This is a genomic window from Lacticaseibacillus brantae DSM 23927, assembly GCF_001436115.1.
Lineage (GTDB): Bacteria > Bacillota > Bacilli > Lactobacillales > Lactobacillaceae > Lacticaseibacillus > Lacticaseibacillus brantae.
Genome location: NZ_AYZQ01000002.1, coordinates 1 through 57,671, shown reverse-complemented (window position 1 = coordinate 57,671; position 57,671 = coordinate 1). Strand labels below are relative to the sequence as shown.

At 48.3% G+C, this 57,671-nt stretch carries 54 protein-coding genes, 1 tRNA gene and 1 pseudogene (1 of these 56 running past the window's edge); 26 read left to right on the top strand and 30 right to left on the bottom strand.

Annotated elements, in window-relative coordinates:
• Positions 1-431, top strand: partial view of a sensor histidine kinase gene (locus FC34_RS04440; protein WP_057894523.1) — the end only. It extends 790 nt beyond the left edge of the window; the window shows 431 of its 1,221 coding nt (coding positions 791-1,221); its start codon lies beyond the left edge, outside the window; its stop codon occupies positions 429-431.
• A gap of 58 nt (positions 432-489) precedes the next feature.
• On the opposite strand, the gene FC34_RS04435 is transcribed toward FC34_RS04440, so the two are convergent.
• Entirely contained in the window at positions 490-912 is a 423-nt protein-coding gene (locus FC34_RS04435; protein WP_057894198.1) for a GNAT family N-acetyltransferase, read from the bottom strand.
• 77 nt (positions 913-989) lie between these two features.
• Positions 990-1,370: an iron-sulfur cluster biosynthesis family protein gene (locus tag FC34_RS04430; RefSeq protein WP_057894197.1), complete on the bottom strand. Its 381-nt coding sequence runs from the start codon at positions 1,368-1,370 to the stop codon at positions 990-992.
• Between the two features lie 596 nt (positions 1,371-1,966).
• On the opposite strand from FC34_RS04430, the gene FC34_RS04425 reads away from it, so the two are divergent.
• The 4 genes from FC34_RS04425 to FC34_RS04410 all read left to right on the top strand — a co-directional run bounded on the left by FC34_RS04425 (position 1,967) and on the right by FC34_RS04410 (position 3,321).
• Positions 1,967-2,039 (top strand) — tRNA-Ala (locus FC34_RS04425).
• A 116-nt stretch (positions 2,040-2,155) separates the two neighbouring features.
• Positions 2,156-2,350, top strand: a complete 195-nt coding sequence (locus tag FC34_RS04420) for a hypothetical protein (RefSeq protein WP_057894196.1) — start codon at positions 2,156-2,158, stop codon at positions 2,348-2,350.
• 66 nt (positions 2,351-2,416) lie between these two features.
• Positions 2,417-2,797: a DUF805 domain-containing protein gene (locus FC34_RS04415; RefSeq protein WP_057894195.1), complete on the top strand. Its 381-nt coding sequence runs from the start codon at positions 2,417-2,419 to the stop codon at positions 2,795-2,797.
• A gap of 143 nt (positions 2,798-2,940) precedes the next feature.
• The gene (locus tag FC34_RS04410; protein ID WP_057894194.1) at positions 2,941-3,321 is read left to right on the top strand and encodes a DUF805 domain-containing protein; all 381 of its coding nucleotides are present in this window, start codon (positions 2,941-2,943) and stop codon (positions 3,319-3,321) included.
• A 55-nt stretch (positions 3,322-3,376) separates the two neighbouring features.
• Here FC34_RS04410 and FC34_RS09860 read toward each other — a convergent pair whose 3' ends face one another.
• The 3 genes from FC34_RS09860 to FC34_RS04400 all read right to left on the bottom strand — a co-directional run bounded on the left by FC34_RS09860 (position 3,377) and on the right by FC34_RS04400 (position 6,811).
• Positions 3,377-3,508, bottom strand: coding sequence for a hypothetical protein (locus FC34_RS09860; RefSeq protein WP_268872375.1), 132 nt, complete (start codon positions 3,506-3,508; stop codon positions 3,377-3,379).
• Positions 3,509-3,588: 80 nt separating this feature from the next.
• Positions 3,589-5,631, bottom strand: a complete 2,043-nt coding sequence (locus FC34_RS04405) for a KUP/HAK/KT family potassium transporter (RefSeq protein WP_057894193.1) — start codon at positions 5,629-5,631, stop codon at positions 3,589-3,591.
• Positions 5,632-5,650: 19 nt separating this feature from the next.
• Positions 5,651-6,811, bottom strand: a complete 1,161-nt coding sequence (locus tag FC34_RS04400) for an MDR family MFS transporter (RefSeq protein ID WP_057894192.1) — start codon at positions 6,809-6,811, stop codon at positions 5,651-5,653.
• A gap of 297 nt (positions 6,812-7,108) precedes the next feature.
• Between FC34_RS04400 and FC34_RS04395 the strand changes: the two genes are divergently transcribed.
• The 4 genes from FC34_RS04395 (at position 7,109) to FC34_RS04380 (ending at position 10,408) form a co-directional block, all read left to right on the top strand.
• Positions 7,109-7,936, top strand: coding sequence for a hypothetical protein (locus tag FC34_RS04395; protein WP_057894191.1), 828 nt, complete (start codon positions 7,109-7,111; stop codon positions 7,934-7,936).
• Positions 7,929-8,990, top strand: coding sequence for a hypothetical protein (locus FC34_RS04390; RefSeq protein WP_057894190.1), 1,062 nt, complete (start codon positions 7,929-7,931; stop codon positions 8,988-8,990). Before FC34_RS04395 ends, FC34_RS04390 begins: the two co-directional genes overlap by 8 nt.
• A gap of 63 nt (positions 8,991-9,053) precedes the next feature.
• Complete coding sequence (thiD, locus tag FC34_RS04385) at positions 9,054-9,875, top strand: bifunctional hydroxymethylpyrimidine kinase/phosphomethylpyrimidine kinase (RefSeq protein ID WP_057894189.1); 822 nt, start codon at positions 9,054-9,056, stop codon at positions 9,873-9,875.
• Between the two features lie 68 nt (positions 9,876-9,943).
• Positions 9,944-10,408 (top strand): DNA-3-methyladenine glycosylase I, encoded by a 465-nt coding sequence (locus FC34_RS04380; RefSeq protein WP_057894188.1) that lies wholly within the window; start codon positions 9,944-9,946, stop codon positions 10,406-10,408.
• A gap of 57 nt (positions 10,409-10,465) precedes the next feature.
• Here the strand turns inward: FC34_RS04380 and FC34_RS04375 are convergent, their stop codons facing one another.
• From FC34_RS04375 to FC34_RS04340, 9 genes are all read right to left on the bottom strand, one after another.
• A complete protein-coding gene (locus tag FC34_RS04375; RefSeq protein WP_057894187.1) occupies positions 10,466-10,993 on the bottom strand; it encodes a DUF308 domain-containing protein in 528 nt (175 codons plus the stop codon).
• Positions 10,994-11,106: 113 nt separating this feature from the next.
• Positions 11,107-11,286 (bottom strand): hypothetical protein, encoded by a 180-nt coding sequence (locus tag FC34_RS04370; protein WP_057894186.1) that lies wholly within the window; start codon positions 11,284-11,286, stop codon positions 11,107-11,109.
• On the bottom strand, positions 11,283-11,960 hold the full coding sequence (locus FC34_RS04365; protein WP_057894185.1) for an NAD(P)H-dependent oxidoreductase: 678 nt from the start codon (positions 11,958-11,960) through the stop codon (positions 11,283-11,285). Before FC34_RS04365 ends, FC34_RS04370 begins: the two co-directional genes overlap by 4 nt.
• Before the next feature lie 77 nt (positions 11,961-12,037).
• A complete protein-coding gene (locus FC34_RS04360; RefSeq protein WP_057894184.1) occupies positions 12,038-13,591 on the bottom strand; it encodes an ABC transporter ATP-binding protein in 1,554 nt (517 codons plus the stop codon).
• A 153-nt stretch (positions 13,592-13,744) separates the two neighbouring features.
• Positions 13,745-14,530, bottom strand: coding sequence for an alpha/beta hydrolase fold domain-containing protein (locus tag FC34_RS04355; protein WP_057894183.1), 786 nt, complete (start codon positions 14,528-14,530; stop codon positions 13,745-13,747).
• Between the two features lie 54 nt (positions 14,531-14,584).
• Entirely contained in the window at positions 14,585-15,679 is a 1,095-nt protein-coding gene (gene mutY / locus FC34_RS04350; protein ID WP_057894522.1) for an A/G-specific adenine glycosylase, read from the bottom strand.
• A gap of 108 nt (positions 15,680-15,787) precedes the next feature.
• Positions 15,788-15,928 carry a hypothetical protein gene (locus tag FC34_RS09760; protein ID WP_169790022.1) on the bottom strand — a complete coding sequence of 47 codons (141 nt, stop codon included), beginning with the start codon at positions 15,926-15,928 and terminating at the stop codon, positions 15,788-15,790.
• A 95-nt stretch (positions 15,929-16,023) separates the two neighbouring features.
• The gene (locus tag FC34_RS04345) at positions 16,024-19,107 is read right to left on the bottom strand and encodes an AAA family ATPase (protein WP_057894182.1); all 3,084 of its coding nucleotides are present in this window, start codon (positions 19,105-19,107) and stop codon (positions 16,024-16,026) included.
• The gene (locus FC34_RS04340) at positions 19,107-20,222 is read right to left on the bottom strand and encodes an exonuclease SbcCD subunit D (RefSeq protein WP_057894181.1); all 1,116 of its coding nucleotides are present in this window, start codon (positions 20,220-20,222) and stop codon (positions 19,107-19,109) included. Before FC34_RS04340 ends, FC34_RS04345 begins: the two co-directional genes overlap by 1 nt.
• A 72-nt stretch (positions 20,223-20,294) precedes the next feature.
• Between FC34_RS04340 and FC34_RS04335 the strand changes: the two genes are divergently transcribed.
• Positions 20,295-20,912 (top strand): HAD family hydrolase, encoded by a 618-nt coding sequence (locus FC34_RS04335; RefSeq protein ID WP_057894180.1) that lies wholly within the window; start codon positions 20,295-20,297, stop codon positions 20,910-20,912.
• Between the two features lie 74 nt (positions 20,913-20,986).
• On the opposite strand, the gene FC34_RS04330 is transcribed toward FC34_RS04335, so the two are convergent.
• The 3 genes from FC34_RS04330 to FC34_RS04320 all read right to left on the bottom strand — a co-directional run bounded on the left by FC34_RS04330 (position 20,987) and on the right by FC34_RS04320 (position 25,065).
• A complete protein-coding gene (locus FC34_RS04330) occupies positions 20,987-21,925 on the bottom strand; it encodes a DMT family transporter (protein WP_057894179.1) in 939 nt (312 codons plus the stop codon).
• 151 nt (positions 21,926-22,076) lie between these two features.
• On the bottom strand, positions 22,077-23,060 hold the full coding sequence (locus FC34_RS04325; protein ID WP_057894178.1) for a DUF805 domain-containing protein: 984 nt from the start codon (positions 23,058-23,060) through the stop codon (positions 22,077-22,079).
• Between the two features lie 382 nt (positions 23,061-23,442).
• Positions 23,443-25,065, bottom strand: coding sequence for an ABC-F family ATP-binding cassette domain-containing protein (locus FC34_RS04320; RefSeq protein WP_057894177.1), 1,623 nt, complete (start codon positions 25,063-25,065; stop codon positions 23,443-23,445).
• A gap of 156 nt (positions 25,066-25,221) precedes the next feature.
• Here FC34_RS04320 and FC34_RS04315 point away from each other — a divergent pair, with 156 nt between their 5' ends.
• From FC34_RS04315 to FC34_RS04305, 3 genes are all read left to right on the top strand, one after another.
• Positions 25,222-26,259 (top strand): SDR family NAD(P)-dependent oxidoreductase, encoded by a 1,038-nt coding sequence (locus FC34_RS04315; RefSeq protein ID WP_057894176.1) that lies wholly within the window; start codon positions 25,222-25,224, stop codon positions 26,257-26,259.
• 21 nt (positions 26,260-26,280) lie between these two features.
• A complete protein-coding gene (locus FC34_RS04310; protein ID WP_157052237.1) occupies positions 26,281-26,928 on the top strand; it encodes a CPBP family intramembrane glutamic endopeptidase in 648 nt (215 codons plus the stop codon).
• A gap of 87 nt (positions 26,929-27,015) precedes the next feature.
• On the top strand, positions 27,016-27,210 hold the full coding sequence (locus FC34_RS04305) for a hypothetical protein (protein WP_057894174.1): 195 nt from the start codon (positions 27,016-27,018) through the stop codon (positions 27,208-27,210).
• 70 nt (positions 27,211-27,280) lie between these two features.
• Here FC34_RS04305 and FC34_RS04300 read toward each other — a convergent pair whose 3' ends face one another.
• Positions 27,281-28,153 (bottom strand): metal ABC transporter solute-binding protein, Zn/Mn family, encoded by an 873-nt coding sequence (locus FC34_RS04300; protein ID WP_057894521.1) that lies wholly within the window; start codon positions 28,151-28,153, stop codon positions 27,281-27,283.
• A 238-nt stretch (positions 28,154-28,391) separates the two neighbouring features.
• Here FC34_RS04300 and FC34_RS04295 point away from each other — a divergent pair, with 238 nt between their 5' ends.
• The 8 genes from FC34_RS04295 (at position 28,392) to abc-f (ending at position 40,246) form a co-directional block, all read left to right on the top strand.
• The gene (locus FC34_RS04295) at positions 28,392-29,333 is read left to right on the top strand and encodes a Dyp-type peroxidase (RefSeq protein ID WP_057894173.1); all 942 of its coding nucleotides are present in this window, start codon (positions 28,392-28,394) and stop codon (positions 29,331-29,333) included.
• Between the two features lie 402 nt (positions 29,334-29,735).
• A complete protein-coding gene (locus tag FC34_RS04290; RefSeq protein WP_057894172.1) occupies positions 29,736-31,103 on the top strand; it encodes an Nramp family divalent metal transporter in 1,368 nt (455 codons plus the stop codon).
• An 18-nt stretch (positions 31,104-31,121) separates the two neighbouring features.
• Positions 31,122-31,730 carry a helix-turn-helix domain-containing protein gene (locus tag FC34_RS04285; protein WP_057894171.1) on the top strand — a complete coding sequence of 203 codons (609 nt, stop codon included), beginning with the start codon at positions 31,122-31,124 and terminating at the stop codon, positions 31,728-31,730.
• A 124-nt stretch (positions 31,731-31,854) separates the two neighbouring features.
• Entirely contained in the window at positions 31,855-32,763 is a 909-nt protein-coding gene (locus FC34_RS04280) for an NADP-dependent oxidoreductase (protein ID WP_057894170.1), read from the top strand.
• 40 nt (positions 32,764-32,803) lie between these two features.
• Positions 32,804-34,774: a cation:proton antiporter gene (locus FC34_RS04275; protein ID WP_057894169.1), complete on the top strand. Its 1,971-nt coding sequence runs from the start codon at positions 32,804-32,806 to the stop codon at positions 34,772-34,774.
• A 187-nt stretch (positions 34,775-34,961) separates the two neighbouring features.
• Positions 34,962-36,314 (top strand): amino acid permease, encoded by a 1,353-nt coding sequence (locus FC34_RS04270; RefSeq protein ID WP_057894168.1) that lies wholly within the window; start codon positions 34,962-34,964, stop codon positions 36,312-36,314.
• Between the two features lie 382 nt (positions 36,315-36,696).
• A complete protein-coding gene (locus FC34_RS04265) occupies positions 36,697-38,517 on the top strand; it encodes an LPXTG cell wall anchor domain-containing protein (protein ID WP_057894167.1) in 1,821 nt (606 codons plus the stop codon).
• A gap of 235 nt (positions 38,518-38,752) precedes the next feature.
• Positions 38,753-40,246 (top strand): ribosomal protection-like ABC-F family protein, encoded by a 1,494-nt coding sequence (gene abc-f, locus FC34_RS04260; protein WP_057894166.1) that lies wholly within the window; start codon positions 38,753-38,755, stop codon positions 40,244-40,246.
• Here the strand turns inward: abc-f and FC34_RS09645 are convergent.
• Positions 40,243-40,413 (bottom strand): hypothetical protein, encoded by a 171-nt coding sequence (locus FC34_RS09645; RefSeq protein WP_157052236.1) that lies wholly within the window; start codon positions 40,411-40,413, stop codon positions 40,243-40,245. The two genes, abc-f and FC34_RS09645, sit on opposite strands and share 4 nt — an antisense overlap.
• A 151-nt stretch (positions 40,414-40,564) precedes the next feature.
• Between FC34_RS09645 and FC34_RS04255 the strand changes: the two genes are divergently transcribed.
• Entirely contained in the window at positions 40,565-40,825 is a 261-nt protein-coding gene (locus FC34_RS04255; protein ID WP_057894165.1) for a hypothetical protein, read from the top strand.
• A 22-nt stretch (positions 40,826-40,847) separates the two neighbouring features.
• Complete coding sequence (locus FC34_RS09640; RefSeq protein WP_157052235.1) at positions 40,848-41,018, top strand: hypothetical protein; 171 nt, start codon at positions 40,848-40,850, stop codon at positions 41,016-41,018.
• 53 nt (positions 41,019-41,071) lie between these two features.
• On the opposite strand, the gene FC34_RS04250 is transcribed toward FC34_RS09640, so the two are convergent.
• Positions 41,072-41,725: an MIP/aquaporin family protein gene (locus FC34_RS04250; RefSeq protein WP_057894164.1), complete on the bottom strand. Its 654-nt coding sequence runs from the start codon at positions 41,723-41,725 to the stop codon at positions 41,072-41,074.
• Between the two features lie 996 nt (positions 41,726-42,721).
• On the opposite strand from FC34_RS04250, the pseudogene FC34_RS09790 reads away from it, so the two are divergent.
• Positions 42,722-43,069, top strand: a pseudogene (locus FC34_RS09790) (CHAP domain-containing protein); the annotation flags it as partial.
• Positions 43,070-43,111: 42 nt separating this feature from the next.
• Here the strand turns inward: FC34_RS09790 and FC34_RS04240 are convergent.
• The 6 genes from FC34_RS04240 to FC34_RS04215 all read right to left on the bottom strand — a co-directional run bounded on the left by FC34_RS04240 (position 43,112) and on the right by FC34_RS04215 (position 51,835).
• On the bottom strand, positions 43,112-48,172 hold the full coding sequence (locus FC34_RS04240; protein ID WP_057894162.1) for a mucin-binding protein: 5,061 nt from the start codon (positions 48,170-48,172) through the stop codon (positions 43,112-43,114).
• Between the two features lie 338 nt (positions 48,173-48,510).
• Positions 48,511-49,017 (bottom strand): hypothetical protein, encoded by a 507-nt coding sequence (locus tag FC34_RS04235; protein WP_057894161.1) that lies wholly within the window; start codon positions 49,015-49,017, stop codon positions 48,511-48,513.
• Positions 49,004-49,639, bottom strand: a complete 636-nt coding sequence (locus FC34_RS04230; RefSeq protein ID WP_057894160.1) for an ATP-binding cassette domain-containing protein — start codon at positions 49,637-49,639, stop codon at positions 49,004-49,006. The genes FC34_RS04235 and FC34_RS04230 overlap by 14 nt, the downstream gene beginning before the upstream one ends.
• Positions 49,640-49,641: 2 nt before the next feature.
• Positions 49,642-50,370 carry a hypothetical protein gene (locus tag FC34_RS04225; protein ID WP_057894159.1) on the bottom strand — a complete coding sequence of 243 codons (729 nt, stop codon included), beginning with the start codon at positions 50,368-50,370 and terminating at the stop codon, positions 49,642-49,644.
• On the bottom strand, positions 50,371-51,045 hold the full coding sequence (locus FC34_RS04220) for a hypothetical protein (protein WP_057894158.1): 675 nt from the start codon (positions 51,043-51,045) through the stop codon (positions 50,371-50,373).
• Positions 51,035-51,835: a hypothetical protein gene (locus FC34_RS04215; RefSeq protein ID WP_057894157.1), complete on the bottom strand. Its 801-nt coding sequence runs from the start codon at positions 51,833-51,835 to the stop codon at positions 51,035-51,037. Before FC34_RS04215 ends, FC34_RS04220 begins: the two co-directional genes overlap by 11 nt.
• A gap of 393 nt (positions 51,836-52,228) precedes the next feature.
• On the opposite strand from FC34_RS04215, the gene FC34_RS04210 reads away from it, so the two are divergent.
• Together FC34_RS04210 and FC34_RS04205 are read left to right on the top strand one after the other, a co-directional pair.
• A complete protein-coding gene (locus FC34_RS04210; protein WP_057894156.1) occupies positions 52,229-53,686 on the top strand; it encodes an MFS transporter in 1,458 nt (485 codons plus the stop codon).
• 141 nt (positions 53,687-53,827) lie between these two features.
• The gene (locus tag FC34_RS04205) at positions 53,828-54,016 is read left to right on the top strand and encodes a hypothetical protein (protein ID WP_057894155.1); all 189 of its coding nucleotides are present in this window, start codon (positions 53,828-53,830) and stop codon (positions 54,014-54,016) included.
• Between the two features lie 35 nt (positions 54,017-54,051).
• On the opposite strand, the gene phnE (FC34_RS04200) is transcribed toward FC34_RS04205, so the two are convergent.
• The 4 genes from phnE (FC34_RS04200) to phnD all read right to left on the bottom strand — a co-directional run bounded on the left by phnE (FC34_RS04200) (position 54,052) and on the right by phnD (position 57,428).
• Complete coding sequence (gene phnE / locus FC34_RS04200; RefSeq protein ID WP_057894154.1) at positions 54,052-54,852, bottom strand: phosphonate ABC transporter, permease protein PhnE; 801 nt, start codon at positions 54,850-54,852, stop codon at positions 54,052-54,054.
• A complete protein-coding gene (gene phnE / locus FC34_RS04195) occupies positions 54,852-55,628 on the bottom strand; it encodes a phosphonate ABC transporter, permease protein PhnE (protein WP_057894153.1) in 777 nt (258 codons plus the stop codon). Before phnE (FC34_RS04195) ends, phnE (FC34_RS04200) begins: the two co-directional genes overlap by 1 nt.
• Positions 55,621-56,388, bottom strand: coding sequence for a phosphonate ABC transporter ATP-binding protein (gene phnC, locus FC34_RS04190; protein ID WP_057894152.1), 768 nt, complete (start codon positions 56,386-56,388; stop codon positions 55,621-55,623). Before phnC ends, phnE (FC34_RS04195) begins: the two co-directional genes overlap by 8 nt.
• Positions 56,389-56,489: 101 nt before the next feature.
• Positions 56,490-57,428, bottom strand: a complete 939-nt coding sequence (gene phnD / locus FC34_RS04185) for a phosphate/phosphite/phosphonate ABC transporter substrate-binding protein (RefSeq protein ID WP_057894151.1) — start codon at positions 57,426-57,428, stop codon at positions 56,490-56,492.
• Positions 57,429-57,671: the final 243 nt, after the last annotated feature.

Here is a 57,671-nt window from a genome sequence, read left to right as displayed (position 1 = left end):
TCTTTGATGAGGTCCTGCAACCTTATGCTGAAATCACGGCTAGTCAGCACAAATCACTCACTTGGTCGGCACCTGCTGATTTTGTTGCGAACTTTGACGCTGAGCATATCCATCAGCTGTTGATTATTCTCTTGGATAACGCACTGAAATACACACAAGCTGGTGATTCTCTCTGGGTGACTGCCACACCTCAAGGCCATAAATGGTGGACTCTGACGGTTGGCAACAGTGGTGCCCCAATTGCCGACGCCGATAAAGCCAAAATTTTTGAGCGCTTCTACCGTGTGGATGCATCCCGGAATCGTGATACCGGCGGGCACGGTTTGGGCCTAGCCATTGCCCAATGGATTGTCAGTGCCCACCAGGGGAACATTGCGGTCAAAGATGTGGAACCCAACGGCGTTAGTTTCGAAGTCAAATTACCCCAATAAAAAAAAGCGGCAGCCCATAACCATTCTGGTTACGGTGCTGCCGCTTTCGTTTTTATTGTTAAAATTTTGGTTGTAGGAGTTGTTGCTTGCGGATGAACATTTCCGACTTCGTATCATCACTGGCAATAAAGCCGGCGTCAGCGAAGAAACTCTGCAGTTCAGGATTTGAACACACAATCACAACTTGGGGAATTTGCTTGAAATAAGCAATGAATTCATTCAATAATTCATGGCCGATTCCTTGGTGCTGATAATCAGGATGAACAATCAAGTCTTGAATGAATGCGCCGGTATGCATATCACTCAGTCCCCGGACCAAGCCAACCAGCTTGTCACCATCGCGGACCGTAATCATGGTCGAGTTCGCCAACCCCATCGCAGTCTCCGCTGGATCATTCAAATACTTGGTAAGTTCAACAGCACCAAATAACGCTTTAATCTCGTGAATCGTTAGGCCTGATTCAAAGGCATAGTGCAACATGCAATTTCCCCCTCAGGATTCAATACTCCTGATTCTACAACAAGATTTACCTAATATAAAGGCTTTTATAACAAGAGTTATCGAGCGGGGTTGTCACGAATGCCATCAGCTTCAGTAAAGTCGATGAAACCCATGTTGGTGTCAATCGGGCCGCCAGCGCCATTCAGTTCAAGCGTGTTCATCGCTTTGTGGTAGTGAACCACCAATTGGTCATCAAGATCTTCGACCGAATAGCCCTTAACGCCAATTGGCCCTAAGTTGCTGTTCAGTGTGACATTATAATCTGTCGCTGGATCTGACTTGGGAACCACGTTCAAACTAAATTGAATTTGCATATGAATCATCGCGTGCTGGGAGTAAGGCCCAACCCCATCTTCAAAAGTCAGTAACAATTTCTTGTCGGGTCCAAGATGTGGTTGTACCCGGGCAATTGCATCATCATCAAAATGAATATCCATTTCTGTCACCTCTTATTTTTGCACTAACCATAGTCCCAAATCCTTGGATTGACAACTATTTTGAATGCCACTGGAAGTGCGTCTTTAAACTTTCTTAGCGGATCGTTCATAAGATTGGAAGGGTTTCGTCACAGTTTCTTCATACGCGGCCGTTATAGTTATCAACATAGAAATGAGCCACCCACTCATTTCCATACCAAACCCAACTTTTTCATTTTTACTCCTCCAAAGTAAAAATCGCCAGCTGGCGCCCACCAGTTGGCCAACCCTTACTCCTTTGGCCGTCGCTTACCCCGACGGTCATTTTTTTGGCCAAAATTTTCTTCGGAACAAAATTCGAATTCACGAAAGCGGAAACTTTTGTTCACACTTTCTTCAAAAGTTATCGTTAATATAAGAAACATAGAAATGAGCCACCCACTCATCTCTATAACCCAAATCCAACTTTTTCATTTTTACTCCTCCAAAGTAAAAATCAGCGACTGACTTCCCATCAGTCGCTCAACCCTACTCCTGCCTGCCGCTTCCCACGGCAGGTTTTTTTGTGGCTAAGTGTTTTACACCCTAGGCCATTGTGCTAAACTGTTGGATGTTAGGGGTCATTAGCTCAGTTGGGAGAGCGCCTGCTTCGCATGTAGGAGGTCGACGGTTCAAGTCCGTTATGATCCAGAATTCAGTCGCCATTCACAATGTGTGAGTGGCGACTTTTTTGTGCTTGCCGGCATGTGGCAGTGCGGTTATACTCAGGCTAATTCTGGTCACAATGATGAATGGAGGCTGTCTGAATGGATGATAACCGTTTAAAAGGTCTGCGCGTAATGGGGTACGGGATCCCCGGCATCAATTGGATTACAGTCAGCAACTCAGCTAATATCACAAGCGCAAAGGCGCAGTTGTTTGCTGACATTGATTCTGAAACGGGCGAAGTCAAATTGTATGTTCAGCCCGAGGACTTGGAAAAGCTGAAACGTTTATTCTAGGGCGCTTTCGCCGCACCACTTTCTCTACTTGTCATTGCACAGTCGCCATTGAAGGGAAGACCCTACATGCAAGAATACCGCGAATTTTGGAGCAAAATGTTCGTCTGGAATGCGAGTGCCACGCAGCGCCAGTTTTGGCTGCCTTACTTTATTAATATCCTCATCTTCATTTTGATCGGCTTCGTAACTGGGATTGACTTTGATCCTTCCAAGTTGAACAGTGTGCAAGCGTTGGTCGGCCACAATTTGTGGGCCAGTCTCATTTCTTTTGCCTTCTGGCTTGCCAATCTCACCGTTCGCGCGCGCCGTCTACATGATGCCGACCATAGCAACTGGTGGATACTCCTCTATCTCTTGCCTATCATCGGTTGGATTTGGTTTTTCATCCTCCTTATTTCCCCATCGACTCAGTCAACGCGCTGGCCACGCAATCAAACTCAGGCGTAGCCGCAGTCAACTGATAGAGTCGAACCTCGAGGGTAGGCGGTGTTACTCGCAAATTGCGGGGCTGCCCCTTTTTATGAACCATATTCTTTGCTTTAGTCATTATATATTCGTTACTATAGAGTCCATGAAATGGAGGGATAGCGATGCGAGAATATCGTGAATTCTGGAGTAAAATGTTTGTCTGGAACGCCAGTGCCACGCGGCGACAATTCTGGATTCCATACCTTATTAATTTCGTTATTATTATTGGGATTAGTCTCTTAACTGGCATTAATTTTGATCCAGAGAACATTACTAGTATCCAAGCGTTGGTTGGTCACAACTTCGTGGCTAGTCTCATCTTCTTTATCTTCTGGTTAGCAGACTTCACCATCAGGGCACGGCGTCTCCATGACACCAACCGCAGCAACTGGTGGATCTTAATGGACATCATTCCAGTGATTGGGAATATTTGGGTCTTAGTTTTACTCTTACTACCATCCAAGTCAGATACGCGCTGGCCTGATAACCAAAGTAACGTTTAACGCCAAACAAAAAGCGCTGAATCCGCATCAGGATTCAGCGCTTTTTTGTATGCTGCTAGGCAGCTTGTTGATTAAGACTGGCAACGGCTTGCTCAATAGTTGAACCAACACCAATATGCTGTTGGTTAGCAACGTCAATTGCTAAAAACTGTTGTGTTTCCGTGTCTAATTGAATCTTGTAAGTCATAAAAATTACCTCCATTCGGTGTAGATAGAATGGTCTCTTGGTAGCGATGTATATTAGTTTACTCACTTTTTGTTAGAAAGTCAAGCATTTTTGGAAGGCGGTTCCATCCGCGTTAATTTAACAGTGGTTTCTTTTCCGAGGACCAGCGGCACATTCTCTTGGACAATGTCGGCATATTCCAAACCAAACCATTGGGCTGGTGTTTCAGTAATGTGCTTCAGGAAAATTCGTGCCTGAATGATTAATTTATCCCACGCTTTAATTTGGGTTTCTGGCGATAATTCTTCATTCAGCAAGACAAAGGTCCAATCCCCAACTTGGCGATTAGGGATGCTAGTATACTTCTGGGGCTGCCGTGGAATCTCGCCGTCAGCCATCATATCAGCTACGACTTGGCGCAGGAGCACATTAATCCGTTGTTCAATCCGGAACCCAAGATAGAACTGAACATTCACAACATTGTCTGTTCCCATCGTATCGGCGGTATAGGTCTTTGTGTACGGTTCATCAGTCACATTGACAGTGACCATCCAGTACACTTGAGCCCGTTTTGGCCGTTTGTCCAAGATTGAATAGAAAATCGTCTTAGGAATGAAATGTTCCTCTGTGACCTCAGTCATATACACCAGGTTAGTCGCGTAGGTCGGGTAATTTTTGTCTTCGGCCAGCGCCTCAAGCTTGGATTTATAGGCGAGTAATGACGCCTGTTCAGACCGGAAACTGTTGCGATCTTGCACTTGCTTCCCATACTGCCAGATAAACATCACCAGTAGAATTACGGTCGCAATGAGCGCGGTCATATACCCACCATGGAGGAACTTAGCAGCACTCGAGATAAAGAAGATAGCTTCAATCACCAGGAAAAAGGCCGGAACAATTTGGGCCACAAACCATGGCACCTTACGTAACATCAAATACTGATGCAAAAGCAATGTCGTCATCAGCATTGTCACTGTAATGGCCAGGCCGTACGCCCCTTCCATGGCGGCACTGGTTTGAAAGTGCCAGATGATAATCAGACACATCCCCCACAGAATTGCATTCACAGTGGGGATATAGAGCTGCCCTTTCACATCAGTCGGATAAATAATATGTAATCGGGGTAAGAATTTGAGTTTCATTGCTTCAGCTACTAGGGTATACGAGCCTGAAATTAACGCCTGAGAAGCAATAATAGCAGCCATGGTAGCAATGAGAATCGCAAACAGCCGCCAAGACCCCGGCACCATTTCAAAGAATGGATTGAAATCATTCAGTTTAGCTAAATTGGCATTGCCACGATTGTTAATTAACCACACCGCTTGGCCAAAATAGTTCAAGACCAGACAAATTTTGACATAAGGCCAACTGCCATAAATATTATCTCGGCCGACATGCCCCATATCTGAATACAACGCCTCGGCCCCCGTCGTGGCCAGAAAGACGCTGCCCAAGATGAAGATGCCATCATAATTATCAGGGCTAAACAAGATGGCAATCGCATAATAAGGATTCAACGCCTTCAAAATCGACAAGTCTTGGACGGTATAGAGAAGGCCAACAACCCCTAAGAAGGTGAACCAGACTAACATAATTGGGCCAAAAGCTTTCCCAATAATATCAGTCCCAAATCGTTGCACGAGGAATAGCAGCGAAATAATGATGACCGTCACGAGCACAACGGTGTTCTGCGAGCGAATGAAGGTTTCACCGCCAATCATGACACCTTTAAGCCCTTCAATCGCTGTTGTCACTGTGACAGCTGGTGTTAACATGCCATCAGCCAATAGGGCCGCACCACCAATCATCGCGGGGAAAACCAACCACTTCGCCCGTCGGCGGACCAAGGTGTAGAGGGCAAAAATCCCGCCTTCACCGTTGTTATCCGCGCGCAAAGCAATCAATACATACTTCACGGTAGTAATCAGCGTGACCGTCCAGAAGATTAGCGAAACGGCCCCGAGAATAAAGTCGGGTCGCACTTGGGTCAAGCCGCCGTTATTTGCCACAATGGACTTCATAACATAGAGCGGGGAAGTCCCGATGTCACCATAAACCACACCCAGAGAAATCAGAATCCCAGCCGGGCTGAGTTTCTTTCGCCTGGATTTTGCTTCTGAACCTGTTGCTTTAATTTTTCGCATCATGTCACCTCATCACGCTTTAAGCGCGTTTGCGTCGGTTCCACGTGGCAAAGATTGCCACTGAAAGAATAATAGCAAGGGTAGAACCAACAAAGACAGTTTTATAGCTTGTGGCTTCAATAATCAAGGCCCCAATTAATGGACCTACGGCGCGGCCCGCCGAGGCAAAGACTTGCACAAAGCCCTGGTAGCGACCTTTTTGATCATCAGGTGAATATAAATCGACATAAGTTGAGACGGCAGGTAAGGCCAACACCTCACCGAAAGTCAGAATGGCCATGGCTAGAATGAAACTCCAGTAGGCATGCGCCCAAATGAGCACCAGAAATGATGACGCAAATAAGATAAACCCAAGATTGAGCCGTAAGTTCAAGTGAGCCAATAACCAGTCATCAAAGAGCGTTAAGACGGGTTGCAAGACCACGATGAGCACTGCGTTAATCGTCCATAACCAGGTGTAATCCTTAACAGTCATCCCCAGGTGAATCATGTAGGTTGAGATGTTGCTTTGCCACTGTTCATAGGTAATCCAAGTGATGAATAAGGTCAACAGTAACAGCAAGATTTGCGGCCAGTACGGGTTCTTGGCCTGAACGGCCTTGCTTGTCGGATCAGCTGTGCGCTTGGGTACCTTCACGTTGAAGAAGAAAATCGCCACAATCAAAAAAAGCACAAACAGGGCAAAAGCCAACATAAAGATGTAAGTAATCCCTAACGGCAAGACAAACCCGACAATCATGGTGCCAATAACCAGTCCCAAGTTGGACATAAAGTATAAGACATTAAACACGTAGCTAGACTTACGACTTTTAACTAGTGTGGCGTAAGAATTGATGGAGGTCATCACAATCCCATTCCCAAATCCTGATACGACTAGGAAGAGTGGATAGGCTGGCCAACCGTGCCAAAAAATTAACCCGCCTGTGGCTAGACTATTGAGCGTAATTCCCAACAGGATGGTAGGATATGGTCGCCATCGATCAAACAAGAAGCCCCCTGCATAATTCCCAATCACCATAAAGAGAGAATTAATGAATAGAACAATCCCAGCAATCGTCAACGACTCATGCAAGTACTCGTGCATATAAATTGTGGTCAGTGGCCAGATAAAGCTAATCCCGGTATTGGTGATTAAAGAGCCTAGAAATAACCATTTCAGTGAAATTGATTGCCGTTCCAAGTAATCCCCTCTTCCATTTCTACTCCGCTCGCTCAAGCCTTACCCCAAAATAAGCGCTTGTTTGAGACTCAAATTACAGCCATCATACCATACCTCATCATCTTGAAAACACCTTAAAAACGGCTTTTCCAGACTGGTTTTCACACGTGGCAGCAGTTGAGGCAGCGCAGCAGTTCAGCTAGATATGAGCGAAATTGTTTTTAATTTTTTGCGATTATTGAATGAACCGATTTCAGAACGCATCACAATGCGGTACACTTGAATATAGTAGTAAGACTATTCTGAGAGGTTGATTACATGTCAGTTGAATCCAGCTTGCAATACCAACAAGATTTTTTCGAGCACTTTAATCAAGCATGGCAAGATAAATCGAGTTATCAACTCTACCGCGGTCTCGACACCACGGCCGACAATTTGCGTTTACCCATTGAAGAAGCGCCTGGATACATTCTTGCCTACGACAAAAATGCCCAGCAGGAATTGCAAGATTTTCTGCAAACCCGATTTATTACCTTTGTCCGTGAACACGTTCCCTTCTTTGAAGTCAGCGATGACGGCCGGGTTTTCTTTGGTGACTGGTACCACCGGCGCCAATTTGGTGAATTAAAACCTATCAGCCGCACCATCGCGCAATTCTCCGATGAAGAACAAGCCATTATTCCGCAACTGCAGGCCTTCTCACAAGACCCTGACAACTATTTGCAGCTTGAACTTGAAGCAATGCGTAAAGATGTTTACCGCGATGTTAATCGCCTCCAAAATCAACTTGAAACCGAAATGGCCAGCCAGCCTGAGCAACCGGAAGCTGCCAACGGTGGTTTCCGTGGCTTACTGAAGACTTTCATCGATCCTAGCGATCCCGACGAAAGTCAACCTAGCGCACCGGCAGCACCTGACAAAACCAAGCGTTTGCGTCAACAATTTAACCAAGTCAAAGACCAAGCTGATCATGACTTTGATCTCAAAAAGCGGCAGTTGGAAGTTTCAGCGGCCATCACCCGCTATGAATATCAGGCGGTATTAAGTGAATACAGTTCCATCGAACAGTTCGAAAACGTGCTGAGCAATTTGAAGACTGACTTCATGGCCGCACTAAAAGCCGAAGGGGGTAAGCAAAATGCTTAATTTATCTGATACCAAGTTGAAATCGATTGTCGCTAGTGATCTTTCCCCCTTGGACGCTCGCAATCAAGTTTCTGCCCAATACACGCAGTTAGCCAAAGACTTCGCTAATGATCCAGAATGGCAAACCAATCAACCTGCTGCCACCAGCCGTTTACTCAGTTATACCGACTTATTAGCTGCTAAACTGATGCAGGCCTTTGCTGCTGATAAGACGATTTCTGACACATTTTTGGCCAATGTCTGGCCTGAAACCGTTGCAAACGATGGCACGCATTCAGCCATTGGGTTTAACTTGAACCGTGACGGAAGCAATCTGGCTATGTTCACTATCAGCAATCCCTTGGATTCTGAGGCCAGCTTAGTGGCTAACAATCTGCCAACCTTATTGCAAGTCACCGCTAAGGAACAATCGGACCTAGGTTATGCTGACCAAGAATTAACAGCCTTAAGCAATATGATTAAATCTCTGTACACGGCCAACTATACCTTCAAGCAATTAGACGACACCGTTTTACAGCCTGTCGACCAACTGACGTTCAAGACCAAATACGACAACAATGTCACGATTTCCAGTCACGCCCACGTTGTCGAAGCTGGCAATATCGAACTACAAGTCGCCCTTAACCCCCATGATGTGGTAACCGGCTATCATGTCTTCGATGATGCCGGCCATGACTGGATGGACTTGGGTTCAGAAGAAGTTGGGGCGACCGACTTCACTTGGGAATCAACCACGATCCCCGAAGAGTTGGTTGGCAATGACCTTGAGTTACAAGTCGCAGTCCGTTCGATTAACAATGCCCCTGCCCTGGACGAATTATTTGTCATTGCCTCCAGCAATGCGATTCTGATGCGGCAATTAGCTGGTGACGGACGCTATGAGTTAGCGCTCCCCAACAAGCAAAGTTTAACTGTCACTGTGAACCCACAAACTGACACAGTGACCCTGCATTATCCTGAATCGACTGTCCAAATCTACGAGCTCAACCAACTCTACCCATTCCTGGGTGAATGGTTGAAGAGCGTGTCACCTAAGAAACCCGCCTTTAACTAAAAAGCGTGCAATTTTGCCTGTTACTGGGTAGAATAAGCCCAATAATGACTAGGAGGCTTTTTAATGGCAAATGAGATTCCCGAAGTGTTAACAATTGCGGGTTCCGACAGCGATGGCAGCGCTGGAATGGAAGCTGATTTACACAGTTTCTTCATGCGCGGTGCTTATGGCACTGTCGTTCTCACCACTGCTGTCGCAGGTAATTCCTATGGGATTCACGACAGCGTGACACTGCCCTTGGAATTTATCGACCACCAATTTGATGCTCTGGCCGATGACCTGCACATCCGCGCGGCCAAAACAGGCATGCTGGCGAATGCAGCCATGATTAATACCGTCGTCAAAAATCTTAAAAAATATGACTTTGGGCCGTTGGTACTTGACCCAGTGATTGTCACCATTCACGGTGCCTTGCTTTTGGAACAAGATGCTTTTGAGACGCTCAAAAGTGATTTAATTCCACTGGCGACGTTGATTACACCTAACTTTTATGAAGCAGAACATCTCACCAATCTGACGCTCGACTCCGATGACCAAATTGAAGCCGCTGCTGAAATTCTACAGCAGATGGGTGCCAAAAATGTCATGATCAAAGGCGACCATACTGGCGAAAACCGGACTGAAGTCCGCGATTTCGTCCGACTTGAATCTGGAAAAACCTTCTGGTTGTCGGATGCCTACCATAAGACAGACCGTGTGAACGGGACTGGCGATACCTTGTCAGCCGTCATTACCGCTGAAATCGGCAAGGGTAACTCCATTGAAGATGCGATTCGCATCGCCAAGCGCTTTGTCAATGAAGCGATTGCCAATGAAATTCCCGTCGGCCATCAATTTGGCCCCATCAACCATTGGGCGAACCCAATTGTGACGCCGCAATTTTAAAAGCAAAAACCCCACTGGCCAGTTGCCTATGGGGTTTTTATATTGACACTGACACGGAGGTGGCTTGCATGATAATCGACGGCATCAAACATTACGACGCAATTTTTGGCACGCCCACCCATGAAGCGAACAAAGTCTTCGAATTCTTGGTGGTGGCCGTGTTTCAGGCAGGGCTCAGTTGGAAAGCAACCGCCTCAAAGCTCCCCGTCTTCCAACGGGTCTTTGCCGACTTCGATTATCGTCAAATTGCTGCCTTTGACGAACCAGAACTCGAGAAAATCGAAGGTGCCGCTGACATGATTCGCAATGACCGCAAAATTCGTGCAATTTTGCAAAATGCGCAGGCGGCGGTCAACTTAGAACCCGAATTTACAGACTTGGCTGACTACTTCTGGTCCTTTCAGACGTCGGACTATTCAGATGATTTAGGGACGTTTGTGGCTAAGGATATGAAGAAGCGCGGGTTTAAATTCGTCGGGCCCAAGACGATTGGGATTTTGTTGATTGGCATTGGTGTCCGCCCGCGATTGTAATCAAAAGAAGCCTCAGGGTCAAAATCACTTCGATTTTGACCCTGAGGCTTCTTTTGATTACTTGTTATAGCGAAACCAGCCGAATAATTCAGTGACCGCCATGACGATGAGAATGCCCCCGAAAATACGGAACATCAACAGGACGGCATGGAATGGGTTAAAGATTAAGACTAAACCGGCGATTGCCACCAAAATTCCGTAAATGACAGCTGGTACCGGCGAGACGTTGACGTATTGTTGCTGGCGACTAGCACCGGTCACGCGTGTAATCCCGTAAATCAATAAGATGAACCCAAGCACTAGTGGTAATAAGCTGAGAACTGGTTTGGCGAGGACTAAGACCAGCACTGCCGCGATGAGCAGTCCGACGCCCCCCATTGAACCAATCCCGCTATACCCCGCCCGTTTCAAATCTCGACTGGCACCAAAGGCATTGAAAGCGGCTATGAGCAAGCCGATTGCAATAACCCAAGTGACAATCGATAGAACACTATTGGGCGCTAAGACAATCCAAGCACCTAAGCCCAACATCAGTAGCGCGCGAATCCAAGCGGCCCGTTGTAATTGGTCAAATAATGACTGCATACTGATTTCTCCTTTAACAACCGGCGAAACTGGTTGTGTGATTTCATAATTTTTCTGATAAAACCAGCATAGCACATTTCGACCAGCAGCCACTCAGTCCGAAGTCCCCTTTTCTACCACGCCTCATGGTTCCATGTGCGGCCGTCAACCTCGCCTTCAGCCAATTCTAGACGCTCAGCTTGTTCTTTAATCATGGCTTGCAGTTCATGGTAAAAGGCCCGCTGGCGGTAGTCCGTTGCTTCCTGCTCCCAGGTCTTCGCTTGGGTGAGCAACCAGGTTTGGGTATCATTCATTCTGCTTCACCTCGCTTGAGTTCAGCCAGTGTCTGTTGAAAACGTTCAAGATTATCTTGTTGATCCTGCAATTGATCAGCGACCAAATCTCCTGTGGTGTCATCCCGATAGGTCCGCAATTGATTAATGAACCATTGGGCCCGCTCGTTGAAGCGACTGGGATGGTCGAGGGTGAGATACTGCTGGTACCGCACCAGAAGCGCCTGTTGCGCCGCCTCACTCATATAGGCAAACTGACTAATGGTTAACGGCGCAAGCAAAGAGAGGCCCGTTTTGGCCGCGAGCGCGCGATAAGGCGTCAACAGTTCGCTGAGGCTAAACTGTTCCCGGCCGCCTAACTGGTAATCCCGCTCTGGCTGGCTGAAACTGACCACCAACCCCAAGGTCTTGCCGCGTAACAGTCCACCATTTTCGTCGTACACGACCTGTTTGGTCCATACCTCATCCAACCAGCGTTTTAGCGAAGCTGGCGCGCTATACCAATATAACGGGAATTGGAAGACAATCCGGTTCGCTGACATGATGCGCTCACGCTCAACTGTTGAATCAAAATCCTTCTGTGCGTCGAGATGATACCAACTCACTTCATCGAGCCCGACAAGACTTTCTTTGAGAAATTGTTGTGTATTAGACGTTTCAATCTTCGGATGACTCACAACGACCAACGTTTTCATGATGGGCTCCTTTACTTTTTCGTCCAGCATAGCACAAAAGAAAACCACCGGAACCACTAAAATGGTTCCGGTGGTTTTTATCCGATAGCAACAACTTCATCGGCCAGATCAAGGATAGTTTGGTCATTGGTATGAATCACCGCCACCAACGATAAATCCGAATCTGCTGTAATAGCTTTCAAGATTGCATACTCATTCTTGGGGTCAACGGCCGAAGTTGACTCGTCCATAAGCAAGAAGCGTGGCTGGCGAATTAAGGCGCGAGCTAAAGCCAGACGCTGTTTCTGGCCGCCAGAGATATTCTGACCACCATCAACCAAGACTGTATCCAATCCATCAGGCATAGCAGCAACCTCATCGGTCAGTCGGGTAACGGCCAAGGCCTTGGCGATTGCTGCATCGGAGAATGACTCATCGAGCGTTAAGTTATAGCGAATCGTATCAGAGAAAATAATTGGATTCTGTGACAGGTAAGTCAACTCAGGAAGACCAATTGCCACCGTTCCCGCTTGTGGCGCTATCCGTTCTGTCAGCAGGTTCAAAATCGTCGACTTCCCACTCCCAGAAGGCCCCGTAATGAAATACTTTTGTCCTGCTGGCATCGTCAGCGAGTAGTCAGTTAGCACATTATGATTAGGCGTTGGTGCATATGTAATTTGATTCAATGAAAAGGCAACGTCTGCTGGCGCAGTTGATAGCTGCGAAGGTGAGGCTTGGACTTGTTGGTTAAATTTCTTAAAGAGTGTCGCATTACTTTTGACCAGGGCCCAATCACCGCCAATAGATCGCGTGCCGCTGAAGAACAAGCCCGCCAGAGAAGCGATGGATAAGATTGTCCCGATTTGAGTCTGGCCCTGAAGAATGAGCCAACCTGTATACGCCAGTAAAATCAGCTGATTGCCCACGCTAATCACCGCCGCAACAGTCCTGACCATCCCACTCACAATCGTAAAATGAATGTTTTCCTGCTTTAATTTAGTGGATGTGCCCGCAATTCGGCGAAAAATTTCAGCCACTAATCCCATACCCAATAAGGTTTCCGTTCCTTTAACGGTTTCAGAGTACGTATTTAACGCTTGTTCATTGGCGGCACTGAGTCGCTCCGAACTGCGAGTCATCAAGCGGTTCAGCGTCCGCGGTAAGACAATTGCAATCACCCCAAGTAGAACTGTCACCACCATGAGTCGCCATTGCAAAAAGACAATCGCCGCCGTACTAAAAACAATGATACCAACCGTCTGAATCAAGCCATAAAATGGTGCAAATCCATTGGTATTAATCTGATTAATGTCATTCATCATCCCCGAAGCATAATAGGCCTCACTGTTGCGGCGGTATGCCGCTACTCCAAATTGTGCCGATTGCATTAAATCCTGACGCATATCGGCGTTCATCCGCTGTGTCAGTGAGGTCTGATAAATATCATTCACGTACCCAATGGCGAACCCAAGCAACCACAGGCCAAAATCGATTCCCATCCAGATAAAGAACCCCGCTGGCTTATGGGCGCTCAACTGATTAGTGGCGAAGGATAATACTGTCGACGTGGCAATTTGTACTCCCGCAATCAGTATTATCGACGTGCCAAGCAAGATGTTCTGCCATTTATACCGCAACAAATAGTGTTTCATCAAACGCCTCCAAAACCCGATATAAGATTATTGCCATTTAAAATTAATCTTTTTCTCATTTTACATCTCAGGCTAAGAAACGCAAGAATGTTTCGCGTGAAACACAAAAAAACCTGATCCCAAAAGTTCCGGAATCAGGCTACTGCTTGATGATTAACTTAAGAATTGATTGAAGAAGTTCAGCGTTGGCAACCAGGCTTCATCTTCGTAGCCTTCAGCATGCCGGCCGCCAGTAATTAATTGCGTAAAGACAGGCACATCGTTCTTGGCGAGGGCTTCTTCGAGCATTGTGACACCAGTTGTTGGGACGATTTCTTCCAGTGAGTTTGCTAAGTAAATTGGGCCAGCTTTTGGTGTGACCCGATCAAATGGTTCAAGGCCTGGGAATTGACTTTCGTCTTGATTGACGTAATTCAGAATGAACCACTTGTAGTAAGGATCGTTCTTCCCACCTTGATCAATTTCGTTACTCTTTGACACAGTATCAAGTTCAGTATTGCGCACTGGCACGACATCCTTGTGCTTGCTGAACCAGTCAATTACATCGAAAATCCCTGACCAGGAAACCGCCGGAATGCCGTCCTTGAGGCCGACATCAACTGACAATGAACCGCCGGCACTGCCGCCAAAGACCCCAATCTTGCTGTGGTCAAAATTAAATGGTGATGATTTGAGCCATTGATACGCTTCCCAGACATCATCGCGCGCTGCAGGATAGAAGGCTGCTGGTGCCAGCCGGTAGTTTGGCACCACCACTAAAAAGCCTTGTTCTGCAAACTTAGTGGCAATCCCAGCTTCCTTGGCTTTATCCCCTTGAACCCAGCCACCACCATGAATATCCAAGATGGCAGCGCGAGAGCCTTCGCTGTTTTCGTACACGTCAAGTTTCAAATCTAGATCGGATTGATAAACGATATCTTTCGTAACATTTATAGTCATCGCAAATCCCCCTTTAATTTAACTCGAGTATAACGCGCCTGCTCAAAAACTCACTTATTTTTGCTCGAGGCCAAGCGCTGCCAGCAGTTTCTTCTGCACAGTTGGCAGCGTCAGTGAATCCAGTTGGTCAACTGGCACCCAGCGCGCAGGTAGATATTTCAGGGTAGTGGTTGGCGTTTCTGCGGTCAGTAGCGTCATTTGCCATTGTTGATGTGTAAACGTGTGCTTCACTAGCGGCGCCCCAGCGTTGGCAAATTCAAGTGTCAGGCCTGATTCTTCAGCAAACTGTGCCGACGCTGACTCGATTGCCTCGGCTTCAAGTGCTGATTCAGGTAAGTCATCCTGGTTAATCAGGGGAAACATCCATAGGTCGCCTAACATCCCTGTGCTTGGCCGCTGAACAAACAGCCATCCAGCCTCACTGTGGATGCCTAAAGCAAAATAATGCTTCACCACGGGCTTAGCCTTTTTAGTTTTGACCGGATAATCTAAGACGACATCATCAAGGTAACTTTGATCAAAGGCTGCCACTGGGGAATGCGCTGGGTCAGGGTCTTTGGCCCGCATATAGGTCGAGCCTAAATCCATAATGGCCTGGTTGAAATCGCCTGGTCGATCTTTGGGCATCACTTGTTGAATGACATCCGCGAAAATTCCGCGCGATTTTGGCTGGGCAATATCGGCATCAATTTTGAACAAGCGAGCAAACACGCGGAAGGCATTGCCGTCGACAGCGGGCACTGGCTCCCCAAACGCAATACTGGCAATGGCACCAGCCGTATAAGGGCCAATGCCTTGGAGCTTTTGTAATTCAGCTGCGGTCTGGGGCCACACCCCATCGTAATCCTGCACCACTTGCTTGGCAGCGGTCTGGAGGTTCCGCGCTCGCGAGTAATACCCTAAGCCTTCCCACGCTTTGAGCACCTCAGCTTCGGGAGCAGCAGCTAGGGCGGCAACAGTTGGAAACTTAGCAATAAAATTGTGATAGTACGGAATCACTGTTTGCACCTGCGTCTGCTGGAGCATGATTTCACTGACCATCACGTGGTAAGGATCGTGATCCTGGCGCCACGGCAAATCGCGACCTTCTTGGTCGTACCACTCAAGCAAGGCCTTTTGAAACTGTTCAATCTTGGTCTGTGACCACATTTTGTCCACGCGCTTGTCCACCTTTGTTTTTTGCTCGTTCCAGTATACCAAAAAAGCAACTCAGCGCTGGCCGAGTTGCTTTTTTGATGATCACAAATTTGTGTTCAATTATTCTTTTTCCAACCGTGCGGCTTCTGCATCGATAGTTGCAAAACCGGACTTACCTGACTTCTTAGGTTCGTCAGCACGCTTCTTTTCGACCTCTTCAATTAAGGCCTTACGTTCTTGTTTACTGAGCTTCCCTGCCATTAGATCTCGCCTCTTTTGAATTTGAGCTAAAGGGCATTCGCATACTCTTCACTTTCTGTTATACCACTTTCTGCCGGAAGTGACACAAAGAAATGCTATTGATTCAAATGAACGACTCGAATATGACTATTGCCTTGGCCGGTCGGCTCAACGCGCAATTGGTCCGGAATACCCGCTCGTAACTCGCTGACGTGGCTAATAATCCCAATCAGGCGAGATTGGCCCTCAATGGTTTCAAGCGCCTCTAACGCCACAGCAAGACTATCTGTGTCGAGTGCCCCAAAGCCTTCATCGACAAAAAGAGCATCGACATGGACGCCGCCATTTTCACGTTGGATGACTTCTCCCAGCGCTAACGCCAGACTTAAGGCAGCGATGAAGCTTTCACCACCAGACAGCGTATGGACTGAGCGGCTTTCGCCAACTTCATCGTCATACACGTCAATCTCTAGCCCAGAGTTGGCACTGCGACTGCCAGGTTCTGAATGCAACACAAACTGGTAGCGACCGTTAGTCAACGCTGAGAAACGCTCATTGGCAACACTTAAGACCTGCTGGAGATAGGTTTGTAAGACATAGCGCTCCAAGCTGACTTTTTGCTGGCCGGTCCCACTCATCACATCCAGTAAGCCTTGCAACTGTGCGGCTTCCTCAAGCAACTGCTGGTTGGTGGCCAACAGTTGGCTCAGTTGGTCAACGAGGCGCTGATTGCTTTGCCACCGTTGTTTCACAGCCGCGGCCTCAGCCTGCAGCTTGCGACTGGTTTCTGCCTCAGCCTGGGCCGCTACCTGCAATTGCCCGACATCTGGCATGGTTTGCTGGCCAATCTGTTCAGTCACCGTTGCCAAGCGCGTCTGATTTCGGGTGATGGCCTCTTGGTAGTCGGCGACTTGTCGCTCGAGTTGGGTTAGTTCATCCCGGCGGTCATTCAAGGCGACGAACTCTGCCTCGGTGAGTTCTTGCTGCGTGAGTGCGCGCTCGAACTCATCCGCGTGCGCCGTCAACTCTGTTTGCACCCGTGCCAATTCTTGTTGATTGGCTTCCAATGTAGCTGAGAGCGTGGCCAGCTGCGTCTGCGCAGCGGACAAGTCCGTTTGATTCTTGGTCAGCCGTTGGTCAAAATCATGGAGCTGCTCGTCGAGTTCTTTGAGTTGCTGTTCAAGCACTTGTTGATCCTGCTTCACAGCTGGCAGTTGTTCGAGGCTAGCCAATTGTGTGACCAATCGCTCATGTTGGACTTGCAAGTGGTTGAGCGTTTCGGTGGTTTGATTCTTGGTGGCTGTCGCGGTATTAAGTGTCTCGGTAGTTTCCAGTTGCGTTTGAGTCAATGCTGTCAGTTGCTTTTGTTGGTCATCAACGGCAGCCTGAGTGGTCGCCTGCAACGTCGTAAATGCCGCAAAATCAGAGACGTCGAGGCTTTCAAGGGCTTCATTAAGGGCTGTGCTTTGCGTCTGTTGCTGCGTCTGGATATCAGTCAGTGTGTGCTGAATCTCCGCAATCTGAGTTTGCAACGTGGTCACTTGGTTCGCTGCCTGCGCGCGATTTTGGTCAGCGACTTCAAGCACTTCCGCCGTGACCGGTTCAGCGGTGATCGTTGCGGGGTGCGGGTGATCCGTGCTTCCGCACACTGGGCACGGCGTATCGGGGCTCAATTGGCCCACTAATACCGTGATTTGGGCACTAATTTGTTGGTCCAACAATTGCTGATAAGCCGCTTGGGCCTGCTCCTGGACCGCTTGGGCGTCCAGTAACGCTTGTTGCTGGGTCTCGAGGTGGCGTTGTTGGGTGGCCAAGTTCTTGTCTAAGTTTTGCAGTTGATCCACGACTGGTTGCCATTTGGCGGCAAAAACTGCCAGTTGATTGCGTTTGGGCTGCAAATCAGCTTGCTTGAGGGCATCGAGGTCAGCTGTGGTTTGTTTCAAAGTCTGTTCGGCGACTTGAATCTGCTGGTCTGCGTCTTTGGCAGCTTGCTTGATGGCGGCAATATTGGTGTGCACCGTCTGCAATTCTTGACGCTGCGCTTGATATTCAGCCACTTTGGTTAAAGCCTGAGCCGTTTGGTCGCGGGTTTGCTGCCAGGTTGTAACCGTCGGCTGCTGCTTTTTGAGCGCAGCTTGCTCGGTTTGTAAGTTAGTTAAGGTTGTCTGCGTGGCAGTTTGCGCCGTTTTGCCGGTTTCAATGGCGGTTTGTAGGCGGCCGACCTGGGTACGCTCACTGACAATCTGGTTAAACAGGGCATGCTGCGCCACCACAAATTGAAACTGGTCAATTTGCCGCTTAGCTTGGCGCATTACGTCACTTTGAGCTGCCAACACCTGGCGTTCAGCCTCAATTTGCTTTTGGTCAGTAAAGGCTTGCGCCAACTGTTGGCCGCGCGTGAGCGCCTGTTGTGCTGCCTGCGCCTGGTCATAAGCGTGCTGGGCCGACTCGTCCATGGCTGTGACTTGGGCTTGTTGCCCAGTTTGTTCAGCCCTCATCGCCTGCAATTTTACGGGCAACGGCGTGTTGGCCTCAGGTTCAGTCTGCCAATCAAATTGATCAGCCAATGAGTTGGCCTTGGTCATCTGTTGACTTTGTTGGTCGGCAACTTGCTTGGCTTGCACTTTCAGCGCCTCCGCCCAGCGCGCAAACAGCTGGGTCCCGAAAAGATTGCGCAAGAGCACTTCTTTATCGCTGCTGTTGGCATCCAGGAACTGGCGAAAATCCCCCTGTGGTAGCAGCACAATCTGACGAAATTGGAGTTCATCTAACGGCATCAATTCATAAATGCGATCTTGGATCGGCTTGACCCCAGTCACACTGTCGATGGCCTCATCCTGCTGGAACACGGTCAATTCAGGTTTCTTATTACTATTGGTCATCCCCGTGCCGCGTTTTTTAGCCAGTAGTTGTTGGGGCTGGCGGACCAGCTGATAGGTTTTGTCGGCGTGTTCAAACGTTAACGTAACCACAGTCGGTTCGGTGGGGTCAGCAAACTTGGAGCGCATATCGCTCCCCGACCGCTCATTGCCGGAAGTCCGGCCGTATAAGGCGTAGACCAGCGCATCAAAAATCGTTGTCTTCCCGCTACCTGTTTGGCCGCTAATGAGAAAGACTGGATTCTCGCTGAAGTCGTCAAAATCCACGGTCTCGTCGATGTAAGGGCCGAAGTTTTGCATATGTAAGGTCAGAAACCGCATCAGTCTACCTCCTTGGCTTGGGTCAACGTCGATTGCGCCCATTTGCACTGCTGGTCAGTCAAACCAGCTCCTGTGCTTTGTTCAAAAAAGTCACTCAGGAGCGTCATCGGATCAAGGTCGGCATTAACCGTCTCCAGTGGTTGCACGACCTCAACACCATTCTTACGATCCAAACTGACAATTTGAGGATAGATTTCACGCAGTTGACTCATCACATTGGGAATGACCTGGCGATCAGTGAGTGTCACGGCAATATAAGCGTCACGCTTCAAATTTTGATAATAAGCGGGGTCAGTGAGCTCAGCAAAACTTGCCGTCAAATGCACCACATCATGTGTGGGGGGCAAGGCGACAAACTCGCGGGTCATGGTGTCCGTATCGACGATATAGACCCCTTTCTCCTGATTGGCTTCACTGACACTAAACTTCAGCAGTGAACCGGCATACTGAATTTTCTCCGCATTCAACGCATGACGGTTGTGCAAATGACCCAGTGCCACATAGTCAAATGGCGCTAAATCACTCACGGCAACCGCATCAAGCCCACCGACGTTGACCAGTGTTTCTGAATCCGAGTGTTCACTGCCCGCGGCAAAGAAATGGCCGACTAACACATGCTTCATTGTCGGATCAAAAGCCGCGACCATTTTATCGATGACCGGCTGCATGGCCAGGTTAATATTGGTCAGTTGGTCATCATCGAAATAACTACGCGCGGCGAATGGTTCAAAATATGGCAGTAGGAAAAATTGCGTGTTACCCAAAATCACGGGTGCAAACGCCTGGTCGAGCTGGGTATTCATGAACAGGTCGGTGCTCTTAAACCAATCACGGCCGGTCCCCAAACGAACAGCACTATCGTGATTACCAGATATAACTAACGTTGGCAGGCCGATTTCGCGATTTAAGGTTAATAACATTTGGTTGACCAGCGTCACCGCGGCCTCATTCGGTAGCGCCCGGTCGTACAGGTCGCCAGCGACCACAATCGCATCTACCTGCTGTGCTTTCGCCACGTTGACCAGTTGGTCAAAGATGGCTTGTTGATCAGCTAATAAATCATAGCCAGCTAGTTTTCGACCGATATGCCAATCGGCAGTATGAAGAAAACGCATTTTTTCGCCCCTTTTTAGACAAGCGCCCGCCCGTTTTGTTACAATGGAAGTGTTTTCAAGGAGGACGCAAACATGCAAACTTATATTTTTGATATTGATGGTACCCTGATTGACTCAGTGGGAATGTATCTCGACGGCCTACAAAAGACGCTGCGCCGTTACGGTAAAGATTACGCCAAGGAAGATCTCACCTTCACCAATGGGATCCCAGCGACAGAAAGCCTGCCTGAACTTGGTTTTACCAGCGAAGAAATTCCTGAAGTATTTGACCAATGGAGTCAAGATTCCGCCCAATTTGCCGATGAAGTGGATTATTTCCCGGGTGTCAAAGACGTTCTCGTGCAACTGCACCAGCATAGCAAATTAGGGATTGTCACCTCAAAAGACGCCCAACAATTTGCTGAAGACGACGCTGTTTTTCATTTCAGCGATCTAGTCGACACCGTGGTCGTTGCCGGTGATGCCAAGCGCAACAAGCCATTTGGTGATCCAATTGTCTTAGCAATGGAGCGGCTAGGCGGAAGCCCTGAGAACACAGTGTTTGTTGGCGACACCATTGCGGACGCCCAGGCCGCACACGATGCCGAAGTGCCATTTGCGCTCGCAACCTGGACCACGCCCGTGAATCCAGCCTTTGAGCCAATCGCCTATCCCCTCGATACGCCGGCAGACCTCTTGAAGTTATCTTAATTTTGAACTAACTCATCAGCACACGCAACAAGCAAAAATTCCCGATTGAATGCGGACATTCAATCGGGAATTTTTTATTTTTGCATCTCGTCTAAATTGTTAGCAACGGCCATACGGCTGCGTTGGAGCACATAAACAGCGATCAAAACAAGGATGACCCCAATCACTTCAACCACATTGATCGCGGTATGGAAGACAATGATGGTCAAAATAAAAGTCACCACTGGCTGCAAGGCGTCCATGATACTAACCACTGATTCAGGCGCATATTGCAGACTGATTAACAGAGAGCCAAATGCGCCGACTGTCCCGACCACAATCACCGTGCCCAAGCCCATCCAGAGTTGCGGCGTCAATGGCGGATGATTTATCCATACCGGTTGAACCAGATTAAAGCCAAGCGACGCAATCAAGGTGCCCCAACCTAAGACGACAAAAGGTGGATATTTGGCCACCAGGGGCTTGGGAATGGTGACGTACATCGCGGCCGTCACCCCAGAAAGAATCCCCCAAATAATCGCGCTCACTGGCACGGCCAAACTATGAATATCGCCGCGGGTGATGGCTAAGACGACGCCAATTAATGCGAGCACAAAGGCAATCAAATCTCCCCGCAAAGGCCGCTCGTGATGAAAGCCAACTGCCCATAGAACAATAAATAATGGCGCTAAGTATTGAAGAATTGTCGCCGCTGACGCATTCCCCTGTTCAATACTGATGTAAAAAGTATAAATATTGGCTGCCAGTCCAAAAACGGCGTACATCACTAGCCGCAGTACATCTTTACCTGAGTGAAAAATTGCAAAGGTCCGTTTGCCGTAAAGAATGAGACTAATGACAATCAAAATGACGCCGGCCCCCAGCGTACGGGCGCCAATGAACCACATTGCAGGAATGGCGATATCCTGCGAGACATACTGCAACATCGTCCCGGAAATCCCCCACAACGTGGATGCTAGGGCCGCAAAGAAAATCCCACGGCCAACACTTTTTGAAACTTTTGGTTCGTTCATAAGCAAAGTCCTCCTGCCAAAAGAATAGAATAGCGGAAAATTATTAAATTAGCGACAGAGAACCATTCAAATCTGGAGAAAAATTCTGCGCTAGTTTTACACAAAAAATAGCCGTCGCCTTTTCAGCAACGACTATTTATGTCACCAAATCCTACTGCTTTGTTGGTCGAATAAGAATGATGAAATGGATCACAAGGATGGCAAGCAATACAACAGCCTTAACCACCTGCCAATCATTCCCAATATTTCCCCCGAACAATCCGGCCATCACTATGACACTGACCAGTATGACCGCGAACCACCACGGGCTGATGCCAGCATCCCGGTAACGCCGAATAGTAATCATCAGCGAAGGAATCAGAGTTGCCAGATCATAAACTGAGAACAAAAAGATGATGAAACCGACAATCAGTATTGACGGGGTCCCGACACTACTAATCGCCGAACTAGCAGTGCTACCGGTGCTGCTCTGTTTCATAAGGCTAAACCCGAAAAATGTCATTGCCACGATAAAGACTAGTACACCACCAATCACACGGATTAGCGTGTTCCAGAAAAAGGCCCACCAATAAGCCGAACGACTGCTGCGTCCCCTAAAGTCAAAGAAATGAGTCCAGAAAAGCTTGAATGCTCGCCCAATCGTCACTGGTCCAGAAGCTGATGCTGCGACTTTGGGCGCATCATGACTTGGTAGTAAGGTCACAATAAAACTCACTAAACTGAGCAGACTTGAAATCAATGATAACCACCAAAGGTTCAGGACTTGGCCCGGCAGCGCATAGGTGATGCCAGCAAAAAGCCAACCAAAGACGGTAATGAAGACCGCGAGCCATGGGCTCACGCCAGCATCACGAAACCGACGAATCTGCAAACTGAACGACGGTAAAATCAAGATGGCGCACCAAACCAGAAACGGCCACTCAGTCATGAAATCGACGGTTTTGTTTGTCGTCGCGAAGTCAATAGGACTGATACCAACCGACACAATAATGGCAAGAATCATTGAGAGAATAAACACTGCTAACTCAACCCACCAAAAGGCTGCCCGAGTACTACGCCCCTTATAATCAAACGTGCGGGTCACAAACTCTTTTACCGCTTGACCGAACCCAACTGCTTTTGACCGCTCCTCCATGAGAGTCACCCCTTCCTACACCAATACCCAATTTCCCTTAATTGCGTTCAGAATATACCCTGTTTCTCAAGGCGTAAAGCAAAATTGTTCCGAAATAGACCAATGTGACAAAACTGTTAGTTTAAGTCACACAAAAAGGCAAGTTTCCAGATATCTGGAAACTTGCCTTTTTGCAGCCTTGCCGTGAAATAGCTGGCAGAGAAGCGGCTGGTCAGCTGTGAAATTGTGCTTGGCGGAGATGGTCCGCCTAGCACAAGGCCGAGCTTGAAGACTTGCGAATTGGGCAAGGCTCCAAGTCGTGCCCACAGCGTTCCACCAGCCAGCTTCAGACAGCGAGTGCTACACGGCACCATAGCCAAAACGCCTTTGCTCGCGCTCTTGCTTAATAAATTTCTTTTTGTTGTTCCAAAACAACTTCATGATTCATGAAGTCTTCGTAGCTGGTTTCGCCACGGTCGATAACGCCCTTAGGTCCGACTTCAACGATGTGATCAGCGATGGTCTGAATGAACTGACGATCATGACTAGTGAAAATCAATGAGCCGCTAAAATCGATTAAGGCATCATTCAATGCGGTAATACTTTCCAAATCCAAGTGATTGGTTGGGTCGTCCAACAGCAGCACATTGGCCTTGCCCAGCATCAACTTTGCTAAGTAACTGCGGACTTTTTCGCCCCCAGATAAGACATCAACTGGCTTAAGCACTTCATCCCCGGAGAATAACATCCGCCCTAAGAAGCCGCGTAAGAAGGTATTGTCGCTTTCTTCTTTGCTGGCAAATTGACGCAGCCATTCGAGAATATTCAAGCTACTATCGCTGAATTCAGGATTCAAGTCCTTAGGCATGTAAGCCTGAGTCGTTGTGACCCCAAACGTAATCGATCCGGTATCCGGTTGAATTTCGCCGGCCAGAAGTTGCATTAAGACCGTGGTCGTCACATCACTGCGACTAATTAAGGCAGTCTTTTCACCCGGACGTAAGATGAAGTTGACGTTGTCTAAGACTTTGACGCCATCAATTGTCTTCGAGACATTTTCGACCCGCAGTAAGTCGTTCCCAATTTCGCGTTCAGGATCAAACTTGATGAATGGGTACTTCCGACTACTTGGCTTGATATCGTCCAAGGTAATCTTTTCCAATTGTTTCTTCCGCGATGTCGCCTGCTTCGACTTTGAGGCATTAGCAGAGAAACGCGCCACGAATTCTTGTAATTGCTTGATTTGTTCTTCTTTTTTGGCATTGGCATTGGCCTTAAGTTCTTGGGCCAGTTGGGCCGATTGCAACCAGAAGTCGTAGTTCCCGACGAAAAGCTCAATCTTACCAAAGTCAACGTCACACATCATGGTGCAGACGGCGTTTAAGAAGTGCCGGTCATGGCTGACCACAAGCACAGTGTTCTCATAATCAGCAAGCCAATCTTCCAACCAATCAATGGCTGCAGGATCAAGCCCGTTGGTTGGTTCGTCCAATAATAGGACATCTGGCTTCCCAAAAATTGCTTGTGCAAGTAAGACCTTAATCTTTTCGCCTTCTGGCAAGTCTGCCATCAAGCTTTGATGTGTGCTTTCTGGAATACCCAGGGACTGCAACAGTTGGGCGGCATCACTTTCAGCGTTCCAGCCATCCATTTCGGCAAATTCGCCTTCAAGTTCGGCTGCTTTAATCCCATCTGCTTCGGTGAAATCAGCTTTCATATACAAGGCGTCTTTTTCTGTCATCACTTCATATAAACGGGTCCAGCCTTGTAAGACAGTGTTCATCACTGTTTGATCATCAAAGGCAAAGTGATCCTGCTTCAAACTGCTCATCCGTTCGTTAGGTGAGAGTGTCACCGTCCCAGTTGTTGGTTGCAACTGACCTTCAAGAATCTTCAAGAACGTTGACTTACCCGCACCGTTGGCACCAATAATCCCGTAACAATTACCTGGTGTAAACTTTAAATTAACGTCTTCGTACAGCTTGCGGTCCGTAAACGTCATTGAAACATTACTTACAGTTAACAATCGATAACCTCGTTTCTTTCTTTATCACGACATAATTCTCTACATCGTATCAGAGTTTGTCATGACCTTCAATCACGATTCCGACATGCGTCAGCAAAGCATTTTCACAGAGTGCGTGCTATATTGGTGGCAGCGTTAACAAAAGGAGGAATCACGATGACAGATACAGTCTTAGTGACCGGCGCCACAGGTTATATTGGCGCCTGGATTGTCCAAGATTTAGTTAAAAAAGGCTACCATGTGCGGGGATTATCCCGCAGTCAACAAAAAGCCGACGTATTGAAACAGCTCATTCCAGAAGTTGACATGTTTATCGGGAACATTACCGATCCTGATTCAGTGAAACCCGCACTTGAAGGTGTCGACGGTGTCTTTAGTGTTGCAACCGCAGTTAATCCGGCGTCGACCGATGCGACGGCCTGGAAAGCGGATATGGCCAATGAAATTGCGACCTGGTTTGGCGCCATTGCGGCCCAACCCACCATCAAAAAAGTCGTGATGACCGGATCTGAATCCGCAATGGGCTGGGGCGATCAGGATAAGCCCGTGTATACCGAAGCCGACTGGTCAGACGTTGACGACCCACATCAATATGATGCTTATATCACTTTGAAAGCCGTTGAAGAAAAACTGGCCTGGGACTTTGCCCACGATCCAAGTAAAAACACCAATCACTTCCAACTCAGTGTCAGCCTCGTATCAGGCATTGTTGGCCCTGCATTATTGCCATGGAGTAATCACCATAGTTCACCATTGTCATTTCTCAGTGGACCGTCTGTGCCTGATTTCAAATTCTTTGCCAGTGATGTGCGTGATGTCGCTGGTCAACACATTGCCTTGTATGAGAACCCTGAGGCTGCCAACAAGCGTGTAGTTTTGAATAATCTCGTGGCGCGCGTCAGTACCGTGGCGGAATTAGTCCAACAATTGCCAGCAGCGGAACAACACATTATCTTCCCCAACGGCATCGCCACAGTTTTGAACGCGGATGTGCTCATGCCTGTTTTGAATCTCTCGTACGGTTATGCGGTCGTGACCAAGAATCTGGCCCGCCACGTTGGCGGCAACTATCAATATGAAACCTTGTACCCACAGTTGTACCGCTACCAATATCAAGACTTCATCCAATCAACGTTAGATGGGTTGCATCTGGCCGCTAAACAACTGCTGACAGCCGACTCGACCATGAAATAAAGCAGGAAAAGGGTGTTCAACTTGAATAAATTTGCCAAAGTGATTGTCGGTTTGTTACTCCTGCTTCCTATGATTTTTTTGGCTTCTGGGAACTCATTAGTCGGTGCATTTTTTACTGGCGTACTTCAGAATTGGATCTTTTTACTCGGCTACTCTGCCGTGGCAATTGCCATCCTCTTGTTCCTGAATCGGCTCCTCGCTGGCCCAAAAGCCACTATTTCGCCACTAACAGCCCGCTTTATCGGCATTGCCACGTTATGGGCCGTCTTCATCGTCATACTTACAGTGGTGCTGACAAACATCTTTCCTTCAGGCACTTCAGCTGATGGTCCTCTCAACTCTGCAGCAGCCAAATTACTTACTGGGCCCCTACGCTGGCCGATGATTCTCTCGTTGTGTCTTTTCACCCCAATCACAGAAGAACTTGCCTTTCGAGGTGTGATTCAGCAATTCATTTCTGGGCTAGTGGGTTTTTGGCCAGCAACGGTCTTAACAGCACTCTTGTTCACAGTTCTGCACTGGCAATTACTCATTCCTTCCATCTGTCTATTCACCTTCGCAATGGGAATAAGCATCATGAATCACTATTCTCATACTCTTGCGACAAGCATCATTGCGCACATCATATACAACACGATCGTGACTGTATTAGTATTCGTCCAGCTCTAGCATCAGCCAATTCAGGCGAGCAATGCCATTGACGCAACCGCTTTCACGGCGCATAATCAAGCCAAAATTTAAGTTAGGGGCGATTGGATGCAAAAGTCAGCGCACAGTCTCAATTGGAAAATCACCATGACGCTATTTGTCGCGAGTATTATTTTCTCAATCGGTATTTTAGGCAGCTTTCTCTTTATCCAGTGGCCTCAGCCTTGGACGATTGTTCTCGCCGTGATTGCGATGGTCTCAGGGACTGGGTTCATCCATTATGTGACGAATCGACGCAAATAAAAACACCAACCAGAAATCTGATGACTTCTGGTTGGTGTTTTTGTATGTCCCGGGTGATACCGCGGCTCTGCTATTTATTTTGAATCTTTTGCAGATCTTGGTATTGGCCAAGCATCCAGGTCAGATAGGTTTTGCCCTTTGGCAAGGTTTCAGTGACCTTCAAAACAGGGACACCGGCAGATTTAGCTTCAGCCGCTAATGAATCAACCAACTTGCTGTCGGCCTGCGAATTTTGAACAAAGAAGGCAATCTTCTTACCTTTGATGTCAGCTTTGATTTGCGCAATGTCTGCTGGGCTTGGATCCGTCCCATCCTCAGTTGCTTTGGCAAAGTGGGCATCATTCATCTTGTACCCTAAAGCATCGAGTGCATTATCAAAAACAGGTTCAGAAACGTCAACTTTTTGACCATTACTCTTGGTCTTCAACTCGGCGATCAATTTCGTCAGTGGTTCAAGTGAGGCAATGTATTTCTTGGCGTTCGCGGTGTAATCAGCAGCATGTTTGCTATCGAGCTTGCCATAGACCTTGGCTAAGTGGTTGGCGAGCGCAGGTATCGTCTTATCGTTGTACCACAGATGCTCGTTGTCGCCTTCTTTTTTGTTCATGACATCTTCACCGACACGGACGTACTGGACCTTGTTGTTGGCCGCTTTAACCAACTTATCCATCCAACCATCGTAGCCAATCCCATTGGCTACCACAACGTTGGCAGTGGCGACAGACTTCCCAACTGCGGTGGTTGGTTCATAGTCATGCGGATCAACATCTGGATTATCAATGATGGACGTGACTGTACCGTGATCCCCCAAAACCGCCTTGGCCACTTCACCATAGAAGTCGACACTCGCAATGACATTAATCTTTCCAGAAGTGTTACTGCTAGCCGTCGACGTCGCCTTTTGCCCGCAGGCTGCCAGTAGTAGCATTACCATCAGACTCATCAGTCCAACTAACCATGATTTCTTATGCACACAAACTTCCCCCTTAATTAATCGTAACCGTTACGTTTTAAGGATAACCGATTTTTGCGGTGACGCAAGTAGAATCATTTAATAACAATTGGTATTTAATTTATTTCACATTTTCATAAAAATCGACTGTCCAAAAGCCGCGCTTCGAAATTCATGTGCTATAATATTCGTGAATTGTAATGATTCTAATCTAAGGAGGGCTTTCACCATGCCAATTGACTTAAGAGATGTCCAAGATGTGTATAAAGACGCCGGAGACGACATCATCTTCGCAACCATGAACTTATTGCGCCAGGACCAGAGTTCAGATCTGGAGGTCGTGCAAGATCTCGCTGAACATTTACCTGCCTTTATTAATAGTATGAATATCCGTTATCCTGACGCCCATTTGGCTGTTGCTTTCGGTTTCTCGGCTAACGCTTGGCACTATCTGTTCCCTAACGCCAAAGCGCCTAAAGAACTGGTTGAATTCGAACCCGTTGAAGGCCCTAAGTACACTGCTGTGGCAACTCCAGCAGACTTGTTCTTCCATATTCGCTCGACCAACTCAGCGGTACCATTCGAATTGATGTCTGAAATCATGACCATCATCAAAGACAACACAACAGTCGTGGATGAAACTCATGGCTTCCGCTATTTTGAGGGCCGCGCCATCATTGGTTTCGTGGATGGAACCGAAAACCCAAGTGCCTTAGATACACCAGAATATGCCGTTATCGGTGACGAAGATCCCGACTTCATTGATGGGTCTTACGCTTTTGCCCAGAAGTATCTGCATAACATGGATGCCTGGAATAAGCTGAAAGTCGAACAACAAGAAAAGGCTATTGGCCGCAAGAAGTTTAACGACATTGAATTGAAGGACGAAGAAAAGGCGGAAAATGCCCACAACGTCGTCTCACAAGACAATAAAGATGGCATCGAACACAAGATTGTTCGCATGAATGTGCCATTTAGTAACCCTGCAGAATCCATTAACGGGACCTACTTCATTGGTTATTCACGTTACTATTCTGTGACCCGCCGGATGCTAGAAGGCATGTTCAACAATTCCGACCGCTTATTGGACTTCTCAACCCCAATCACCGGCGAACTCTTCTTCATCCCTTCAAAGGCCGTTCTTGCCGACATCGCAGACGGCGAATTATAGAGCGTGAGTCGACGCGGTCTGGCTCCGGAAGCTAAGCCGGAATCAGGCGAGTGGCCGCACTTGGCCACTGACTGAGGCTGGATTAGCATAAGGAGTCAGCGTCGACGAACGCGTTTAGAGTACGTTTAATCGCCATTCTCCAGCTAAGCTGCAATTGGGCGCACCTAAAAATCACCAACTATTTCTAATTCAAAAGTCATTGATCCCCGCCATTCTTGCGGTTTTCAATGGCTTTTTTATGACACGAAAATATAAGTTAGCCATCCCAAAACTTTTTTGCTCAAAGTGTTGACTTCTTTTCTGAAAAGATTAATAATCATCAATGGAAATTGACTGAGCGCTCGTTCAATAAATTATCCAACCGAATTTCAAATTCACCCAAAAGAGAAAAGAGGTTGCCGTATGAAAGCAGCAGAAATGCAACAAAAGAAGCGCTTGGTCACCACTGACGAGCACAGCAAGAGTTTAAGTGAGGTCAATGGCAGTGTGAAGGTACCTGATGACAAAGGCTTCTGGCGCACCTTACTCGCCTATACTGGCCCCGGGGTTCTAATCGCCGTCGGTTATATGGATCCAGGGAACTGGATTACATCAATCGCTGGTGGGGCCCAGTTCAAGTATCAACTATTATCTGTCGTTCTCATTTCGAGTTTAATTGCCATGCTCCTACAAGCCATGGCTGCTAAACTGGGCATTGTGACCGGTAAAGATTTAGCTCAGATGATCCGGGAGAATACCTCCAAGCGGATGGGGATTGTCCTCTGGGTCATTACAGAATTGGCCATTATGGCCACTGATATTGCTGAAATCATTGGTTCAGCAATTGCTTTGGAATTATTATTCAAAATTCCACTGATTGTCGGCATTGTCATTACCGCTGCCGACGTCCTGATTCTCCTACTGCTCATGCGCTTGGGCTTCCGTAAGATTGAAGCGATTGTGGCCACCCTGGTGATTGTTATTGTCATGGTCTTCGCTTATGAAGTCTTCCTCGCATCCCCACAGTTCACGCAGATTCTTGCGGGATATATTCCAAGCAGCAGTATTTTAACCAACAAATCCATGCTTTATCTTTCCTTAGGGATTGTGGGCGCGACCGTGATGCCCCATGACTTGTTCTTGGGCTCCTCCATTTCACAAACACGTGAAATTGATCGCTCTGATAGCGCTAAGGTTGCGAAGTCCATTAAGTTCACGACCATCGATTCAAACATTCAACTCACGATTGCTTTTATCGTGAATAGTTTGCTGTTAATTCTGGGTGCCGCGCTTTTCTATGGCACGAACAGCCCACTTGGGAAATTCGTTGACCTGTTCAACGCCCTCCAGAACCCTCAAATTGTCGGGGCCATTGCTAGCCCTATCCTGAGCATGTTGTTCGCAGTTGCCCTGCTGTCATCTGGTCAGAGTTCAACCATCACTGGAACCTTATCCGGGCAAATCATCATGGAAGGTTTCATCAATTTGAAGATGCCAATGTGGCTGCAACGCCTTGTGACTCGGTTGCTCTCAGTCTTACCAGTTCTTGGTTTTGCCATCTACTATCATGGGGATGAAGCTAAAATTGAAAACTTACTGACCTTCTCACAAGTCTTCTTGAGTATTGCGTTACCATTCGCAGTTATCCCATTAGTTAAGTACACCAGTGATAAGAAGATCATGGGCCAGTTTGCCAACCACACCTGGTCGAAAGCTCTCGCTTGGTTCTCAGCCATCGTCTTAGTCGCCCTCAATGGGTACTTGATTCTTCAAACCATCGGCATCATCTAAATCTGATAGGAGCGTATTATGCCAACCAATAGTCCTGATCAACGCGACAAGCTCATGACCATCGCCCGTACCCTCTTTGCGACCAAGGGGTACGAAGCCACGACTACCCGTAAGATCAATACTTTGGCTCACACATCCGACGGATTACTCTATTACTACTTCCCCGGAGGCAAAAAGGCACTCCTTGATGCCATTCTACTTGCCGCTCGCGACTCACGGACTGAAAGTCTCCATTCGTTCCAGTTTGAAGCAGCCAAAGACGCAGCAAGTGTGCACAGTGAAATCTTGCGTTTCTTCCAGTTTATCTGGGCGACCCTCAACGAGGAGGAGAACTATCAAGTCTTTCAAATTACCGTCCGTGAGAAGAATTTGCTCTCAGCAGCCCAGTTAGATTGGATTCGGCGCTTGAATCTCTTGATTTCAGAAGAACTCAGGGATTTTCTGACTGCTAGCCAGAACCACCTGGCGGTCTCACCTGAAGAAATTCCGGTTCTCAGCCAAACACTAATTGCGACTTTTCAAGCGGTGATTTTCACCCAACTAGTGGTTACTGAAGAGCGAGAAATCACGCCCGACCACTGGCAAGGACTTAAGGACAGTGTCAGTCTTAGTCTTCGGCAACTATAACAACGAACATCGTCGGTTATCGACGGTGTTTTTTTGTTGGGTAAATCACGCTTGAACCAATTTGTTGCCAACTTTCTCGCTGAAAGTTACACTAACCGCAAAGCTTGAAAATGGAGGGATTATCATGGAAGCATTCGGATTCACACACGGCGGTGGGCCAGAAGTATTCGAGCAGTTCAGTTTGCCTACACCAGAACCTATCAGCAATCAAATCCAGATTGAAGTTAAAGCAGTCGGCTTAAACAACCGCGAACGGATGGAACGCAAGTTAGCCAGTTCTGGGCGGCAAATCGTCACCGGCCGGGATGTTACCGGCGTCGTCTCCAAGCTCGGTGACGGGGTTACCAACTATACTGTTGGCCAGCGCGTCATCGCTCACACAGAGCATGGCGATGCCCAGTATGTCGTGGCAGACCTTGATGCCGTTACACCATTGCCGGATAGCATTAGCTTTGAGGTCGGCGCTGCCATGATTACACCAGGGATTACTGCCTACAAAGCACTGAACTTTTTCACCCAGATGCAGCCTAGCCAGACCATCATCATCAAGGGTGCCTCCGGCGGGGTTGGAGAAATTGCGGTACAATTAGCGGTAGCAAGTGGTGCAACTGTAATTGGAATTGGTGCCAGCCAGAATGAAGCACGGGTGAAAGCCTTAGGCGTTTCGGAATACGTGGCCTATGATCAACAAAAGATTGCCCAAGTCCTCGCCAATCGGGGCGACCTCGTGGTCAATGTTGCGATGAACGGTGCTGGGGATGACGATGACTTGGCGATGGTTAAGCCTGGGGGCGTCATTGTGACGGTCTCACACGGCGCTGTTAGCTCCAGCAAGGCAACGTTCGTCCACATTCGGCCAACGGATGGTATGAGCGATGGCGCGGCTTTAGAAGCGCTTATCGACTTAATGGCTGCAGGCAATTTGAGCCTGCCAGTCGGTCAAACCTTCCCACTGTCCTTAGATGGCATTATTGCCGCCTATTCAGCATTGGAAGAGCCTCATGATGGTCGTCTCGTTTTGACTGCCCAATAATTACGGTTGCATCGTATCCTGGGTTAAAGAGGGGATTCAGATGAACCAAGTTTTCTTTTTTGCGCTTGTTTTGTTGGCCGTTGTGTTTGCCAACATCTTAAATCGCCATATTAAGTGGATTCCCCTACCATTCTTCCTCATCGGGTTGGGGATTCTTTTGGCGCTTGTACCGGATTATCGTAATTTCAATTTCGATCCCTCAGTGTTCTCCTTTGCCATCATCGCGCCACTATTGTTCAATGAAGGTCAAAATGCGTCGCGGTTCTGGATTGGAAAAACATTGGGCAACATTGTCTCGCTAGCGGTCGGGCTCATTCTAGTGACAGTCATTGTATTGGGTTTCAGCATTCATGCGCTCTTCCCACTCATTCCACTGTCGCTGGCCTTTGCCTTAGTCGCTGTTTTAACGCCGACGGATGCCTCGGCTGTGAATGCCATTAATGAAACTAATCCGTTGCCGGCCGATCAAATGCGCATTCTCAGTAATGAATCGCTTTTTAATGACGCCGCCGGTATCGTTGCCTTCACGCTGGCACTAGAGGCTTATGTTTCAGGGCAGTTCTCGATTGGCGTGGCTATCGGCGATTTCGCCTATGTCTTCTTCGGGGGTATGCTCGTCGGGGGCATTCTGGGCACCTTAATCGTTAGCTTCCGGTCACTTTTGATTCGCTGGAGTGACGACGAGCCAGTCATTATGGTGACGCTGCAACTGATTACGCCGTTACTCGTCTACTTTGCGGCGGAAGAACTCGGGCTGTCCGGGATTTTGGCTGTGGTGGCGGCTGGGTTGGCACAAGGGGTTGAGCGTGACCGTTTAGGCTTAGCGAGTGCCCGCATGCAGATTGTGACGACCAACGTTTGGGAAATGGTTTCTGGTATTCTGTCCGGCTTGGTGTTTGTTTTGTTAGGGGTGGAATTGCCGAATGTGATTGGCTTTGGCCTCACCGAACAGTTCTGGCAACTGCTCGCCATCGGGGTCTTCATCTACGTGGCTAAATTACTGATTCGTTGGCTATGGGCCCGTTACTTGTTGAGTGTTCCTGGTGGCAGTAAGAATTGGCGCAATAGCCTTGTGATTGCCCTCAGTGGGGCCAGCGGTACTATTACCCTGTCATTGGCCTTCTCGATTCCTGATGGTGTCACCGCCAATTTGCGCTCAACACTGATTTTTGTGGCGGCTGTCGTGATTATTATCAGTTTGGTCCTGCCACCTTTAGTCATGCCATGGTTGTTACCACAGAAAACCTCGCCGGCAAACAACCAGCATATTTGGGTGCGGCGGATGATTTCGGCGGGTATCGATGCTGTCCGGGGTGAAAAAGTCAATATTGCGGAAGCCCAGATCGTTGAAGATACGCTGACGCAACAATTAATTCTTGATGACACGCCGAACCGCAGACGCCAGGAAGAATATTTCAATCAAACAATTCAAGCTGAGAAGAAGGCCATTGCCGCTCTCCTGCAGCAAGGCACCATTACCAAAGACGAAGCACACTACTATAACGAGTTTATTGATCTGAATAATTTCACCGCTGACCAGCGGATTTGGAAGAATCTATGGCTGCGCATGCGGTTTACCCTGCATATGGGCTCGATGTATCACAGTGTAGCAGCCGCCCAAACGGCTTTTCTCACGACGCCGATTAATCTGGAACCCATCTTCTGGAAGCGGCAATTCAAAGCCCACAATGAGGATATCATCCCCATTGAGCAAGCAGGCTTTGATGCCGCTATGGCCAGTCTCAACTCCCTTGAAGCCAGCGACAACCGGCCTGAAATTAATAATGTGCGGCGGTTCTATCGTAACCGGCACCGGCGGATTCTAGCGGATTCTGTGGACGGTAATACCATGTATCAGCTATTTCTAACTGCGTTCCACGCAGAATTTACCATGGTCCAAACCGCATTAAATAAACAACAGATTAGCTCCAGCCTCGCCGAACGCCTCCAACAACGGATTACCTTCGACGAAATGACCTATCTGCAAAATCAAGATGCGTTCAAAATCTGAGCGTGAACACCCACAGTTAACAACTGAGCACTAGTTGGCTTTCGTTAATGGGCAGTTAAACCCATTGAGAAAGTCACTAGGCGGAAGTTGTTGTGGATGTGAGCGCGTTATGAGCGTGAACACCCACGGTTATGGCCGTGAAAAAGATTCAAAACAACAGCCCCTGGCTTAGATAAGGATGACTGCAATGCAGAGAAAACTCAGTGCGCGACACATGCAAATGATTGCCCTTGGCGGCACGATTGGCGTTGGCCTTTTTATGGGGGCGACTGCCACAATTAAATGGACCGGCCCGTCCGTGCTTTTTGCTTACATCATTGCCGGTGGGTTCTTATATCTCATCATGCGCGCCTTGGGTGAAATGCTGTATGTTGATCCTGACACGGGTTCGTTTGCCAAGTTTGCCTCAGAATATCTCCATCCCGTTTTCGGCTTTTTGACGGCTTGGAGCAATATTTTCCAATTCGTGGTCGTTGGGATGTCGGAGATGATTGCCATTGGAGAATATTTCCGCTTCTGGTGGCCAAACTTACCCGACTGGATTCCAGGGCTCGTCGCCATCACCTTCTTGGTTCTAGCCAACTTAATTTCAGTCAAAATGTTTGGCGAACTGGAATTCTGGTTTGCCCTCATCAAAGTGGTCACCATCGTCTTGATGATTGTGGCTGGGATTGGCCTGATTTTCTTCGGCTTTGGCAATCACGGCCAGGCAATTGGCTTGGCCAACTTATGGCAGCACGGTGGCTGGTTTCCGAATGGGTTGACGGGCTTCTTCTTTGCCCTCTCCATTGTTTTGGGTTCTTATCAAGGGGTGGAATTACTCGGAATTACCGCTGGTGAAGCTGAAAATCCGCGTCCAACCATTGTGAAAGCTGTCCAATCAACAGTCGGTCGCATTCTCATTTTCTATGTGGGCGCCATCTTTGTGATTGTGACGGTCTATCCGTGGGACCAACTGGCAGCGGTCGGTTCGCCTTTTGTCGAGACCTTCTCCAAAATTGGCATCACCTTCGCCGCCGGCTTAATTAACTTTGTGGTCGTCACCGCGGCCCTGTCCGGCGCCAACTCAGGGATCTATTCGGCCAGCCGTATGGTTTACACCTTAGCCAATGCCCACCAGTTACCAAAGGTCTTCACCAAATTGAATCGGCATGGCGTGCCGGTCTTTCCAGTGCTTGCCATTGGGACAGGGATCTTGCTTGGGGTGATCTTGAACGCACTGTTGCCAGTCTTCTTCCCGGCGGCAGGCAGCGTCTTTGTCCTCGTGTATAGTTCAAGCGTCTTGCCCGGTATGGTCCCCTGGGTCGTCATTCTCTTAAGTGAAATCAAATTCCGCCAGCAACATGCTAACGAGATGCTCGACCATCCATTCAAAATGCCATTCGCGCCATACTCAAACTATCTGACCTTGATCTTCTTGGGTATCACCTTAATCTTCATGGTGCTCAATCCCGAGACACGGATCTCGTTGCTTGTCGGCGTCATTTTCATCTTGTTAATCGTTGGGTTATATTTCTTCAAAAATCGCAAAGCAAACTAATTAAAGGAAAGCCGCACATGTGGCTTTCCTTTTTAAATGCTCATGAAACAACTCTAGACCAATTCGTCACCAGCTAAGAATGGTAAGTTATGCAATTATGACACTCGCATTTTGTGGCAGCGCCCACATAACACTTTTAGTCAGAAAGTCCGTGTACAAGCCAGCTTAGCCAAACATTCCATTGGAGCCGATAGTTCTCGGGGTGCCCTTTTCAGAAGTTTTAACTTGGTTTTCCTTAAACAATCTGATATTCTTCAGACTAAAAATTGTCAGCTTTGAATCTTGGTTATATTTATTATTTCAACGAATAGGTTATACTTATTTTAGAAAGAATTCTAAAAGCCAAAATTCACCTTAACTTTTTACCTAGGGAGGTAATTTGATGAAATCCCGCACTTTACTGCATCTGGCTAAACCTTTATTCATGCTTGTTGGTTTAATTGCTTTAACGGTGGCGCCGATTGCTAGTTCAATCTATACCACCACGATTAACGCCACGACCATCAGTGCCCGGGCCAGTGACACTGGCGCGTATGATCCAACAACGGGTTATGTCTTACAGATTCCCCGAGTCAATCCATTACGCGAAGGGGATACTCAGGTCACTGGGTCGCTTGACATCAGCGATATGCCTGCTGGAACCACCGCGACTGTCACGATGTCTATTCCGGGGCTCAATCCCGAAACGTCTACCGTCCAGGCAGATGGCAGTTTTAGTTTTGACGTTGCGGCGCTGACAGCGACAGCACCCGTTAGAATGGTTGCCAACACAACAGGTGCAGTTAGCCTGTCTGGCATTCCAATCACTTACCCCGTTTACGCTGCGGGGTCTGCCGACGACCCATTAACGCAGCTTGCTCTATCTACGCCGCACACTGACCCCCTAGTTCCTGGAGCAACCGAAATTACCGGCGGAATGGCTATTCCTGGTGATTTGCCTGCCAATAACTTCCTGTATATGGCCGCTACCTCTGCCACAGATTCGACCGCTACGTTCAGTGAAGCCTTGGTTGACCACGATACCGGTACTTTCACAGTCCCGATGAATGGGGTAACTGCAGCTGCCGGTGATGTGTATCTGTTAACCACTTTTGCGGCTAACCCAGACACAAATCTCCTCTATCCTGGTAAGACTATTGCAGTGCATGTGACTGACCCTTGGAACAATTACACCATTGCTCAACCGTCGCTGAATCCAATTTCTGCTGGAGATACGATGCTCAGCGGTCACTTTGACAATCAAACCAACGTGCCAGCCGGGACAACTTTTAGCGGTAGTGTCACTTTGCCGGGTGGCAGTTCAGTTCCATTCACAATTGGTGCAGACGGAAGCTTCAATATCACGCTACCAAAGGCTGCTCAACATGGTGATCAATTTACGGTACAAATTACCGCTACTAATAACGGTCGCACACAACAGGCTAGCGCCTCAGTCACGGCCCCAGCTCTGGAAAGCCCACTCGCAAATTATCAAGTGCCCGATCCACATATTGATGGCATTCTGAGTGGGCAAACCACGATGACCGGCAATGTGGACATCTCAACCGCACCAGCGGGTACCAACTTTACGGCGACAGTGACACTCCCTAATGGCAGCACACAGACCGTCCCTGTCGATGCCCAAGGACATTTCCAGTTACCAATTGACCCTGCTGTTACTGGCAATCAGTACACCGTCGTCGTCACAGCGGAAAACACTGGCCATACAGTCACCAGTAACTCAGCCAGCCGAACCGTGATGGCTAGTCATCCATTGGACAACTACACCGTTAGTCAACCAGTGCTCAACCCAATGACCTCAGGTGACACCAAAGTCACCGGGCACGTCGATATCTCGCAAGCCCCCGCCAATACAAGCTTCATGGCCACGCTGACGTTACCAAATGGTCGCACTCAGCAAGTGACTGTAAACGCCGATGGCTCGTTCACTTTCTCAATTCCAGCGGCGATGGCGGGCGACCAGTATAAAGTTGTTATCACAGCGCAAAATGAAGGGTTCCGGAAACAGAGTGAACCGGCAACTACGATCGTCACGGCAAAAGCCACTGAGCAACCAACTGGGAACAAGCCGGGTCACCAACCTGGCCAAGGCAACCAGAATTTACCAGCTACGAGTGATGCAAAGAGCATTGGCCTCGTACTTGCTGGAGTTGCAGTATTACTGGTTTCAGGTGGTATACTCATTCGCAAGCGTCGGGCCTAATTTGACGATAGCGAATTTAATATGCTATGCTAACCACAACATTTAAGGAAAGCGGTGAGTCGCCATTGAAGTAAACCAATTGTTAAATCTAAAAACTAATCTGCCAACACTGGCTTAGTTTCGTGATTTCTCAATTTGGTTGCATCAATGACGTCGTGTCCGCTCACGGCTATTTGAGGTCGACCTGGAGAAATCCGGGTCGGCCTTTTTGTTGGCATCGAAAGGATGTCTGCGTATGTCGACAATAACCGTTAAAAATCTTACCTTTGCCTATGATGGCCAGCTCCAGCCACTGTTTGATCAGGCCCAACTCAACCTTGATACCAGTTGGCACCTAGGACTCGTTGGCCGCAATGGCCGCGGAAAAACCACCCTATTCAAGCTATTACAGGAGCAGCTTCCTCATGTAGGTACCATCAGCGTGCCGGTGAGCTTGCAGTATTTCCCACAACCCGTTTCAGATCCCACTCAACTGACGCTCTATGTCGCCCAGGCCATCGCGCCGGTTGAACAATGGGAACTCGAGCGTGAGCTGTCACAACTCAACGTCGATTTAGACGTTTTATGGCGACCATTTATCGAGTTATCAGGTGGCGAACAGACAAAAGTCCTGCTGAGTCTGTTATTCCTTAATCAAGAAGATTTTGCCTTGATTGATGAGCCCACTAACCATCTCGATCAAAGTGGTCGGGCGATCGTCGCCGACTATCTCAACCATCAGTCCGGGTACATGGTGATTAGCCATGATCAGAACTTTTTGAATCAGGTGACCGATCATATTTTGGCCATCGAGAAACAGCGCCTGGCGCTATACGTCGGTAACTACAGTGTTTACACCACCGAAAAGGCCAACCAAGATGCCTTTGAAACCGCCAAAAACGACCATTTGAAGCGTGACATCAATCGTCTTGAAACGACGGCCAAAGAAAAGGCCAGTTGGTCGGCTTCCCGCGAAGGCGATAAATATGGGGACCGCCATGTCAAAGGTAGCGGTGGCATCCCCGATAAAGGCTTCATTGGCGCCCGCGCCGCGCGGGTCATGCAGAAAAAGAAAAATCTGGAACATCGGATGGATAAGGAAATCGCAGACAAAGCGCAATTGCTCAAAAATATTGAGACGATTGCGCCGCTGACGATGACACCAGCGCCTGTTCGCCATCCGCTGTTAACACAACTGGCCCATTTCAGTTTGCGCATTGATCAGCAGTTATTTGAGCCGATTGAACTCCAAGTGCGGCCCGGCGACCGCGTGGCCATCACCGGTGATAACGGTGTCGGCAAGTCCAGCCTGTTGCAGGCGCTGACTGGCCAATGGCCAAACACGAGCAGTGGCGAACTGATTAGGCCACAGTTGACCATAAGCCAGGTCCGACAACTTTACCCTGACAACACCGGCTTACTGGCTGATTTTGCGGAACGGCGCGGCCTCGACTATGCAGAGTTATTGAATAACTTGCGCAAACTCGGGGTGGCCCGCGACGTTTTCACCACGCCAATTGAACACATGTCGATGGGTCAACAAAAAAAGGTCGAGCTGGCCCAGTCACTCGTCACCCCAGCAGAACTTTACCTGTGGGATGAACCGCTGAACTACCTCGACACTTACAACCAAGACCAGCTGGTCACGCTACTCACTAGCGTCCAGCCGACCATCATTTTCATTGAACACGACCAACATTTTATCGATCAAGTCGCGACCAAAGTCATCCATCTCACCAAGCCCGCCTAACGCGACCGCCAGGCCCGAATTCCTTGGTAGCCAAAGTAAAGCAGCGCCAAACCGATAATCACCCGGGTGATAATGGCACTCACAGTGGGCAACCAAAAATCCAGCGCCAGCAAGCCCACAACCAAGACAACAAAAGCAGCAATCTTTTGGCCCACAGTCATTTGCATCCCGATGACCTCCTTTTGATAGCTGCATTATCTATCGTTGAAATTGGTTCGTCAATCCTTTCTACAAATGTTTGTTGACGTGACGCCGGCCACAGGATATTATCACCTCATCAAGATGAATTGGTTCGGGTTATTATTGGAGGCGATTTTGATGCCAAAAGTTGTTCGTACTCAGCTGCTTGACTACTTGGCTGGCGCTGCCATCACAGCAGTCTTACTGGGCCTGATGCTGCAATTCCACTGGGATCACAGTCTTTTTGTCGCTGTTTGGTTCCTCATCACCCCTTTTGTCACCTATTACCACCGCATCAGACCCTGGCGCCAGGCGCATCCCGTCGCCTTTTGGCTCACGTATGTCCTCGCTTTGGTAGCCGTGATTGGCTTCATCTACATGTCACTTAGGGTAAGTTAACCGCACTTTGGAGGTGTCAAACATGAAAACCAAGTGGCAACGTATCCGTTCGAACCCGAGGGACGCTATTCTGACAGGCATCAGCGGTTTGATTTGGGTCTGGGTCTTGTTGAAGTTTCCAATCCTTGCTTGGTCAATTTTTGGACTAGCGATTGCCGCTGGCCTGTTTGCTACCCTCACTCGTCATAAGTAGTCCTGCAAAGAAAAAGCGTGTTGCCATTTGGCAGCACGCTTTTTTAGATATAGTTATTTGTCTTCGCTACCGAGTGCTCGGCTCGCAAATGCGGCTAAAGCAGCCCCAACAAGTGGTGCCAAGATGTAAACCCATAGGTGACTCAAAGCTGTCCCACCAGCAAAGAGTGCTGGCCCAATGGAACGAGCAGGGTTCAGGGATCCGCCAGTTAAGTTCAAGGCCACAATAATTAAGAAAGCCAAAGTAACCCCAATTGTTAAGCCGGCGAAATTGCTGTTGCCATGCTTAGCGCTAGTCACATTGAGAATCACCATCAAGAATAAGCACGTAATGATGGTTTCAAACAAGAACGCAGAGCCAGCACCAATCTTGCTGAAATCAGTTTGGCCAAGCGAGGTTGTTGGTAATTCCAAGGCCCCAACAAAGAAGCGCACTACACCAGAAGCGACAATGGCCCCCAGGAGTTGAGCAATCACATACCCAACAAAGTCAGACATGCTCATTCGCTTGTTGATCAACATGGCAGTGGAAACTGCCGGATTGAAGTGGCCTCCGGAAATCCCGCCAAAAGCATACGCAGAGACCGTGATTGCCAGTCCAAACGCCAGCCCGATTGTTAAAGTATCCCCTTTAGCGAGCGTGACTGTGCCCGTCCCTAAGAAAACCAACATGAAAGTACCCATGAATTCTGCTAAATAATTGCGCATAATACCCTCCATTAAGTTAAAAGTTACACTTAATCATAGCACCTGAGGGATGGCTTTCATAGCTGGTTTTCATTGGTTGGCCGTCAGTTTTCGTAAACAGTCAGAAATGTCTGTCATGTCAATGAGACATGGCTATTTTTATATGGTTCCCGGCCTAGAAATGATCACAAATCGAAGCCCTTTCGGTGTTATTAAATTGTCATTCCGGCCAGGAAAACATCTGATTTTGAACGTGGAATCACAAGTTGACACACGGTTGTGATTTTCCTGACATTATTTAATCAGATTGATGTGGCGCTGTGATTGGCTTGCAATCTCCCTGCCCTATACTGAACCTCACCACAACGACAATCGTTCAATAAAGGAGAACCAATCATGAAATCACTGTTCAAAGTTAGCCTCGCCTCACTCGTGACCCTTTCGGCAACAATTTTATTACAGGCCGCACCCGTCGCCGCTGCTGAAACCGCCACGGTCACCTATGATAAAGGGGCAACCACAGTTTGGAGTTCACCATCCGTTGGTCAAAACGCTCAAAGCTACGTCCAAAAAGGTGACAGCGTCACAATCGATCAAACCAAAACCGTTTGGGGCACGACCTGGTACCAAATCTCTGAAGGAGGCTGGATTCCGGAAAACTACCTCTCTGTGGGCAAAACAACGACCCCGGCCACGCAACATGAGGGCCAAATTACGCTCAGTTACACGGGCGGTGCCATCACCAAGTGGGACAGCTTCAAGGCCCAATACGCTAAAGGCTATCTTGCCAGCGGCACGACCGTTGCGTATACGCAAAAAACAACTGCTACGGATGGCACCTGGTATGAATTAACTGATGGCAGCTGGGTGTCCGAACAATTCACGACTGCTGCATCTGCAACAACGGCGGCGCCATCAACGCAAACGCAGCCCGTGAGCCAATCCACCAAGCAAGCGCAATCCACCACATCAGCTGTGACCCAAAGGCCCGCAACAACGAAGCCCACCTATTCAACGAATAACGCTTATCCATGGGGCCAGTGCACTTACTACGTTAAATCTGTTGCACCTTGGGTCGGCAATTACTGGGGGAACGGGAACCAATGGGGCGCTTCAGCTGCTGCAGCAGGATTCCAAGTAGACAACCAACCGGCAGCCGGTGCCGTAATCAGTTTTGCAGCCGGTCAGATGATTGGCACCTGGCAGGCAGATGCCAGCTATGGTCACGTGGCCTATGTCCAAGCCTATAACGCCGCGACAAACACAGTCACCATCACACAAGGCGGAATGGGCTTTAGCAACCCAACCGGACCAAACACCCAAGTCTTAAACAACGCGAGCCAATTCACTTACATTCACGCCTAAAAAAACGCGCACCCCAATTGGGATGCGCGTTTTTGCGTGCCACTACTCTTCTTTTTCCTTGCGCCGTTGGGCCAAGCCAATCAGCGTGAGTGATAACAGCCCGACGACCCCTGCGAGGGTTAATTCTGATGCCGGATTATCCCCGGTTTGCGGGAAAGTTTTCTCAGTCGAACCGGAAGCTTTTTGGCTTACCTTGCCATCAGTCTCTGGAACGGCTAAACGTGTCGGTTGCTTTGGCAAAACTTTGCCCGATGATTTAACCACTGACACTGGTTTGTTTGACTTACCTGTTGTGACCTGAGGACCAGAATCGGCTGGTGTGTCTGGATCCACTGGCGTCGCCGGTTCAGTCGGCTTGCCAGGTATTTCCGGCTGAACCGGAATCACTGGTTTTACTGAAGTTACAACCGGAATTGGGACGTAGCTAATCACAATATCTATACCCGGAGTCTCAGGTGTGAGCACTGTGCCAGGTTGAATTGGTCGTAAGCGCCCTGGACGCGTTGGATCGGCCTGATATGGCATATACCCAGGCACACTTGGCACGACTACCGTACCCGGCTTTGTTGCATCGGTTGGATCCCCAGACAATGGAATCTTCTCCTTGAGTGGGAACCGCGGATCTGATGATGTTGGCACTAAGGCACCAAGCTTGTCGTAAATGACCGTCTGCTCAACATTCGAGCTACCGACAGTCAGGCCTGACACTGCCCCAATCTCGGCCTTATCGGCATAGTAGTCCACAATGACCGGCGTTTTAACGGCATCAAATGTGGTGTCATTATCCTTGGCTACCCAGGAGCCATAAGTTACAGCACCTGTGACAACATTGACTTGGCCATCCCGAGTAAAGGTGACACTGTCATGATGCGTTGGGCTGGCTTCGCCACCAGCTTTGTACTCATAGGTGATTGTCTCGGTGATGGTCTTGGATAAGTTTGAAAGACTAGAGTCGTCAGGCCACTTTGGCCCTGTTGGATTATCAGAATCTACTGGCGTGCCCGGTACTCCAGGGTTGGTCGGAGTGATGGTGACAAGCCGCGGTGTCAAGTGGACTTCAAAATCTTGATCCACATCTTCATCACGGTCAAAAGTCGCTTCGGCTGGCCAGCCATCTGACACAAGCTCATAACCTTTAGCCACATAAGCTGCAATCGTTTCAGCCGTTTGATAATCAATTGGCTCATTCGATACCCCTGTGAGTGGAACCGATTCTAAAATGGTCTTGATGGAGTCATCAATGTAATCCACCCTCGCTTTTTGCGGGCTCAAGACATAAAGAATAGGCGTGTCTGTGCCTGGATCTACTGGCATAATGAGGTCTCCCGCCTTGAGCGGCGCCCCTGGTTTGTTAGGGTCGTTAGGGTCTGGATAAAATGGTTGAAACCCTCTAATAGCAGGCACTTCTACTGTTCCTGGCTTAGTGGGGTCAGTCATGTCCCCGACATATGGTGTGTCGAAAGACGCCTTTGGACCATCACCTTGGAACGTTGGCACTAGAGAACCCAAACGGCGGTAAACGACCAATTCGTTTTTATTCGCAGTGGTGGGCGTGATATCTGACACCATAGGCACTTCTGCCCGGCTAGCATAGTAACCATCAATAAACGGTGTTTTGACGGCGGCAAAAGTTGTATCGCCGTTCTCCGCAACCCAGTCAGAATACGTCGGCTCTCCTGTGACCAAGTTAACGGTACCGGTGCGTGTGAACGTTACAGTTTCAACGTGATCTTGTAGGGCCTGCCTGCGCTGTCCAAAACGGTAACTGACCGTTTGAGTGACGGTATGGGTTAAATCATTCGCTTCGGTCCCATTTGGCCAAAGTGGGCCTTCAGGTTGATCCGTAAACACCGGTTGCCCCGGCGTGCCTGGTTTGTCAGGTGTGATGGCGATGACTCGTTGCAACAGGTGCACCTCAAAAGTTTGAGTTTTACTATCGTCCGCATCAAAAATCTTTCCAGCAGGGAAATCATCTGACACCAGTTGATAGCCCTTCACTTGATAGGCGTGAATCTGCGCTGATGTTTGATACTGAATCGGTTGGAAAGACTTCCCGAACACTTCATCCTGGCTTAATGTCTTTCCCGTCGTATCATCGATATACTCAATCACCGCCGCCTGAGCATTGGGCGTATAGACGACATGGATGTCTTCCCCGGGCTTAGGCGGTGTAATCGTACTTTTTGGCGAAATCGGCGTCGCTAAATCAGGAAAATGCGGGGTATAACCCGGGACATCTGGAACGGCAATTGGGAGAACGGCCGTTGGATTCAGTGGGTCATTTGAGAAACTCACTTTGGCTGCGCCAGGGAATTTATCGTCTTGAGAAGTCGTCACCAGCGCTCCGAGCGGCCGATAGGTCACAACAGCCTCAACGTTTTGGCTATCAGCTGTCAGGCCATTCACTGCTGGAATTTCAGCTTGATCAGCGTAATAACTCGTAATGACAGGTGTTGGCACGGCCGCAAACGTCGGCTGACCTTGTTCCACCGTCCAATCTTGATAGTCAATTCCCCCGGAAACCAAATTCACGCTGCCCGTCCTAATGAATGTCACCTGAGCTTCTTTGGCGTCCCCGGCTTTAGTGCCATCGGCAAATTGATACCGTACTGTCTCCTTCACAGTCCTTCTGAAGTCAGCTTGACTAGCACCTGCTGGCCACTTCGGTCCGGCAGGCAACGTTGGATCAATTGGGTGTCCGGGTACCACTGGCGTACCGGGTAGAATTTGCACGGTGCGGCTTTTCAGGTGGACGACAAAACTCTGGTCGACTCCGGTGTTCGTATCAAACTTCGTACCCGGCGCAAAACCGTCACTGATGACCTCATACCCTTGATTCAAATAGCCATTGATCCGCGAGGCCGTCTGATAATCAATCGGCGCACCGGATGTGCCAGTCACGTCATCGTGCGCCAATTCGGCCTGAGCGGTATCGTCATAATAGCTAATCGTCGCCTTCTGCGAATTAGGAACGTAAAACAGGGTAATGTTAGCGCCAGGGGTTGCCGGTGTAATCACACTGCCCTGCGCGACTGGCCGCCCAAGTTGGCTTGGATCAGTTAAGTTAGCAAAATACGTCCTGTACCCAGCGACCACAGGCACTGCCATAGTCTCTGCTTTCGTTGGATCGGTGGCATTATTCGCAAAACGAATTGGTGTGGTGGTTGGAAAATACGGATCTGTTGAGGTGGGCACAAGCTGGCCGAGTGGGCGATACGTGACCACCGTTTTACTATTGTTGCTCGAGGCAGTCACACCGGAGACAGCCGCCACAGTATTCTGATCAGCATAATATCCAGGCACCACCGGCACTGCCACAGCAGGAAAACTATTTTGGGCGGCGTTCCAATCTGAATAGGTTGTCTTGTTGCCGACTAAATCCACGGTCCCAGTTCGGTTGAAAGTTATCTTGGCGGTCTGGGAAGGCGCAACTGGTGTACCATCCTCAGTAGCAAAATCAACTGTCCGGGTGACTGTTTTTGTCAGTGAGGCCGCATCAGACCCATCTGGCAACTTGAAACCCTCCGGTTTAGCAGGATCAACTGGTGTCCCCGGCACTCCTGGGTTGTCAGATGTCACCGAGACTGTGGCATGGTCATAGTAAAAAATGACCATTGTCGCTTTTTTATTTTCAAGAAACAAATTTAAATTGCCCGGATCTTTATAGGTACTATTCAATTTACCGCCGGTGGTGTTGGTCTGCTGCGTCTTGCCAGTCGAATAGTCCACAACTAGGCCCAACTCATTTTGCCAAACCTCGGCGCGATTGAACTGGTAACCTGGAATTGTCTGATACGACTTACCGACGGGTACTTCCGTGTCAGTGTCCAACCCTTTCCCTAAAACATCTGTGCTTGTCCCAGGGATTGCAGCATTGGTTTGCGTGTCAAAATATTGAGCTTTGATCACTTGCGGGATGCTCTCGCCCCGAATAATCCCGCCATAGACAGCTAAATCCTTACCCGTGGTGACCTTACCATCAGCATTTGTGAGTGGAATGGGGTTTCCTGCCGAATCGACTTTAAAACCAGTACCAAGACCCAAAAATTTGAAATTATCTGTGATTGGGCTCCCAGGCTCCGTGCCGGGCACGGCTTTTAAATTGAGCTTTACAGACACTCCCGATCCCGCCGAGCCGCCCGTAACCTCAAGACTGGTGTACTGCGTATAAACAGAAATAATTTGCCGTGAGACTTCATAGATTTTGCCATCACGTGAGTCTTGAAGATACAGATAACGGCCGCTGTCTTGATTCGTTCGCACCGTCTTGGTCAATGTATCGTCACCGTAACTTGTGGACAGCCCTTGCAAAGTGTCGACTTTAAGGCTGGCACTCTTGATACTTAATGCTGGTTTTGTATCGTCTACCAGAGGGGTGGTTGTGTTGTTGTTGTAATAAACCGTATATGGCTTGCCATTAATCATTAGTTGTTTGGTTTGCGTATACGTCGCAATGTCACCCAGAAGTGGTAATGCCATATCAACCCCTGACATGCCAAAACTAACCTTCGTATCCCCACCTTGGACAACGGTTTCGCCACCGCCGCTGAGTATCGTGTACGTTCCGTCGGCATTCTTCGTATAGGCTTCACTCGTGCTCCAGATTGGATGGTAAATAAACCCACCTTGCTTCTGCCAATTCGACCAGTCGATTTTTGGCGTTGTCGGAACTGAGGCTGGGGTCGGATCGCTCAAAGCCTTCCCGGTACGTGCGGCATCCACTGGCGACTGAGTTGCTGGTGCTGCCGCTGGTTCAACCTTAGCCTGTGTTGCCACGGCATTCACTGAGGCCGGTTGACTGATTGGTGTTTGGTCGGTTGTTGGCGCAACGTCCGTTTTTGGATTGGCAGCGACTGCTTGATCTGGTGCAGTGGCCGCGTCAAGGACAATGTCTGGTGCCTGGTCTGCAGTCCCAGTGGTTGTTACTGGTGGCTCGCTTGACGTTGTCGCATTCACTGTCTCAGCAGCGTGAACGCTTGGTGACTGGACCAATTGGGTCGTCGCCAATCCAAATGCGGCCGCAAAGAGCCCCATGATGGCCCAATACTTCCCACGTTTATACATCTTATAATGAACGCGCTGTTCTATTGTTGCTTTTCTCATACTCATTCCTCCATCGATAAAGGTGAAGTTGCCATCTTTATTCCGCCGCAAGATAGCCATACCAGTTGCAGCATAGAGAAGATTGTGCCCGAAATCATCAGAGAAATGTACTTTTAGCATGCGAAAAAATTGTAGAGAGAGAGCCGTGGCCGTGGAATCAAGTATCCGTTGTCACCACAATATTCTTAATATTAATAATTTTTGGGGAAATCTCGAAAACAGTTCACATTCCGCTAAACTTTGATTTCAAAATTCAGAATTGGTAGACAAACAAATAGAGCAACAATACCTTGTGTGACCGGGTATCGTTGCTCTTTGAGATAAAAAGGCTCCATCATTTAAATCAGTACGGAGTATTTGGTGAATGTTTGCCCGTCAGGCACCAAAAAACTGAACCTCGGGGAAAAATTTGCCGCTTGGACGTTCTTTGTGTCCGTCGAAAAATGTAGTGTCAAAGCAAATGTCTTCTTTTGATTAAAAATGTCACTCGACCGCACTCGGGAACCATCAGCATTACTCATATAATCTAAGCTGCTGCGACTGACGTACGGAATATTTAGCCACATATTCTCGATGAAGCTGCGGTTGCCCTTAATCAATGAATAACTAGCTGGGCCGGTCTGTGTCAACGATAATGACACATCGACATTGGTCACTGATCCATGCGTGGCCTTTGCGATTTGCAAAACTTCAAACTGAACGTTGTGCGCAGAAATCTGCTTTTGCTTTGGAACGATGACCTCGCGCACTGGGTCAACTACGCCCTGATTGACTGCCGTATATCGCCAAAAGAAAGCCACAAGAATCACGGCAATCGCGCCTAACCAGATACTATATCGCTTCACTGACCACACCCGCTTTCACATTGAACCGCCTATCGGCAATTTTTTCAACGAAATCTCGATCATGAGACGCAATCACGAAAGTGCTCCCGCCATCCTGGACGCTTTGAATCAGACTTACTAGCCGATCGATACTCGCCTCATCCAGCGCGTTAGTCGGTTCATCAAGCACAATTAACGGATTCGACCCCAATAGTGCTTGCGCGATGCCCAACTTTTGCTTCATCCCTAAGGAAAACTTCTTAACTTTCTGATTGCCAACTTGTCCCAAGTCAAAAGAGACCAGTAAATCCGTAATCATCATGGTGTCAATCCCAGATTGTAAGGCCGCGAGCAACGCCAAATTCTGTTGAGCAGTCAAATCATTGATCACACTAGGATTTTCGATGAGAATACCCGCCCGGATTGGGTATTTGAGTTTAGGCTGGACACTTCCCCCCGCGACAGTAATCTGCCCATCCGTCTTAATCAGACCGAGCATTGCTTTGAGCATCAATGTCTTCCCGGAACCATTAATGCCCTCTAATGCGATAATCTGGTGCTCCTCAATGGATAGCGAAACATCCTGAAGCAGTTGGTGTCCTTTGATAACCTTTGACACATTATGCATCTCGATAAAGCTCATTTTTATCCCCCTTCAATCTTTGACTGATGCTCGACAATCAAGATAATAGTGCAAAAAATCACATCCATGACCGCCACAAAAAACAGATGTGAGTCATTTAACGCGCTTTGTTGTTGCAACAACATCGCCATGGCCAAAGGATTCCAATTCCAAGAACTGTATGCTGAAATAACTAACAGGCTGCTGATGACCACTAAGTCCAATCTTGGATTCAAAAGACTAACCAGGTACTGTATCATCAGCAAAAAAATCAGCACAGCAACGACTAGCCAATACCACCCCATGTAGCCATTTGGCGATAAGCCACTCGGATCGTGGCCGTGAAAGCCCCACTGAGAGAGAAATATTGCTGCCAATATTAGCCCAGAATACGCGACCGCCGCTGCCAGAATAAGGCCAAAATTCACTAACCCTATCTGTACTCTGGTGTACATCAAAGCCCGCAGCATTGGCCACCGATGTTGTAAAAGGCTGGACCACACCCCGACGAAAATCAGCGTCGGCGTCAAGAAAAACACGAACCACAAAATCGGCAATTGAACGTGTCCTTGCGCGATGTCAGTGAGGCTGGTGCCGGCAAAGAATAACGTGAAGACGCCACTGCGCGGGTTGGTGGCTACTTGTTGCCCCATAAAAACGGCCGTCGAAGCAACTAGTCCAAGACCAACAATAAATCGCCGGCGAATAAGCTGCCAAAGATACCACCATTGCGCGATAAATAAACTTCGCATTTAATATTCCTTTCGATTGTTGAAATAAATCACAGCAACCATAACGGCCACCAAACCACTCGCGATCAGCATCCAAACTGACAAAGTTGCCATAGGTGTCCTAATTTGGACGAAAGAAAAAATCAGTGACTTCCGAAAGCTGACATTGCAATAAAAATCAAAAAATTCAACCGTTAAGGCGACCCAAAACCCGAGGAATCGCCCAAAGACGATAGTGCCAAGGACGGCAATCAAACCTAGTAAGCACCCCGCCAGTAAGACGGTCCCCATTCCCAGCATTACCTCCGGCTGCAAGAGCAGACTAAATCCTTCACCTGCCAGCAAACACGCCATAAATGTCCCAGCGAACCAGCCTCCGAATAGGACAACCTGACTCAAAAGCACAATCAAAGCACTCTGAACCACTTGCCCATCGCGCGTCCGCAAAAGCAAAATGTCGTTCAATCGAAATTTCAATAACGTTAGAACCGCCATTATGGTGGCCGGAAAATAAGCCAGACTCAGTGTGACGCGATTGAAAATACTGGCAAATTGCAATGCCAGACTTGACGTATCGGATGTCATCATCACTACCGCTGACAATCCAACCAGCCACACGCAGACCAAAAAAGGCAATAACTGCAATAGCTGATGTTTCATCAACTGCCGTTCCTGTCGCCAGACTTTACCAAACAACTCGTTTTCCTCCCAAGTGGACCATGCTGACGATGATCAAGACCATCGCTAACGTCACACTGCCGGTGACCGGTAAACTGATGAAGCTATTCGCGGTCTCTTTCAAGAAATCCATCGGCACGTATGAGACCTGATTAGGCAACCGAAGAATGGTATTAGCGACTAACAAGATAATGTGCAAAAAGAAGCCCATCGCCAAAACAAGAAATTGATTATTAATCCAAAAAGCTGTAATCGTAGCAAAAGCCGCAAACAGGCCAGCCCAAAGACTCGCAAAAGTCAAAGACAATACCGCATGTAATAAAGGATGTTGATAATATAACGTCACAAACAGTGTATTTTGACTCATCACTGCCACGTTAGCATTTAGTAAGTTGTCTGGGCGAATATTTGGTAAGACCATAAAGTAAGTGGCAAGATTCACAATTAGTGCAACCCCAACGACTAAGGCACCACTAATGAAAGCGGCCCAAACATAACCCCAGAGCGTACTTGTAAGATTACGACGCATCTTGACTTGCCCAATCAGACCACTCGTTAAATCCCGATGCAAAACGCTCCCTGCTGGCAGTGCAGCGATAAGCGGAAGCAGAATAAAAAATAGTAACGCACTAAAGTTGAATGGATCCATGCCAAGCCATCTCGTGTACGGTGACTCAAAGAAAAGATTGCGGCTCAACAACTGTCCGTCTAACGATTGTGCGATTTGAATCATACTTAGGCCAATGCCTAAAAACAGGCCTAACCAAACTGATCGTTTCTGAATCCTGATGCGAAAATATGCCCACACATTGATACCCTCCTTCTGTACACAACAAGCCCTACCAAGATGCGGGAACTGGTACTGGTACAGCTTGCACGCCGAGTGACCAGATAACAGTTGCTATCCGGAGCGTATCATTCGATGGTATTTAACGTCAACAAAATCTATTCACAAATCCTTAAAAGCAGAGAACTGTTTATACATTTTCTACATAAAGAAAATTTTAATGATAAAAATTAAGTAATTTGATATTTAAGTATTCGTAAACTACTATATTGAAGGCATCCCAGTCATTCACGCCGCAAACGCCTGGCTAGTTAGGGTATACGCATACCGTTCTGCAAGGCCTTTTCCTTGTCGAATCAAGCGTTTTCGCCTATTGTTTAGTTACAATATTGATGGCGCTTGGAGGGATAAATTATGGAAAAGAAAACCTCGAGTTGGCAAATCATCGCCGTCCTGGGTCTCTTCTCATTATTGAGTGGGTTATCAGGATCCAGTACGAACCTCGCCTTACCGAAGATTTCATTAGATTTGGGTATTAGTAACAGTGCATCCACGTGGATTGTCCAAGTGGGACTCATCACGACCGCAATTTTCTTAGTGATGTTTGGACATATTGGGGACTTGGTGTCCAAAAACCTCGTCTTCCTCATGGGGGGCTTAGCTTTCATTGTCGGATCTGGGATTACCGGGATTGCCCCAACGTATCCAATTATCCTGTTTGGCCGGATTGTGCAAGCGATTGGATCGGCCATGATTCTGGCCAATTCAATGGGGATTGTCAGTCAGTATGTGCCGAATACCTCGCGGGCTGAAGCGCTGTCGATTATTTCGATGTTCGTCTCCGTGGGGTCGATTTCAGGGCCTGCGGTCGGCGGGATTGTCATCACTGAAGTCTCTTGGCGGTGGATTTTCCTGTTCAACGTGCCTGTCGGGCTCTTGATTCTGCTCTTTGGCTGGCACACGCTACCCCTACCAAAACGGCAACCCGGCGAATTGAAACAAATTATGCAACAAGCCAATTGGACGGGCCAAAATCTCTTTACCATTGGGATTATTTTGTTCTTCCTGAGTGGTTACTTCATTCAACAAGGGACAAGCCAATTACCTTTAGGCTTGGTCATCTTGTTGGTTGGGACCGCGATTACCGTCTTCTCATTCATTCAAGATGATCGGTCCAAGCAACCGTGGATTGACCGCTCCGTGTTGCGGAATCGGCGCTACATGATTTCAGTCGGCATCTTAATGTTAGCGATGTTGGTCAATTCAATTTCAAACATTCTGTTACCTTTCTATCTGCAAAGCTATGGCAAAATGTCGGCCTTTGACAGTGGGCTGTTAATGATGCTGCAATCTGTGACGATGCTGTTTGTCAGTCCAATCTCAGGCTATCTCGCTGACCACTGGAATCGCACCATTCTCACCATTGGTGGCTTGATTATTTTGGTCGTCTCACAAGTTGGGTACGCCCTCTATCCACCGACCATGAACTTATTCCAAATCATTTGGCCGATTGTGCTCAACGGGATTGGGATTGGCTTCTTCTTGTCACCAAACAACGCGATTATCATGGATTCTGTTCCTCAGAGTTTAGGCGGTGTTGCCGGGTCACTAAGTTCTTTTGCCCGGACGCTGGGCTTAACGATTGGGATTAGTGTTGGATCATCACTCCTGTTCTTGCAGCTACCTGATGTGAAGCAGATTACCCCACAATTGGGCAGTCGCTTCATGAGCGCCTTTAGCAACCTGTTCTGGGTTGCGACAGCGATTTCGGTCCTATCACTGATTATTGTGGTTTGGCGTTACTACGACGGCAAAAAGCACCCAGCTCCAGCGGTTGCTGCCGCTCCTGTCTCAAAACCAGCTAACAAGTAATTCGCATTTGAGACTGATTTGTGCCAAAACGGGTTAACCCACTTACCAGCACGTTAAAAAGGCCGATTCCTGGCCATTACATTGACCCATCTAGTCGCCGTCGCTATGCTTGAGCTACTTTTGAGAAAGCGAGGGCAGGCCATGAAAAAGCATCCCCAAGTATTCTTTATTGCGAGTCTCTTCGCGCTGATCATCGGGACCATTCTCGTCCTATTGGCGGTGTTTGGCCCGCTTGATTGGCCGCCGATACTGCGCAATAGTTTATCCTCGGCTGGCCTCATCTTCGACCTGAGCGCGTTTGGCGTGATGTGGCGACTCGATATGCTATAAACCAAAAAAATCCTCGACAATTGTCGAGGATTTTTTTATACCAAGCGTTTGCGAATGGCCCCGGAGACATAATCGACCAGGGTGACCATCAGGATAATCCCGAGCAGGATAATCCCGACCCGATTCCACGCCCGTGCTGAAATGGCAAAGATTAATGGCGTCCCAATCCCACCAGCACCAATGATCCCGAGAATCGATGCGGACCGAATCGCGAGTTCAAACCGGTACAAGGTATTGGAAACAAATTCAGGGAGCAGTTGCGGGAAACTTGCCAACATCGTGACATCCAAACGATTCCCACCAGCGGCGGTCACCGACTCGCCCGCACCGCCATCCATGTTTTCAATGGCTTCGGAGAACAGCTTCGCCAGCATCCCCACCGAATGCACCCCAACGGCCAAGACCCCAGCAAAAGCACCCGGACCGACAGCTTTAATAAACATCAGCGCCAGCACAATTTCAGGGAACGTCCGAATCGCAGTCAGAATAATCTTACCTGAACGCGACACGAGCCAGTTTTTGTGCTTGGTGTTTGCCGCCCAAAAAGCAAACGGCAAACTGATAATGGCCGAAATAAACGTCCCAATAAAGGCAATCGCAATCGTCTGCAGCAAGGTGCTGACCAAGTCTTCGCCATCGCCGGTCCATACATAACCCCAATCCGGATGGATGAGCCCAGAAAACATCGCGCCCGCCACTTCAACCGCATTGTCTTTAATCTGCAACAGCGGCATGCCAGTGAAGGACCAGCCAATCACGAGAATGAGCGCGATCCAGAGGACCCATTTTCTCAGGCGACCCGCTCGCGGCGCGTCTGGTAAGGTAGAAGTTTTCATCAGATTAACGCCTCCCGTAGTTTGCCGCTGACATAATCAATCACTAACACCACCACAAAAATCACTAACACCATCAAGCCGACCCGGTCGTAGCGGAATTGGCTGAGGGCCCGCTGTAAGAAGACCCCAATCCCACCAGCGCCAAGGTACCCGAGGACGGTGGACGCCCGGACGTTAATTTCAAAGGCGTACAGCACGTAACTGACGAAGTAATTGGAGACTTGCGGAATCACAGCAAAGCGAATGATTTCCAGTTTCCCAGCCCCTGCCGCTTTAATTGCTTCGATGGGGCCTTCGTCAATGGTTTCAACGGCCTCATAGAATAACTTGCCGACCATCCCGAAAGTGAAAATGGCCAAGGTAATCACCCCAGCAACCGGCCCAATCCCAACAATCGCAACAAAAATAGCCGCTAACAACAGATCAGGAATGGTCCGAATGACATTGAGAATAAACCGGAAAATCCCCACAACCCATCTGTTGGTGACAATGTTGCGCGCCACCAACAGCGCATATGGAAAAGCCAGCACGGAACCAATTGTGGTCCCCAAAATCGCCATTTTAATCGTTTCAATTAACGGATCAACCACATAGGCCGTGTATGACCAATCGGGTGACAGCATCTGCTGAAAAATAATCGTAAACTGACCGAAGTTTTGGAAGAACATTGGCAGATTCGTCCCCGTGGCTTGGGCTGAGATAATGAGACCCACCACCATTACCACGCCGAGGACCCATTTTTGCCATGCGAAAGGTTTCTTTGGTAGTTCAGCCATTGGCTTCCTCCCCACCGGAATAGATAGCACTGATGGTTGCTTCATCAGCTGAGGCAACTGGCCCGTCGAAGACTTTCTCGCCATCGCGAATTCCGATAATGCGTGTGCCATAGGTCTGAGCGAGTTCAACCGAATGCAAATTGATGAGCACGGTAATGCCCAATTCCTGATTGATGCGCTTCAAATCATCCATCACGTGTTTGGTTGTTTGCGGATCGAGACTGGCAACAGGTTCGTCAGCCAGAATAATTTTGGGTTCTTGGGTCAATGCCCGGGCGATGGAAACCCGCTGCTGCTGACCACCAGACAATTCGTCAGCGCGGGCATAGACCTTATCAGCCAATTCGACCTGCTGGAGGGCATTATAAGCTCGCTGTTTATCACCCTTAGAGAATAACCCAAAGACCATCTTCCAAGTCGGATAATAGCCCACCCGCCCAGTGAGAACATTTTTTAAAACAGTGGCGCGCTTTACGAGGTTGAAGTTTTGGAAAATCATGCCGATATTCCGCCGGATTTCGAGTAACTGTTTGCCCTTGGCCTGCGTAATCGACTGGCCGTCAATCTGAATATCACCAGCAGTAATATCGTGCAGCCGATTGACTGCTCGCATTAAGGTACTTTTGCCGGCACCTGATAACCCGACAACGACGACGAATTCACCAGGCATAATTTCAAGATTAATATCCTTTAAGCCCTTCGCGCCGTTGGGGTAAGTTTTACTGACATTGTCGAACTTAATCACTGGTTTTGCTTGCAAAGAGAGATCCTCCTGTTGTGTGTTATCCAAATTCTACCCTGTGCATACGAAAAGGGCTAGGTAAATTGCCTAGCCCCAAAAGTTGCCTGATTTAACGGTGCTTAGTTACTGCCGACAATTTTTTGATACTTACGCACGATATCGAAGTTGCTGTCCTTAGATGGCTTGTAGCCTTCGTGGCTATAAACGCTAGAGATGATGGCATGGCCTTCCTTGCTCTTAGCAACCTTGATGAAGGCTGCTGATAACTTCTTCCGGAAAGCGTCTGACATATCAGAACGAACAGAGATGGTATCGTTTGGAATTGGCTGGGTAAAGTAAATTGGTTCAACCTTGCTCATGATATCAGGAACATCCTTCTTCACAAGGTTCCGTGCATCTTCAAAGACGAATGCCGCATCAGTGTCACCGTTTAATACAGACAACACGCCTTGATCATGACCCTTCACTTCTGTCAGGGTAGCATCCTTTTCAAGATCAATGCCTTTTTCTTTCAATTCAGCCATTGGCCAGATGTAACCCGCTGAACTAGTCACACCTTGAACGGCAATCTTCTTACCCTTTAAGTCCTTATAAGACTTAATTTTACTACCGGCTTTGACAACAATCATGGAACGGTACGTGTCAGTCAACTGATCGGAATTCTTCCCACCAGGTTGCACAATCTTGTAGCGTTCCGCTTGGAGTAATACGTCGGCCGCTTTTTGCTTATGGGCCATCACGTAGCCATCAGGTGGCAGGAAGCCAACATCAACTTGCTTACTCGACATTGCTTCGACGATGGAGTTGTAATCGGTCGAAACCGTCACTTTAACGGGAATCTTAAGTTCTTTTTCCAACAGCGCAGCTAAAGGCTTGGCCTTGGCTTCAATGGTGTTGGCTTGTGATGATGGCACAAATTGGACATTCAGACTCTTAGGGGTGTAGTTATCACTGGCACTGCTACTACTACTTGCAGACTTGCTGGACCCACACGCAACCAGGGTGAGCGCAAGTGCGACTCCCACGGCTACGGCGCTAACCGACTTCCATAACTTCATTATGAAACCTCCAAAAAGTTTTTTACAACACCCTTAGTGTACACAAAAGGCGATAGATATACCACATATTTTTGTAAATGTTCGGTAAACAACTCGAAAACACGAATATTCGCGTTTTGCTCATTATAATGTTTGTTAAATTTAGTGCAATCTCCACTTTAGCCCAAATTTTACCCACAAAAAAACCAGCTAGGTCTTTGACCTAACTGGTAAATTTGCGTGGCAGCTTCCTATCCTCGCAGG

Coding starts and splice junctions, on each gene's coding strand:
- FC34_RS04345 (WP_057894182.1), bottom strand. CDS start 19,107: ATGCGGTTTCTGACCTTACATATGCAAAACTTCGGCCCTTACATCGAC.
- FC34_RS04335 (WP_057894180.1), top strand. CDS start 20,295: ATGCAAACTTATATTTTTGATATTGATGGTACCCTGATTGACTCAGTG.
- FC34_RS04285 (WP_057894171.1), top strand. CDS start 31,122: ATGCCAACCAATAGTCCTGATCAACGCGACAAGCTCATGACCATCGCC.
- abc-f (WP_057894166.1), top strand. CDS start 38,753: ATGTCGACAATAACCGTTAAAAATCTTACCTTTGCCTATGATGGCCAG.
- phnD (WP_057894151.1), bottom strand. CDS start 57,428: ATGAAGTTATGGAAGTCGGTTAGCGCCGTAGCCGTGGGAGTCGCACTT.
- FC34_RS09760 (WP_169790022.1), bottom strand. CDS start 15,928: ATGGCAGGGAAGCTCAGTAAACAAGAACGTAAGGCCTTAATTGAAGAG.
- FC34_RS04295 (WP_057894173.1), top strand. CDS start 28,392: ATGCCAATTGACTTAAGAGATGTCCAAGATGTGTATAAAGACGCCGGA.
- mutY (WP_057894522.1), bottom strand. CDS start 15,679: ATGTGGTCACAGACCAAGATTGAACAGTTTCAAAAGGCCTTGCTTGAG.
- FC34_RS04240 (WP_057894162.1), bottom strand. CDS start 48,172: ATGAGAAAAGCAACAATAGAACAGCGCGTTCATTATAAGATGTATAAA.
- FC34_RS04250 (WP_057894164.1), bottom strand. CDS start 41,725: ATGCGCAATTATTTAGCAGAATTCATGGGTACTTTCATGTTGGTTTTC.
- FC34_RS04415 (WP_057894195.1), top strand. CDS start 2,417: ATGCAAGAATACCGCGAATTTTGGAGCAAAATGTTCGTCTGGAATGCG.
- FC34_RS04435 (WP_057894198.1), bottom strand. CDS start 912: ATGTTGCACTATGCCTTTGAATCAGGCCTAACGATTCACGAGATTAAA.
- FC34_RS04380 (WP_057894188.1), top strand. CDS start 9,944: ATGATAATCGACGGCATCAAACATTACGACGCAATTTTTGGCACGCCC.
- FC34_RS04365 (WP_057894185.1), bottom strand. CDS start 11,960: ATGAAAACGTTGGTCGTTGTGAGTCATCCGAAGATTGAAACGTCTAAT.
- FC34_RS04330 (WP_057894179.1), bottom strand. CDS start 21,925: ATGAACGAACCAAAAGTTTCAAAAAGTGTTGGCCGTGGGATTTTCTTT.
- FC34_RS04280 (WP_057894170.1), top strand. CDS start 31,855: ATGGAAGCATTCGGATTCACACACGGCGGTGGGCCAGAAGTATTCGAG.
- FC34_RS04410 (WP_057894194.1), top strand. CDS start 2,941: ATGCGAGAATATCGTGAATTCTGGAGTAAAATGTTTGTCTGGAACGCC.
- FC34_RS04210 (WP_057894156.1), top strand. CDS start 52,229: ATGGAAAAGAAAACCTCGAGTTGGCAAATCATCGCCGTCCTGGGTCTC.
- phnE (WP_057894154.1), bottom strand. CDS start 54,852: ATGAAAACTTCTACCTTACCAGACGCGCCGCGAGCGGGTCGCCTGAGA.
- FC34_RS04275 (WP_057894169.1), top strand. CDS start 32,804: ATGAACCAAGTTTTCTTTTTTGCGCTTGTTTTGTTGGCCGTTGTGTTT.
- FC34_RS04290 (WP_057894172.1), top strand. CDS start 29,736: ATGAAAGCAGCAGAAATGCAACAAAAGAAGCGCTTGGTCACCACTGAC.
- FC34_RS04355 (WP_057894183.1), bottom strand. CDS start 14,530: ATGACTATAAATGTTACGAAAGATATCGTTTATCAATCCGATCTAGAT.
- FC34_RS04325 (WP_057894178.1), bottom strand. CDS start 23,060: ATGGAGGAGCGGTCAAAAGCAGTTGGGTTCGGTCAAGCGGTAAAAGAG.
- FC34_RS04270 (WP_057894168.1), top strand. CDS start 34,962: ATGCAGAGAAAACTCAGTGCGCGACACATGCAAATGATTGCCCTTGGC.
- FC34_RS09645 (WP_157052236.1), bottom strand. CDS start 40,413: ATGCAAATGACTGTGGGCCAAAAGATTGCTGCTTTTGTTGTCTTGGTT.
- FC34_RS04370 (WP_057894186.1), bottom strand. CDS start 11,286: ATGAATGATACCCAAACCTGGTTGCTCACCCAAGCGAAGACCTGGGAG.
- FC34_RS04375 (WP_057894187.1), bottom strand. CDS start 10,993: ATGCAGTCATTATTTGACCAATTACAACGGGCCGCTTGGATTCGCGCG.
- FC34_RS04205 (WP_057894155.1), top strand. CDS start 53,828: ATGAAAAAGCATCCCCAAGTATTCTTTATTGCGAGTCTCTTCGCGCTG.
- phnE (WP_057894153.1), bottom strand. CDS start 55,628: ATGGCTGAACTACCAAAGAAACCTTTCGCATGGCAAAAATGGGTCCTC.
- FC34_RS04265 (WP_057894167.1), top strand. CDS start 36,697: ATGAAATCCCGCACTTTACTGCATCTGGCTAAACCTTTATTCATGCTT.
- FC34_RS04390 (WP_057894190.1), top strand. CDS start 7,929: ATGCTTAATTTATCTGATACCAAGTTGAAATCGATTGTCGCTAGTGAT.
- FC34_RS04300 (WP_057894521.1), bottom strand. CDS start 28,153: ATGAGTCTGATGGTAATGCTACTACTGGCAGCCTGCGGGCAAAAGGCG.
- FC34_RS04340 (WP_057894181.1), bottom strand. CDS start 20,222: ATGCGTTTTCTTCATACTGCCGATTGGCATATCGGTCGAAAACTAGCT.
- FC34_RS04405 (WP_057894193.1), bottom strand. CDS start 5,631: ATGCGAAAAATTAAAGCAACAGGTTCAGAAGCAAAATCCAGGCGAAAG.
- FC34_RS04225 (WP_057894159.1), bottom strand. CDS start 50,370: ATGCGAAGTTTATTTATCGCGCAATGGTGGTATCTTTGGCAGCTTATT.
- FC34_RS09860 (WP_268872375.1), bottom strand. CDS start 3,508: ATGACTTACAAGATTCAATTAGACACGGAAACACAACAGTTTTTAGCA.
- thiD (WP_057894189.1), top strand. CDS start 9,054: ATGGCAAATGAGATTCCCGAAGTGTTAACAATTGCGGGTTCCGACAGC.
- FC34_RS04230 (WP_057894160.1), bottom strand. CDS start 49,639: ATGAGCTTTATCGAGATGCATAATGTGTCAAAGGTTATCAAAGGACAC.
- FC34_RS04360 (WP_057894184.1), bottom strand. CDS start 13,591: ATGAAACACTATTTGTTGCGGTATAAATGGCAGAACATCTTGCTTGGC.
- FC34_RS04305 (WP_057894174.1), top strand. CDS start 27,016: ATGCAAAAGTCAGCGCACAGTCTCAATTGGAAAATCACCATGACGCTA.
- FC34_RS04420 (WP_057894196.1), top strand. CDS start 2,156: ATGGATGATAACCGTTTAAAAGGTCTGCGCGTAATGGGGTACGGGATC.
- FC34_RS04255 (WP_057894165.1), top strand. CDS start 40,565: ATGCCAAAAGTTGTTCGTACTCAGCTGCTTGACTACTTGGCTGGCGCT.
- FC34_RS04395 (WP_057894191.1), top strand. CDS start 7,109: ATGTCAGTTGAATCCAGCTTGCAATACCAACAAGATTTTTTCGAGCAC.
- FC34_RS04315 (WP_057894176.1), top strand. CDS start 25,222: ATGACAGATACAGTCTTAGTGACCGGCGCCACAGGTTATATTGGCGCC.
- FC34_RS09640 (WP_157052235.1), top strand. CDS start 40,848: ATGAAAACCAAGTGGCAACGTATCCGTTCGAACCCGAGGGACGCTATT.
- FC34_RS04430 (WP_057894197.1), bottom strand. CDS start 1,370: ATGGATATTCATTTTGATGATGATGCAATTGCCCGGGTACAACCACAT.